General features: G+C 45.4%; 68 protein-coding genes, 1 pseudogene and 2 other annotated features. Of the genes and pseudogenes, 1 reads left to right on the forward strand and 68 read right to left on the reverse strand.

Annotated elements, in window-relative coordinates:
• Positions 1-263 precede the first annotated feature (263 nt).
• Positions 264-956: a polysaccharide deacetylase family protein gene (locus BTO30_RS06015; protein WP_075397826.1), complete on the forward strand. Its 693-nt coding sequence runs from the start codon at positions 264-266 to the stop codon at positions 954-956.
• A 22-nt stretch (positions 957-978) separates the two neighbouring features.
• Here the strand turns inward: BTO30_RS06015 and BTO30_RS06020 are convergent, their stop codons facing one another.
• The 68 genes and pseudogenes from BTO30_RS06020 to BTO30_RS06355 all read right to left on the reverse strand — a co-directional run bounded on the left by BTO30_RS06020 (position 979) and on the right by BTO30_RS06355 (position 54,481).
• Positions 979-1,584, reverse strand: coding sequence for a KinB-signaling pathway activation protein (locus BTO30_RS06020; protein WP_075397827.1), 606 nt, complete (start codon positions 1,582-1,584; stop codon positions 979-981).
• A gap of 132 nt (positions 1,585-1,716) precedes the next feature.
• Positions 1,717-2,781, reverse strand: coding sequence for a P-loop NTPase (locus tag BTO30_RS06025; RefSeq protein WP_075397828.1), 1,065 nt, complete (start codon positions 2,779-2,781; stop codon positions 1,717-1,719).
• 78 nt (positions 2,782-2,859) lie between these two features.
• Complete coding sequence (gene cwlD / locus BTO30_RS06030; protein ID WP_075397829.1) at positions 2,860-3,540, reverse strand: N-acetylmuramoyl-L-alanine amidase CwlD; 681 nt, start codon at positions 3,538-3,540, stop codon at positions 2,860-2,862.
• 100 nt (positions 3,541-3,640) lie between these two features.
• A complete protein-coding gene (gene rpsI / locus BTO30_RS06035) occupies positions 3,641-4,033 on the reverse strand; it encodes a 30S ribosomal protein S9 (protein ID WP_075397830.1) in 393 nt (130 codons plus the stop codon).
• Positions 4,034-4,058: 25 nt separating this feature from the next.
• Positions 4,059-4,496 carry a 50S ribosomal protein L13 gene (gene rplM, locus BTO30_RS06040; RefSeq protein ID WP_075397831.1) on the reverse strand — a complete coding sequence of 146 codons (438 nt, stop codon included), beginning with the start codon at positions 4,494-4,496 and terminating at the stop codon, positions 4,059-4,061.
• 151 nt (positions 4,497-4,647) lie between these two features.
• Complete coding sequence (gene truA / locus BTO30_RS06045; protein WP_075397832.1) at positions 4,648-5,394, reverse strand: tRNA pseudouridine(38-40) synthase TruA; 747 nt, start codon at positions 5,392-5,394, stop codon at positions 4,648-4,650.
• Between the two features lie 14 nt (positions 5,395-5,408).
• Positions 5,409-6,206, reverse strand: coding sequence for an energy-coupling factor transporter transmembrane component T family protein (locus BTO30_RS06050; protein WP_075397833.1), 798 nt, complete (start codon positions 6,204-6,206; stop codon positions 5,409-5,411).
• Positions 6,203-7,066 (reverse strand): energy-coupling factor ABC transporter ATP-binding protein, encoded by an 864-nt coding sequence (locus BTO30_RS06055; protein WP_075397834.1) that lies wholly within the window; start codon positions 7,064-7,066, stop codon positions 6,203-6,205. Before BTO30_RS06055 ends, BTO30_RS06050 begins: the two co-directional genes overlap by 4 nt.
• Complete coding sequence (locus tag BTO30_RS06060) at positions 7,042-7,881, reverse strand: energy-coupling factor ABC transporter ATP-binding protein (protein ID WP_075397835.1); 840 nt, start codon at positions 7,879-7,881, stop codon at positions 7,042-7,044. The genes BTO30_RS06055 and BTO30_RS06060 overlap by 25 nt, the downstream gene beginning before the upstream one ends.
• Before the next feature lie 407 nt (positions 7,882-8,288).
• Positions 8,289-8,681, reverse strand: a complete 393-nt coding sequence (gene rplQ / locus BTO30_RS06065) for a 50S ribosomal protein L17 (RefSeq protein WP_075397836.1) — start codon at positions 8,679-8,681, stop codon at positions 8,289-8,291.
• Positions 8,682-8,717: 36 nt separating this feature from the next.
• Positions 8,718-9,662, reverse strand: coding sequence for a DNA-directed RNA polymerase subunit alpha (locus tag BTO30_RS06070; protein ID WP_075397837.1), 945 nt, complete (start codon positions 9,660-9,662; stop codon positions 8,718-8,720).
• A 152-nt stretch (positions 9,663-9,814) separates the two neighbouring features.
• Positions 9,815-10,204 carry a 30S ribosomal protein S11 gene (rpsK, locus tag BTO30_RS06075; RefSeq protein ID WP_075397838.1) on the reverse strand — a complete coding sequence of 130 codons (390 nt, stop codon included), beginning with the start codon at positions 10,202-10,204 and terminating at the stop codon, positions 9,815-9,817.
• Positions 10,205-10,229: 25 nt separating this feature from the next.
• A complete protein-coding gene (rpsM, locus tag BTO30_RS06080; protein WP_075397839.1) occupies positions 10,230-10,595 on the reverse strand; it encodes a 30S ribosomal protein S13 in 366 nt (121 codons plus the stop codon).
• Positions 10,596-10,618: 23 nt separating this feature from the next.
• Positions 10,619-10,732 (reverse strand): 50S ribosomal protein L36, encoded by a 114-nt coding sequence (gene rpmJ / locus BTO30_RS06085; protein WP_000868344.1) that lies wholly within the window; start codon positions 10,730-10,732, stop codon positions 10,619-10,621.
• 39 nt (positions 10,733-10,771) lie between these two features.
• Positions 10,772-10,990 (reverse strand): translation initiation factor IF-1, encoded by a 219-nt coding sequence (gene infA / locus BTO30_RS06090; protein WP_018395177.1) that lies wholly within the window; start codon positions 10,988-10,990, stop codon positions 10,772-10,774.
• A gap of 43 nt (positions 10,991-11,033) precedes the next feature.
• A complete protein-coding gene (gene map / locus BTO30_RS06095) occupies positions 11,034-11,780 on the reverse strand; it encodes a type I methionyl aminopeptidase (protein ID WP_075397840.1) in 747 nt (248 codons plus the stop codon).
• Positions 11,780-12,433 (reverse strand): adenylate kinase, encoded by a 654-nt coding sequence (locus tag BTO30_RS06100; RefSeq protein WP_075397841.1) that lies wholly within the window; start codon positions 12,431-12,433, stop codon positions 11,780-11,782. The genes map and BTO30_RS06100 overlap by 1 nt, the downstream gene beginning before the upstream one ends.
• A 48-nt stretch (positions 12,434-12,481) precedes the next feature.
• The gene (gene secY, locus BTO30_RS06105; RefSeq protein WP_075397842.1) at positions 12,482-13,783 is read right to left on the reverse strand and encodes a preprotein translocase subunit SecY; all 1,302 of its coding nucleotides are present in this window, start codon (positions 13,781-13,783) and stop codon (positions 12,482-12,484) included.
• Positions 13,783-14,223: a 50S ribosomal protein L15 gene (gene rplO / locus BTO30_RS06110; protein ID WP_075397843.1), complete on the reverse strand. Its 441-nt coding sequence runs from the start codon at positions 14,221-14,223 to the stop codon at positions 13,783-13,785. Before rplO ends, secY begins: the two co-directional genes overlap by 1 nt.
• Positions 14,224-14,255: 32 nt before the next feature.
• Positions 14,256-14,438 carry a 50S ribosomal protein L30 gene (gene rpmD, locus BTO30_RS06115; RefSeq protein ID WP_075397844.1) on the reverse strand — a complete coding sequence of 61 codons (183 nt, stop codon included), beginning with the start codon at positions 14,436-14,438 and terminating at the stop codon, positions 14,256-14,258.
• Between the two features lie 13 nt (positions 14,439-14,451).
• A complete protein-coding gene (rpsE, locus tag BTO30_RS06120; protein WP_075397845.1) occupies positions 14,452-14,952 on the reverse strand; it encodes a 30S ribosomal protein S5 in 501 nt (166 codons plus the stop codon).
• A 20-nt stretch (positions 14,953-14,972) separates the two neighbouring features.
• Entirely contained in the window at positions 14,973-15,335 is a 363-nt protein-coding gene (gene rplR / locus BTO30_RS06125) for a 50S ribosomal protein L18 (RefSeq protein ID WP_075397846.1), read from the reverse strand.
• A 34-nt stretch (positions 15,336-15,369) separates the two neighbouring features.
• Complete coding sequence (gene rplF / locus BTO30_RS06130) at positions 15,370-15,906, reverse strand: 50S ribosomal protein L6 (protein ID WP_075397847.1); 537 nt, start codon at positions 15,904-15,906, stop codon at positions 15,370-15,372.
• A 30-nt stretch (positions 15,907-15,936) separates the two neighbouring features.
• Entirely contained in the window at positions 15,937-16,332 is a 396-nt protein-coding gene (gene rpsH, locus BTO30_RS06135; RefSeq protein WP_075397848.1) for a 30S ribosomal protein S8, read from the reverse strand.
• A 30-nt stretch (positions 16,333-16,362) separates the two neighbouring features.
• On the reverse strand, positions 16,363-16,548 hold the full coding sequence (rpsN, locus tag BTO30_RS06140) for a 30S ribosomal protein S14 (RefSeq protein WP_046176559.1): 186 nt from the start codon (positions 16,546-16,548) through the stop codon (positions 16,363-16,365).
• A 24-nt stretch (positions 16,549-16,572) separates the two neighbouring features.
• Positions 16,573-17,112 carry a 50S ribosomal protein L5 gene (rplE, locus tag BTO30_RS06145; protein WP_075397849.1) on the reverse strand — a complete coding sequence of 180 codons (540 nt, stop codon included), beginning with the start codon at positions 17,110-17,112 and terminating at the stop codon, positions 16,573-16,575.
• 26 nt (positions 17,113-17,138) lie between these two features.
• Positions 17,139-17,450 carry a 50S ribosomal protein L24 gene (gene rplX, locus BTO30_RS06150; RefSeq protein WP_075397850.1) on the reverse strand — a complete coding sequence of 104 codons (312 nt, stop codon included), beginning with the start codon at positions 17,448-17,450 and terminating at the stop codon, positions 17,139-17,141.
• A gap of 42 nt (positions 17,451-17,492) precedes the next feature.
• The gene (rplN, locus tag BTO30_RS06155) at positions 17,493-17,861 is read right to left on the reverse strand and encodes a 50S ribosomal protein L14 (RefSeq protein WP_018395165.1); all 369 of its coding nucleotides are present in this window, start codon (positions 17,859-17,861) and stop codon (positions 17,493-17,495) included.
• 44 nt (positions 17,862-17,905) lie between these two features.
• Positions 17,906-18,169: a 30S ribosomal protein S17 gene (gene rpsQ, locus BTO30_RS06160; RefSeq protein ID WP_050182390.1), complete on the reverse strand. Its 264-nt coding sequence runs from the start codon at positions 18,167-18,169 to the stop codon at positions 17,906-17,908.
• A 19-nt stretch (positions 18,170-18,188) separates the two neighbouring features.
• Complete coding sequence (gene rpmC, locus BTO30_RS06165; RefSeq protein WP_075397851.1) at positions 18,189-18,386, reverse strand: 50S ribosomal protein L29; 198 nt, start codon at positions 18,384-18,386, stop codon at positions 18,189-18,191.
• Entirely contained in the window at positions 18,376-18,810 is a 435-nt protein-coding gene (gene rplP, locus BTO30_RS06170) for a 50S ribosomal protein L16 (RefSeq protein ID WP_075397852.1), read from the reverse strand. Before rplP ends, rpmC begins: the two co-directional genes overlap by 11 nt.
• Position 18,811: 1 nt before the next feature.
• Positions 18,812-19,468 (reverse strand): 30S ribosomal protein S3, encoded by a 657-nt coding sequence (gene rpsC, locus BTO30_RS06175; protein WP_075397853.1) that lies wholly within the window; start codon positions 19,466-19,468, stop codon positions 18,812-18,814.
• Between the two features lie 3 nt (positions 19,469-19,471).
• Entirely contained in the window at positions 19,472-19,813 is a 342-nt protein-coding gene (gene rplV, locus BTO30_RS06180; RefSeq protein WP_075397854.1) for a 50S ribosomal protein L22, read from the reverse strand.
• A 19-nt stretch (positions 19,814-19,832) separates the two neighbouring features.
• A complete protein-coding gene (gene rpsS / locus BTO30_RS06185) occupies positions 19,833-20,111 on the reverse strand; it encodes a 30S ribosomal protein S19 (RefSeq protein WP_075397855.1) in 279 nt (92 codons plus the stop codon).
• A gap of 60 nt (positions 20,112-20,171) precedes the next feature.
• Positions 20,172-21,002, reverse strand: a complete 831-nt coding sequence (gene rplB, locus BTO30_RS06190; RefSeq protein WP_075397856.1) for a 50S ribosomal protein L2 — start codon at positions 21,000-21,002, stop codon at positions 20,172-20,174.
• Between the two features lie 33 nt (positions 21,003-21,035).
• The gene (gene rplW / locus BTO30_RS06195) at positions 21,036-21,320 is read right to left on the reverse strand and encodes a 50S ribosomal protein L23 (RefSeq protein WP_075397857.1); all 285 of its coding nucleotides are present in this window, start codon (positions 21,318-21,320) and stop codon (positions 21,036-21,038) included.
• A complete protein-coding gene (gene rplD, locus BTO30_RS06200; protein WP_075397858.1) occupies positions 21,320-21,943 on the reverse strand; it encodes a 50S ribosomal protein L4 in 624 nt (207 codons plus the stop codon). The genes rplW and rplD overlap by 1 nt, the downstream gene beginning before the upstream one ends.
• A gap of 30 nt (positions 21,944-21,973) precedes the next feature.
• Entirely contained in the window at positions 21,974-22,606 is a 633-nt protein-coding gene (gene rplC / locus BTO30_RS06205; RefSeq protein WP_075397859.1) for a 50S ribosomal protein L3, read from the reverse strand.
• 36 nt (positions 22,607-22,642) lie between these two features.
• Positions 22,643-22,951: a 30S ribosomal protein S10 gene (gene rpsJ / locus BTO30_RS06210; protein ID WP_083632321.1), complete on the reverse strand. Its 309-nt coding sequence runs from the start codon at positions 22,949-22,951 to the stop codon at positions 22,643-22,645.
• 232 nt (positions 22,952-23,183) lie between these two features.
• On the reverse strand, positions 23,184-24,371 hold the full coding sequence (tuf, locus tag BTO30_RS06215) for an elongation factor Tu (protein ID WP_075397860.1): 1,188 nt from the start codon (positions 24,369-24,371) through the stop codon (positions 23,184-23,186).
• 131 nt (positions 24,372-24,502) lie between these two features.
• Positions 24,503-26,581: an elongation factor G gene (gene fusA, locus BTO30_RS06220; protein ID WP_075397861.1), complete on the reverse strand. Its 2,079-nt coding sequence runs from the start codon at positions 26,579-26,581 to the stop codon at positions 24,503-24,505.
• A gap of 45 nt (positions 26,582-26,626) precedes the next feature.
• Positions 26,627-27,097 (reverse strand): 30S ribosomal protein S7, encoded by a 471-nt coding sequence (gene rpsG / locus BTO30_RS06225; RefSeq protein ID WP_075397862.1) that lies wholly within the window; start codon positions 27,095-27,097, stop codon positions 26,627-26,629.
• Positions 27,098-27,138: 41 nt separating this feature from the next.
• On the reverse strand, positions 27,139-27,561 hold the full coding sequence (gene rpsL, locus BTO30_RS06230) for a 30S ribosomal protein S12 (RefSeq protein WP_045851848.1): 423 nt from the start codon (positions 27,559-27,561) through the stop codon (positions 27,139-27,141).
• 254 nt (positions 27,562-27,815) lie between these two features.
• The gene (gene rpoC, locus BTO30_RS06235; RefSeq protein WP_075397863.1) at positions 27,816-31,406 is read right to left on the reverse strand and encodes a DNA-directed RNA polymerase subunit beta'; all 3,591 of its coding nucleotides are present in this window, start codon (positions 31,404-31,406) and stop codon (positions 27,816-27,818) included.
• A 93-nt stretch (positions 31,407-31,499) separates the two neighbouring features.
• A complete protein-coding gene (gene rpoB / locus BTO30_RS06240) occupies positions 31,500-35,054 on the reverse strand; it encodes a DNA-directed RNA polymerase subunit beta (RefSeq protein ID WP_075397864.1) in 3,555 nt (1,184 codons plus the stop codon).
• 241 nt (positions 35,055-35,295) lie between these two features.
• On the reverse strand, positions 35,296-35,895 hold the full coding sequence (locus tag BTO30_RS06245; RefSeq protein WP_075397885.1) for a class I SAM-dependent methyltransferase: 600 nt from the start codon (positions 35,893-35,895) through the stop codon (positions 35,296-35,298).
• A 69-nt stretch (positions 35,896-35,964) separates the two neighbouring features.
• A complete protein-coding gene (gene rplL / locus BTO30_RS06250) occupies positions 35,965-36,327 on the reverse strand; it encodes a 50S ribosomal protein L7/L12 (protein WP_075397865.1) in 363 nt (120 codons plus the stop codon).
• A 71-nt stretch (positions 36,328-36,398) separates the two neighbouring features.
• Positions 36,399-36,899, reverse strand: coding sequence for a 50S ribosomal protein L10 (gene rplJ, locus BTO30_RS06255; RefSeq protein ID WP_075397866.1), 501 nt, complete (start codon positions 36,897-36,899; stop codon positions 36,399-36,401).
• A 58-nt stretch (positions 36,900-36,957) separates the two neighbouring features.
• Positions 36,958-37,101, reverse strand: a sequence feature (ribosomal protein L10 leader region).
• 110 nt (positions 37,102-37,211) lie between these two features.
• The gene (rplA, locus tag BTO30_RS06260; protein ID WP_075397867.1) at positions 37,212-37,916 is read right to left on the reverse strand and encodes a 50S ribosomal protein L1; all 705 of its coding nucleotides are present in this window, start codon (positions 37,914-37,916) and stop codon (positions 37,212-37,214) included.
• 106 nt (positions 37,917-38,022) lie between these two features.
• Positions 38,023-38,448 carry a 50S ribosomal protein L11 gene (gene rplK, locus BTO30_RS06265; protein WP_045851841.1) on the reverse strand — a complete coding sequence of 142 codons (426 nt, stop codon included), beginning with the start codon at positions 38,446-38,448 and terminating at the stop codon, positions 38,023-38,025.
• Between the two features lie 164 nt (positions 38,449-38,612).
• Positions 38,613-39,149 (reverse strand): transcription termination/antitermination protein NusG, encoded by a 537-nt coding sequence (nusG, locus tag BTO30_RS06270; protein WP_075397869.1) that lies wholly within the window; start codon positions 39,147-39,149, stop codon positions 38,613-38,615.
• A 353-nt stretch (positions 39,150-39,502) separates the two neighbouring features.
• On the reverse strand, positions 39,503-39,679 hold the full coding sequence (secE, locus tag BTO30_RS06275) for a preprotein translocase subunit SecE (RefSeq protein ID WP_075397870.1): 177 nt from the start codon (positions 39,677-39,679) through the stop codon (positions 39,503-39,505).
• A gap of 34 nt (positions 39,680-39,713) precedes the next feature.
• Positions 39,714-39,857, reverse strand: a complete 144-nt coding sequence (rpmG, locus tag BTO30_RS06280) for a 50S ribosomal protein L33 (protein WP_075397871.1) — start codon at positions 39,855-39,857, stop codon at positions 39,714-39,716.
• A 66-nt stretch (positions 39,858-39,923) separates the two neighbouring features.
• Positions 39,924-40,538, reverse strand: coding sequence for an RNA polymerase sporulation sigma factor SigH (gene sigH, locus BTO30_RS06285; RefSeq protein WP_075397886.1), 615 nt, complete (start codon positions 40,536-40,538; stop codon positions 39,924-39,926).
• Positions 40,539-40,629: 91 nt separating this feature from the next.
• On the reverse strand, positions 40,630-41,148 hold the full coding sequence (locus BTO30_RS06290; protein WP_075397872.1) for an NYN domain-containing protein: 519 nt from the start codon (positions 41,146-41,148) through the stop codon (positions 40,630-40,632).
• Positions 41,149-41,150: 2 nt separating this feature from the next.
• Positions 41,151-41,900 (reverse strand): 23S rRNA (guanosine(2251)-2'-O)-methyltransferase RlmB, encoded by a 750-nt coding sequence (gene rlmB, locus BTO30_RS06295; RefSeq protein WP_075397873.1) that lies wholly within the window; start codon positions 41,898-41,900, stop codon positions 41,151-41,153.
• On the reverse strand, positions 41,897-42,322 hold the full coding sequence (locus BTO30_RS06300) for a Mini-ribonuclease 3 (protein WP_075397874.1): 426 nt from the start codon (positions 42,320-42,322) through the stop codon (positions 41,897-41,899). Before BTO30_RS06300 ends, rlmB begins: the two co-directional genes overlap by 4 nt.
• Positions 42,322-43,719 (reverse strand): cysteine--tRNA ligase, encoded by a 1,398-nt coding sequence (gene cysS / locus BTO30_RS06305; protein ID WP_075397875.1) that lies wholly within the window; start codon positions 43,717-43,719, stop codon positions 42,322-42,324. The genes BTO30_RS06300 and cysS overlap by 1 nt, the downstream gene beginning before the upstream one ends.
• Positions 43,709-44,395 (reverse strand): annotated as a pseudogene (gene cysE / locus BTO30_RS06310) (serine O-acetyltransferase); the annotation flags it as partial. The gene cysS and the pseudogene cysE, both read right to left, overlap by 11 nt.
• A gap of 14 nt (positions 44,396-44,409) precedes the next feature.
• Positions 44,410-44,633, reverse strand: a binding site (T-box leader).
• Positions 44,634-44,667: 34 nt separating this feature from the next.
• Positions 44,668-46,128, reverse strand: a complete 1,461-nt coding sequence (gene gltX / locus BTO30_RS06315) for a glutamate--tRNA ligase (protein ID WP_075397877.1) — start codon at positions 46,126-46,128, stop codon at positions 44,668-44,670.
• 23 nt (positions 46,129-46,151) lie between these two features.
• Positions 46,152-46,634 (reverse strand): 2-C-methyl-D-erythritol 2,4-cyclodiphosphate synthase, encoded by a 483-nt coding sequence (gene ispF / locus BTO30_RS06320; RefSeq protein ID WP_075397878.1) that lies wholly within the window; start codon positions 46,632-46,634, stop codon positions 46,152-46,154.
• 6 nt (positions 46,635-46,640) lie between these two features.
• Positions 46,641-47,336 carry a 2-C-methyl-D-erythritol 4-phosphate cytidylyltransferase gene (gene ispD, locus BTO30_RS06325; protein ID WP_075397887.1) on the reverse strand — a complete coding sequence of 232 codons (696 nt, stop codon included), beginning with the start codon at positions 47,334-47,336 and terminating at the stop codon, positions 46,641-46,643.
• Positions 47,337-47,361: 25 nt separating this feature from the next.
• A complete protein-coding gene (locus BTO30_RS06330) occupies positions 47,362-48,444 on the reverse strand; it encodes a PIN/TRAM domain-containing protein (RefSeq protein ID WP_075397879.1) in 1,083 nt (360 codons plus the stop codon).
• An 89-nt stretch (positions 48,445-48,533) separates the two neighbouring features.
• Positions 48,534-49,904, reverse strand: coding sequence for a DNA repair protein RadA (radA, locus tag BTO30_RS06335; protein ID WP_075397880.1), 1,371 nt, complete (start codon positions 49,902-49,904; stop codon positions 48,534-48,536).
• A gap of 55 nt (positions 49,905-49,959) precedes the next feature.
• On the reverse strand, positions 49,960-52,398 hold the full coding sequence (clpC, locus tag BTO30_RS06340) for an ATP-dependent protease ATP-binding subunit ClpC (protein WP_075397881.1): 2,439 nt from the start codon (positions 52,396-52,398) through the stop codon (positions 49,960-49,962).
• Positions 52,399-52,416: 18 nt separating this feature from the next.
• Positions 52,417-53,472 (reverse strand): protein-arginine kinase McsB, encoded by a 1,056-nt coding sequence (gene mcsB / locus BTO30_RS06345; RefSeq protein ID WP_075397882.1) that lies wholly within the window; start codon positions 53,470-53,472, stop codon positions 52,417-52,419.
• Positions 53,472-54,005, reverse strand: a complete 534-nt coding sequence (mcsA, locus tag BTO30_RS06350; RefSeq protein WP_075397883.1) for a protein-arginine kinase activator protein McsA — start codon at positions 54,003-54,005, stop codon at positions 53,472-53,474. The genes mcsB and mcsA overlap by 1 nt, the downstream gene beginning before the upstream one ends.
• A gap of 14 nt (positions 54,006-54,019) precedes the next feature.
• On the reverse strand, positions 54,020-54,481 hold the full coding sequence (locus BTO30_RS06355) for a CtsR family transcriptional regulator (RefSeq protein WP_075397884.1): 462 nt from the start codon (positions 54,479-54,481) through the stop codon (positions 54,020-54,022).
• Positions 54,482-54,667: the final 186 nt, after the last annotated feature.

Raw genomic sequence — 54,667 nt, forward strand, 5'->3', positions numbered from 1 at the left:
CTTTTCGTTTAAACGTTGACGATTTTATTGATTTTGTTCAGTTTTCAATGTTCAATCGTGCTGTTCAACAGCAACTTTCATATTATATCTTTTGCCTTTTGTGTTGTCAACATTTTTTCAATGTTTTTTAACACCTCTGAGTCTTTCGCAGCGGCAAAATTTAATTTAACATGATTCGTTATAAAAGGTCAATTGTTTTTTCGTATTTTTTTATTTTTTATCCATATACTCTTAATAATCTTTCTAAATCGGGGGCTCCGACGATGATGCCATTTCTGTTCATACATGCTAAACAACTCAAATGGACGGCGCTTTTTCTTTGTATAGCCTGTCTTCTTTTATTTTCTTTGCAACCGAAAAATGAGCAGCCGGTTATTTCAATGAATGGAACGATGAAAGCCGTTTATGCCGGTCACGATGGCATTTCTTTAACAGTAAATGCAGATCATCCCGAAAAAAATGTAAGCAAATTAGTCAAGCTTCTTATTGAAAACGAATCAACCGCTTCCTTTTTTGTAACATCTTCCTGGCTTGAGCACCATCCGAAAACGGCAAAGCTGCTCGTTGACAGAGCATTTGATATAGGTGTCCTTTTAACTGACTCTTCAAGCGAGGATGTGATCATTCAAGAAATCTCTAAGGTAAAAAAAATTCTTTCTGCATATGGGAAGAAAGAAGTTATTTTCTTACGGGCTGCTGATGGTGAGGTACATGACAATATGTTAAAGGTTGCAGCCGCTCACGGGTTTTTGCCTGTCCAATGGGGTGTAGATCTGCGAAGCCGCTCTGCTTCAGCTTTTGTAAAAGAAGTGGAAAAAGGGGATATTGTTTTATTAAATCTTGATTCTGATCTGGATATTACCAAAAAAATGATTTCTATTTTGTCCGCTAAAGAGAGACTGATCAGCTTGTCTGAAATGGTCGGAGGAAATACGGATATCGAATATATTCCATGAAAAAAGTTTCAAAAGCCATTGATTAACGGGCTTTTGAAACTTTTTGATTGTATTTCGGCAATAATAACAGCTGAAATGCATTGCATGGTAACAGGGTGAAGAGCATTAAGTAAAGCCAGCTCTCTTCGTTCGCCTGCAAAACCGGCAGCCACTCAAGCGTCGTGACAACAATCATGAAGAAGAGCGCTGCAATAAAAACATTCTTGTTTTTTCCTTTCCCTTTCAGCCAGGCAACAGCCAGTCCGACTATGAGGAGGATCGCTGCAAGAATAAGATAGGAGCTGATGGCTTCCCCTTCACTGCTGAACGCTTTAAACCGGAAATAGACGAGATCAAACAGCACGACAACAATAAGGGCAATCTGAATAAAATTCCAATATGAGCGGAATAATCCGAGTCCAAATTGGTGAATGGTTAAATAGGCGAAGAAGCCCATCTGACTGATCACACTGAAAGTAAAACCGACACCGATAAGCCATGCGAGAACAGATAATACTTCACTCCATTCTCCGTTTGCAAAAAGAGGTGCGAACTCATTCCAGCGAATAATAAATCCAAGAACACCCGTCACCGCTCCGCCGATCAGCAATGTATGTGTAAAAAATCGTATCCAGTTTCGTATACCCACGCGAAAATCCTCCTGTACTTTCTTCTGATTCGATTGTAACAATACAGCTGTGAAAAAGAAAGGCAGCGAGCCGTGGACAATTTTTGTCTTTTCACAAAAAGAGCTTCCGGAAACAGTTCCGGAAGCGATCGATTATTTTGCCGAAGACAATTTTGCATCGAGCTTTTCTGCAATCTCTTGATAAATAGCGCCAAGCTGGTGATCTTCTGCGTAAACGGATGGAGCAAAGTCCGTTTCATCCCAGTCCGGCTGCTGAAGCGGAAGCCGCCCGAGTACCTCCGTGCGTAATTCGTCAGCGAGCTTATCCCCGCCGCCGCGGCCAAAAATATACTCTTTTTCACCGGTAGTTTTGCTTTCAAAGTAGGCCATGTTTTCAATGACACCGACCACTTCATGATCAGTCTGCAGTGCCATTGCGCCGGCACGGGCAGCAACAAATGCGGCCGTTGGATGCGGTGTTGAAACAATAACCTCTTTACAATGCGGCAGCATCGTATGCACGTCGAGAGCAACATCGCCGGTTCCAGGCGGCAAATCCAGCAGCAAATAATCCAGGTCGCCCCATTCTACTTCCGAAAAGAAGTTATTCAACATTTTGCCAAGCATCGGACCGCGCCAAATAACAGGGGCATTGTCATCAACGAAAAAGCCCATTGATATGACTTTCACACCAAAACGCTCAACGGGGCATATTTTTTCTCCGCGAACGACGGGGCGAGTCGTAATCCCCATCATATCCGGAACACTGAATCCGTAAATATCGGCATCCACGAGACCCACTTTTTTGCCAAGGCGGGCAAGCGAAATAGCTAAGTTAACGGATACCGTTGACTTGCCGACGCCGCCTTTTCCGCTGGCGATCGCCAAGAAAACAGTGTGACTGTCAGGTGACAGAAGACCTTCGTTTTTTTCGGCGGCATCCGCACCGCGGAATTGTGCGATTTTTTCGTCAGACAGTTCGGTAAAGCGAATACCAATTGTCTCCACACCCGCTTCTTTCAGCGTATTTACGATTCGCATTTGAAGCTGCAGCTGTTCAGGTGTACCTGTCTGCGCAATCGCGATCTTGATGCTTACATGATTTTTCTCTTCTTTGATTGAAATGTCTTCAATGCCGCCCGTTTCCGCAAGTGTTTTATGTAAAAAAGGGTCTTCAAGGGCTTTCACGATGTCGCGTACTTGCGATTCTGTGATCATTTGGGAGCACCATCCTTCATTTATAATCTTCACTTAATTCAGTATATCATAATCAAGTAAATGAAGAATGGAAAACGGTTACCGGCTTTTAAAATAGTGTAATATTCCGCGGGAAATAGAGGCGGCCGTTTTTTCCTGATACTCATCATCCATCAATAAGCGCCGCTCTTGCGGATTCGATAAAAAGCCAATTTCAACGAGTGCGCCGGGAACTTTTGCTTCTTTCAAAATATACACATGTCCAATCTCAGCCGGCTGACGGTCTGTGTTTTCGAGGTTATCGGTCAATTCACGCTGAATCGATTCTGCTATCTTTTTATTTTCAGGCACGTGAGCCGAGTAAAACGTCTGGGAGCCATGCCACCTTTCGGATGGGATCGCATTTAAATGAATGCTGATAAACATGTCCGCATTTGTGTCGTTGATCATCTCGCTTCTTTTCCGCAAATCCTCTGCTTTTCTCGTGCGGATTCTCCCCGTTTCATTACGGGCAAGATCCGTATCTTCCTCCCGCGTCATCAGAACGATTGCCCCTTGGCCGTTTAAATGCTCTCTCAATTTTTCAGATACGGACAGCGCAATATCTTTTTCCAGTGCTTCCTTGTCTCCCGCTCCCCCGTCGACTCCTCCATGCCCAGGATCAATTATGATCGTGACATCCGTAAGCGGCGGTCTCCACGAATTAAATACCGGCTTAATATCCTGATAAAAAAAGGCGGCGATGGCAATAAGACATACCACAACAGCAACCCGCTTCATATACAGTCCCCCTCGTTAAAACCAGTATATGAACATGCGTGTCTGCAAATGAAAAAAATCCTTTCCCCAAATTGGAGAAAGGATTTTTGATAACGAAAAATTAACGTTTTGAGAACTGCGGTGCACGACGAGCGCCTTTAAGACCGTATTTTTTACGCTCTTTCGCACGTGCATCACGAGTAAGGTAGCCGGCACGTTTAAGTGTCGGACGGAATTCCGGATCAGCTTGCAGAAGAGCGCGGGCGATACCGTGACGGATCGCTCCTGCTTGTCCTGTGTAGCCGCCTCCGTTTACATTTACATGTACATCGTAGCTGTTTACTGTTTCAGTCGCAACGAGCGGCTGTTTGATCACAGTGCGCAGCGCTTCAAATGGGATATAATCTTCAGCAGTACGGCCGTTGATTACGATGTTACCTTCGCCTGGTACTAAGCGTACGCGGGCTACTGAGCTTTTACGGCGTCCTGTGCCTAAGTATTGAACTTGTGACAATGTCATTTCCTCCTTTTAATTTTTATTATCCGCGAAGTTCGTAAACTTCCGGTTGTTGTGCTTCATGTTTATGTTCCGCTCCAGCGTAAACATGAAGTTTTCTGAACATTTGACGTCCTAAAGAACCTTTTGGAAGCATGCCTTTGATTGCAAGCTCAAGCATTCTTTCAGGGTTGTTCGCACGCATATCCTGTGCTGTGCGTGTTTTCAAACCGCCTGGATACATGCTGTGACGGTAGTAAATTTTCCCTTGAAGTTTGTTACCAGTCAATTCAATTTTAGAAGCGTTGATGATGATCACATTATCACCAGTGTCAACGTGCGGTGTAAAAGTTGGTTTATGTTTGCCGCGCAAAATAGATGCTACTTCGCTTGATAGACGGCCCAATGTTTTGCCTTCAGCATCGATAACGAACCATTTACGCTCGATTTCGCCTGCTTTAGCCATGTAAGTCGTACGCATTGTTTACCCTCCTGATTTGTTAATGTTTTTACGGTTCCATGTATTTATATCACGAATAAGTTTCCGGGGCTTATCGTGGGGTCAAATAACATACCATATGCTATAATATATCGTCTTCAATTCATTGTCAAGAAAAAATGCAACACTCGGTTTAGTTGCTATGATAAAACACTTGCCATAAATACAATCCGGCAGCAGGTGCCGTCTGTCCGGCGTGCCTGCGGCTGCGGTCCGCTAAAATTTTCGCCACCTCATCCGGCTCCATTCGGCCATTGCCGACCTTTATTAATGTCCCCATCATAATCCGCACCATATTATATAAAAATCCTGTTCCGGTAAAGCGCACTTCAAGATTATCTCCGTCTTCCATAAACGATATATTTGTGACAGTCCGTACTTTATTCTCTTTATCCGTCTTTGCCGAACAAAACGATGTAAAATCATGTTCACCCATTAAATGAACCGCCGCTGCTTTCATTCGCTCCACGTCCAGCGGGTACGGGTAATGATAGGCGTAGGATGTACGAAATGGATCGCGGTACGGCGTCCGGTATATACGGTAACGGTACTCTTTCCCCGTTACCGAATAACGCGCATGGAACGTATCCGGCACTGCCTCAGTCCGCTTTACAGAGACGTCGGACGGAAGTTCTCCGTTGAGCGCACGTGCCCACCTGTCAGCCGGCATATCGATTGGGGTATCAAAATGAACGATTTGTCCCATTGCGTGTACACCGGCGTCTGTACGGCCTGAGGCGTGCGTTTTAATCGGCATTTTTTTATGAATCTTCCAGAGTGCTTTCTCAAGCTCCTGCTGAACAGTACGGTCATTCAGCTGTGACTGGTAGCCGGAAAAGCGGGAACCGTCGTACATGAGCTCACATTTTATCCGTTTCAATTTGATCTCTCCTATTAACTTCTTAACATGAAAAGCGCTGCCGAAAGTGCACCTAGAAGCAGCATGGCCATCGTATCCCGCAGGCTCCAGTGCAGAAGGCGGTATTTCGTCCGTCCTTCACTCCCTTTATAGCCTCTTGCTTCCATGGCCACCGCCAGCTCCTCCGCCCGTTTAAACGCGCTCACAAACAGCGGGATTAAAAGAGGGATGACAGCTTTCACTCGGTCCGGAATCGAACCGCTCGAGAAATCAGCTCCCCGTGCCATCTGGGCCTTCATAATTTTATCTGTTTCATCCAGCAGTGTCGGAATAAAACGGAGTGAAATGGACATCATCAGCGCCAGCTCATGCACAGGCACCTTTATTTTCCTTAACGGTCCGAATAAGCTTTCAATCCCATCCGTTACGGAAATAGGCGGTGTTGTAAGTGTAAGGAGCGATGTAACGAAAATAAGCAGGAAAAAGCGGAGTGAAATAAAAACGCCTTTTATAACGCCGCCTTCATAAATCGTCAAAAAGCCTATTCGCGCAATCATGTCTCCTTCTTTCGTAAAAAAAACATGCAGCAGGAATGTAAACAATATGAGAATAAGCACCGGCTTTAACCCATTCACTAAAAATCGCAGTTTCACTTTTGACAGAAAGACAGCAAACAAAGTAAACGCTCCAAGAAGTGTGTACGTCACCGGGTTATTGGCTAAAAAAATGATCAAAACGAATATAAAAATAAAGAGCAGCTTCGCCCGCGGGTCCATCCCATGCACAACGGAATCAGCCGGCAAATAGCGGCCAATAATCAGTTTCTCCATCATGATTGTTCACCCCGCAGTCTTCCCACTTCAGCAGCGAGTTCTTCCGGCGTTAAACATACTTTGCCAAGCGGCCGGCCAAGACGCTGCTCAAACAGCCGCTGAAACCGGACTGTTTCCGGCACATCAAGGCCAACATCTGTTAAACTGCCCGCATCACTAAAAATATCCCGCGCCGCCCCGGTCCGGAACACTCGTCCTTTATGCATAATGACAATTGTATCCGCATACCGCGCCGCATCTTCCATGCTGTGCGTGACAAGCACACAAGTCATTCCGTTCTCCTTTTGCAGCTTTGCAAACATGTCCATCATATCTTGGCGGCCGCGTGGATCAAGTCCGGCTGTCGGCTCGTCCAGCACAAGTACATCCGGCTTCATTGCGAGGACACCTGCAATCGCCACACGTCTCATTTGTCCTCCGGATAAATCAAACGGTGATTTTCCGAGCACCTCTTCAGGCAGCCCGACAAGCTGGATCGCCGCCCGCGCCCGCTTCTTCGCATCTTCTTCCATTACGCCAAAATTCATTGGACCGAAGCAAATATCTTTTTCGACCGTTTCTTCAAAAAGCTGATGCTCCGGAAATTGAAACACGATCCCGACTCGCCGGCGGACGTCTTTTAAATTTTTTTCTTTCCGCCCTGACGAAACAGTCCGGTTTCCAATCTGGACTTCCCCTTTTAACGGCTTGAGGAGCACATTTAAATGCTGCAGAACAGTTGATTTTCCGGATCCGGTATGGCCGATAATGGCAACGTACTGGCCGGAAGGGATATCAAATGTCACATCCGCAATGGCCGAGCGTTCAAATGGTGTACCGGCCGCATAACGGTATTCTATTTCTCGAAGTTTAATGTCCATAATTCATTCACCAGCTCTTCTTCATTGAAATGACGCTGTGACAGCTTCAGGCCGGCATCCGCCAGCAGCTGACTCATTTGAACCGCAAACGGCACACCAAGGCCAAGCTGCACCAATTCCCGGTCCAGTTGAAAAATGTCTGCCGGCGTCCCTTCTATATACAGCCGTCCTTCATTCAACACGATCACACGGTCGGCTTTTGCCGCCTCTTCAAGATCATGTGTAATTGAAATAACCGTTAATCCTTCTTTTTCGTTCAATTCACGAACCGTATTCATGACTTCTTCCCGGCCAAGCGGATCAAGCATCGATGTCGCTTCATCCAGCAAAATGATGTCCGGGCGCAGGGCGATCACACCGGCAATTGCAACACGCTGCTTCTGTCCGCCGGAAAGATGGTGCGGCTCTTGATTCAGAAAAGCAGTCATGCCTACTTTTTCAAGAGAGGCGAAAACACGCTCCTGCATGACGCCATGTTCAACACCGTTATTTTCTAACCCAAAAGCCACATCATCCTGTACCGTTGTTCCAACAAATTGATTATCAGGATTTTGAAAGACCATTCCTAATTTTCCGCGTATGGACCATACATGTTCTTCAGTCAGTTTATACCCGCCGATTGAGACCGTCCCCTGTGACGGATAGTGAAGTCCATTTAACATTTTGGCCAATGTTGATTTACCGGAACCGTTATGACCGACAACCGCCAGCCACTCTCCCTTATATACATCAAATGACACCTCGCGCAGGGCAAACGTCTCCTGTTCCGGATATTGAAAAGAAACCCCTTTAATTGAAATGACTTTCTCGCTCATCCTCTATCCCCCTGTTTCTGCAAAAACAAAAAAAGCCCGCACCCCGCACCAAAGAATACAACATTCTTGCCGCTGCCTGCGGTCGGGTTGAGGGGTGCATGAGCTAGACGGGACGCACGTTGGAGCTAGTGGTACGCCCATCGTAACGCTCTAAGCTTGTTAATCGAAAAGCGCAAGGCAGCCGCTCAAGCCCGGCAGACATAAGACGAATCGGGCATTGAACAAAGGCGAAAATCGCAGATTCCTGCTGCAACGCCTTTGTGACCCATATCGTGTGGGCCTCCGAGGGACTGGGTGCCTGAAGCTGGACATTGTCCAAAAACTTGCACTTTTTAAAAGGATAAAAAAAAGGCAAAACAAAGCAAAGGTTTTGTTTTGTTCTGCCCATTTCGCGGTCTTATTGGCTATTAAACAAGCTCAATAATCACCATTGGTGCGCCATCGCCGCGGCGTGGACCGACTTTCATAATGCGTGTGTAGCCACCTTGACGCTCTGTGTAGCGCGGTGCCACATCATCAAATAATTTTTGTAGAGCGTACACTGGCTGCTCTTTCGTTTTGCCGTTTTTCTCTACTTCAACAGTAGAAGCGACTTCGTGACGAAGGAATGCAGCAGCCTGACGGCGGGCATGCAAATCACCACGTTTACCGAGTGTAATCATTTTTTCTACAACTGAGCGCAATTCTTTCGCGCGTGCTTCAGTCGTTTCGATGCGTTCACTGATGATAAGATCCGTTGTAAGATCACGCAGCATCGCTTTGCGCTGAGCGCTTGTACGTCCTAGCTTTCTGTAAGCCATGAAGATACCCTCCTTTATAGATGTCGTTGATTTAAATCAATCTTCTTTTCGTAAGCCGAGACCAAGCTCGTCCAATTTCGCTTTTACTTCTTCAAGAGATTTACGGCCAAGGTTACGGACTTTCATCATGTCATCCTCGCTCTTGTTCGCAAGTTCTTGAACTGTATTAATGCCGGCGCGTTTCAGGCAGTTGTAAGAACGGACGGAAAGATCAAGTTCTTCGATCGTCATCTCAAGCACTTTTTCTTTCTGGTCTTCTTCTTTTTCAACCATGATTTCCGCATGCTGTGCTTCATCGGTTAATCCTACGAAAATGTTAAGATGTTCAGTTAAAATTTTCGCCCCTAAAGAAATGGCTTCTTTCGGTCCGATGCTGCCATCTGTCCATACGTCCAGTGACAATTTATCAAAGTTTGAAAGCTGTCCAACGCGCGTATTTTCCACTTGGAAATTCACGCGGGAAACAGGTGTATAGATGGAGTCGATCGCAATGACGCCGATTGGATGATCTTCTTTTTTATTGTGATCAGCCCGGTTGTACCCTCTACCGCGTTGTGCCGTCAAACGCATACGGAAATTAGCATTTTCACCTAATGTCGCAATATGCAGATCCGGATTTAAAATTTCCACATCGCTGTCATGAGTAATGTCGGCAGCCGTTACGGTTCCTTGACCCTGTACATCGATTTCAAGCGTTTTTTCCTCATCGGAATAAATCTTCAACGCCAGCTTTTTGATATTCAAAATGATCGATGTTACATCTTCTACGACGCCTTCAATTGTTGAGAATTCGTGCAGCACTCCATCAATATGGATGGCCGTAACCGCAGCACCAGGGAGTGAGGATAATAAAATACGACGCAAGGAGTTACCTAGAGTTGTACCGTATCCGCGCTCAAGTGGCTCCACGACGAACTTTCCAAATGTAGCATCATCGCTGATCTCAACCGTTTCAATTTTTGGCTTTTCAATTTCGATCATTCCATTTTCCCTCCTTCAATACGTCGAAACTTCGGCGAGCCGAAATTCCCCATGTTTACCATTCCCGATTTTACAAAACAAGTGGTCAATTCCTGAATCAAAACAGTCAATTTTCCATTATAACCGGAATAGTTATCCTTTATTCAGGAAGATTAAACACGGCGACGTTTTGGAGGACGGCAGCCATTATGAGGAACTGGTGTCACGTCTTTAATAGCCGTAACTTCTAGTCCTGCTGCTTGAAGAGCACGAATTGCTGCTTCACGACCTGAACCAGGGCCTTTTACTGTTACTTCAAGTGTTTTCATACCATGTTCGATTGATGCTTTTGCAGCTGTTTCAGCAGCCATTTGAGCAGCAAACGGAGTAGATTTACGTGATCCTCTAAAACCTAGAGCACCTGCACTTGACCATGATAGAGCGTTACCGTGAACGTCTGTAATTGTGACGATTGTGTTGTTGAATGTTGAGCGGATGTGTGCAATACCAGATTCAATATTCTTTTTCACACGACGCTTGCGAGATTGTTGTTTACGAGCCATGTCTTGTTTCTGCCTCCTTTACCGATTATTTTTTCTTGTTAGCTACAGTTTTACGCGGGCCTTTGCGAGTACGCGCGTTGTTTTTTGTATTTTGTCCACGTACTGGAAGTCCGCGGCGATGACGGATACCACGGAATGAACCGATTTCCATCAAACGTTTAATGTTAAGAGATACTTCACGGCGAAGGTCACCCTCCACTTTCAAGCGGTCAACGATGTCACGGATTTTGTTCAATTCATCTTCCGTCAAATCACGAACGCGCGTATCTTCAGACACACCTGCTTCAGCAAGAATTTGCTCAGCTGTCGGTCTGCCAATACCAAAAATATAAGTTAATGAGATAACTACACGCTTATCGCGTGGAATATCAACACCTGCTACACGTGCCATAAAATGTGCACCTCCCTTTAAAATTAGCCTTGTTTTTGTTTATGCTTAGGGTTTTCACAAATAACCATAACTTTGCCGCGTCTGCGAATAACTTTACATTTCTCACAGATTGGCTTTACTGATGGTCTTACTTTCATTTCTCCAACCTCCTTAATAGTCCGGAGCGCCATATATGTTTATTTGTAACGGTACGTGATCCGTCCGCGTGTTAAATCATAAGGTGAAAGTTCTACTGTTACTTTATCGCCAGGCAGGATTCGGATAAAGTGCATACGAATTTTGCCTGAAACATGCGCTAAAATAGTATGCCCATTTTCCAATTCTACCTTAAACATGGCGTTTGGCAAAGTTTCAGTGACTGTACCTTCAATTTCAATTACATCGTCTTTCGCCATTTTTTCATCTCCCTTCACTTTTCATGCCGATTGGCTTTTGCCATCAAGCTTTCGTTAAAATATCAAAGCCTGTTTCGGTTATCGCAATTGTATGTTCAAAATGAGCACACATTTTTCCATCCTGCGTAATGACAGTCCAATTATCCTCAAGTGTCTTTACGTAACGACGACCGGCATTGACCATCGGTTCGATCGCGAGCACCATTCCGGGTTGCAGCACTGGACCTTTTCCCGGCGGACCGTAATGAGGAATTTGTGGAGCCTCATGAAGGTTCTGCCCGACACCATGGCCAACATACTCACGAACGATTGAAAAGCCATTCGATTCCACATACGTTTGAATTGCATGGGAGATGTTTGAAAGACGTTCACCCGGTTTCGCTTCATTGAGCCCGATGTAAAGCGATTCCTCTGTTACTTCGAGAAGCTTCTCCGTCTCAGGTGCAATCCGGCCGACAGCATATGTCCAGGCCGAGTCGCCATGATAACCCTTATAGTACGCACCGATATCAACGCTGATGATGTCACCTTCTTCTAAACGACGGTCACCTGGAATTCCATGCACAAGCTCTTCGTTAACCGAAGCGCAAATGCTGCCTGGAAAGCCGTTGTATCCTTTAAAAGAAGGAGTTGCGCCAAATCGTCTAATGCACGCTTCAGCGATTTCATCAAGCTCCATCGTACTCACGCCGGGGGAGATATGGTTTTGCAATTCCTGGTGTGTAAGCGCAACAATACGCCCCGCTTCTTTCATAATCTCCAGTTCTCGAGGGGTTTTACAAATGATCATTATTTACGTAGGCCTTCAAGAAGCCAATCAATATCTTCAAATACGACATTGATGTCCTGTTGACCGTTAATGTTTTTCAAATACCCTTTTTCGTTATAAAAAGCAAGCAATGGTTCCGTCTGCTTTAAGTTAACGTCAAGGCGGTTTTGAACCGTTTCCGCATTGTCATCTGCACGTTGATAAAGCTCACCGCCGCAGCGATCGCACTTATCTTCCTGAGATGGCGGATTGAATTCAAGATGATACGTCGCACCGCAGCTTTTGCAAATGCGGCGGCCTGTTAAGCGTGCCATTAAGATGTCTTTATCAACATCAACGTTAATGACATAATCAATTTGACGATTCAGGTTTGCCAGAATGTCCTCAAGCGCTTCTGCCTGTGCAACTGTACGCGGAAATCCATCAAGAAGAAATCCTTGTGCGCAGTCAGACTGCGATAGGCGTTCGTGCACAATTCCGATCGTTACTTCGTCCGGAACGAGCTCCCCTTTATCCATAAACGATTTTGCTTTTAGGCCAAGTTCCGTTTCATCTTTCATTGCAGCACGGAACATGTCACCGGTTGAAATGTGCGGAACACCGTACTTTTCAACAATTTTCTCTGCCTGAGTCCCTTTGCCGGCACCAGGCAATCCCATTAACACGAGATTCATTGAAATACCCCCTCAGTCTGATTAGAGTGAAGCCACGCCTCACCGCGCTTACTTCATAAAGCCTTTATAATGACGCTTTACAAGTTGTGCTTCCAGCTGCTTCATTGTTTCAAGTGCCACACCGACGACGATGAGTAAACCTGTACCGCCGATTTGCGCCGCTGGTGGAAGACCCGCGAATTGAATGAAGAAAACAGGCAGCACAGCAACGACTGATAGGAAAATTGCACCGACGAATGTCAGACGGTAAAGCACGTTTGTCAAATAATCCTGTGTGTTCTTCCCGGGACGAATACCCGGAATATATCCACCCTGCTTTTTCAAGTTGTCAGCAACTTGTTCAGGGTTTACTTGAATGAAAGCATAGAAATACGTAAATGCGACAATCAATGCGACATAGATCGCCATACCGATTGGCTGCGTATAATCAAAGATATTTTGAATTTTATTCGTGATATCATTTGAACCAAAAAACGAACCAATTGTTTGTGGCGTGATCAAAAATGAAATCGCAAAGATGACCGGGATTACTCCCGCAGCATTTACTTTCAACGGAAGATGAGTTGACTGGCCGCCAACCGGTGCCATGCCACCACTTGCTCCAACGCGTTTCGCATATTGAATCGGAATTTTCCGCAAAGCCTGCTGGAAGAAAATAACCCCTACAACAATAGCCAGTACAGCAAGCAAGATCAAAACAAGAACAACAATGCGGAGGAAGAGCTGATCGCCTGCTCCTTCGATTTGCTGTGCATAGATTTGATTTACCGCTCCTGGAATCGCCGCAACAATCCCGGCAAAAATGATGATCGAGATTCCGTTGCCGACTCCTTTAGCCGTGATCTGCTCACCAAGCCACATAAGGAAAGCCGTACCTGCCGTCAGCACAAGGGCAATTAACAAGTATCCGGCAAAGCTGTTGTTTTCGACAAGCATGCCGCCATACAAACGGTTAAATCCGTATGACATACCAAGACCTTGAATAAAGCCGAGCACAATTGTGAAATAGCGTGTAAACTGTGTCAGTTTACGCCGCCCGACATCACCTTGCTTCGACCATTCCGTGAACTTGGGCACGACATCCATTTGCAATAGCTGCACGATGATGGACGCTGTAATATACGGCATGATTCCCATTGCAAGGATCGAGAAGTTTTGAAGAGCTCCTCCGCCGAACGTATTAAGAAATCCAATTAGACCGGCCTGTTCCTGCATGCGGAGAACATCCGCATTAACATAAGGAACAGGAATGAATGTACCGATACGGAACACGATTAACATAAGAAGGGTGAATATAATCTTTTTTCTTATATCACCCACGCGCATAAAATTGGAGATTGTGCGAAACATCAGATCACCTCAGTCTTACCGCCGGCCGCTTCAATTGCTTCTTTTGCAGCAGCAGAGAATTTGTGAGCTTTAACAGTAAGCTTTTTCTCTACATTGCCGTTCGCAAGAATTTTGATTCCTGCTTTTTCGCTTTTCACGATGCCGTTTTCGATAAGAAGTTCAGGCGTAACTTCTGTGCCTTCTTCGAAACGATTCAACGTATCAACATTCACGACCGCATACTCTTTACGATTTATGTTCGTAAAGCCGCGTTTTGGAAGACGACGGAATAAAGGAGTCTGTCCGCCTTCAAAACCCGGACGTACACCGCCGCCGGAACGTGCGTTTTGACCTTTATGACCTTTACCGGACGTTTTTCCGTTACCGGAACCAGTTCCGCGTCCAACACGGTTGCGTTCTTTGCGGGAACCTTCAGCTGGTTTCAATTCATGAAGTTTCATGCTTGTGCACCTCCTTGTTCTATAAAATATAATTATTTTTCTGTAACAGTCACAAGATGAGACACTTTATTGACCATGCCGCGAATTGCAGGGTTGTCATTTTGCTCAACCGTTTGGTGCATTTTGCGAAGACCAAGTGCCTTAACAGTTTCGCGCTGATCCTTCGTACGTCCGATCAGGCTGCGAGTGAGGGTAATTTGTAATTTTTCAGCCATTATGATTCCCTCCTTATCCTAACAGTTCTTCTACAGACTTGCCGCGAAGCTTTGCAACTTCTTCAGCTGTTTTCAGTTCTTTCAATCCTTCGATTGTAGCACGAACCATGTTGATCGGCGTGTTTGAACCAAGTGATTTGGAGAGAATGTCACCAACACCAGCAAGTTCAAGTACCGCACGGACAGGTCCGCCTGCGATGACTCCAGTACCTTCAGAAGCAGGTTTTAATAAAACTTCTCCCGCACCGAAATGACCGATAACCTGGTGAGGCAATGTTGTGCCAACCATCGGTACAAATACAAGATTTTTCTTCGCATCTTCAATCGCTTTGCGAATAGCATCTGGAACCTCTTGCGCTTTACCAGTTCCAAAGCCGACATTACCATTTTTATCGCCAACGACAACGAGTGCAGTAAAGCGGAAACGGCGTCCGCCTTTCACAACTTTCGCCACACGGTTGACCGTTACTACGCGTTCTTCAAGTTCGAGTTTGTTTGGATCAATGCGACGCATTAAATGTGTCCCTCCTTTTATTAGAATTCAAGGCCATTTTCACGAGCAGCGTCAGCCAAAGCTTTAACGCGGCCATGATAAAGGTAGCCCCCACGGTCGAATACAACAGAAGCGACACCTTTTTCAGTTGCGCGTTTAGCGAGCAATTCGCCAACTTTCGCAGCAGCTTCCTGGTTGCCTGTTGATTCAAGACCGAAATCTTTTTCAATAGTTGAAGCACTTGCAAGTGTAACACCCTTTACATCATCAATCAATTGAGCGTAAAGATGCTTGTTAGAACGGAATACGTTTAAGCGTGGACGCGCCTCTGTACCAGCAATTTTCGCACGTACACGAGCGTGGCGTCTTTTACGCGTTTTATTTTTATCAGGTTTTGTAATCATCCCGAGGTCACTCCTTTCTATTGCCTACGCGGCATTATTTACCTGTTTTACCTTCTTTGCGGCGTACTTGTTCGCCTTCATAGCGAATACCTTTGCCTTTGTAAGGCTCAGGAGGACGAACTTGGCGGATGTTAGCAGCAATTGCACCAACGCGCTCTTTGTCGATCCCTTTAATGCTGATTTTTGTATTAGCAGGTACATCGATTTCGATGCCTTTTTCAGCTTCGAATTCCACAGGATGAGAGTAACCTACGTTCAAAACAAGTTTCGCACCTTGTTTTTGAGCACGGTAACCGACACCAACCAACTCAAGGTTACGTTCGAATCCTTTTGATACGCCCTCTACCATATTAGCAAGAAGCGCACGAGTTGTTCCGTGGATTGTACGGTGTTCTTTTGACTCTGAAGGACGTACGACAGTTACTGTGCTGCCTTCCACTTCAATCGTCAAATCTTTGTTAAACTGACGAGTCAATTCTCCTTTAGGACCTTTGACAGTCACTTCATTGTTATTGTTTGTAATCGTAACGCCTTCTGGAAGCTCGATTACTTTTTTACCTACGCGTGACATAGTTTCGCACCTCCATTCTTTAAAAGATTATTACCAAACGTAAGCGAGTACTTCGCCGCCTACTTGTTTAGCGCGGGCTTCTTTATCTGTTACTACACCAGTAGATGTAGATAGAATCGCAATACCAAGTCCGTTAAGTACACGTGGTACTTCGTCAGCTTTCGCATAAACGCGAAGGCCTGGTTTAGAAATACGCTTCAAGCCAGTGATTACACGCTCGTTGCCGCTGTATTTCAAGAAAATACGGATAACACCTTGTTTGTCGTCTTCGATGAATTCAACGTCACGGATAAAACCTTCACGTTTAAGAATTTCAGCGATTTCACGTTTAATTTTGGAAGCAGGCACTTCCAGTTTTTCGTGACGAACCATATTCGCATTACGGATGCGAGTCAGCAAGTCAGCAATTGGATCTGTCATAACCATTTGTTTTTACCTCCTTCCGGAATCAGTGTATTACCAGCTGGCTTTTTTAACGCCAGGAATTTGACCTTTATAAGCTAGTTCACGGAAACAAATACGGCAAAGTTTAAATTTGCGGTATACAGAGTGTGGACGTCCGCAGCGTTCGCAGCGTGTGTACTCTTGCACTTTAAACTTCTGTGTGCGTTTTTGTTTCGCAATCATTGATTTTTTAGCCACGTTTTCGCCTCCCTTATATAGCGATTACTTTTGGAACGGCATTCCAATTTGTGTTAACAATTCACGAGCTTCTTCGTCCGTGTTGGCAGTAGTGACGATAACGATGTCCATGCCGCGTACTTTTGATACTTTATCGTAATCAATCTCAGGGAAGATTAACTGTTCTTTAACACCTAACGTGTAGTTGCCGCGGCCGTCAAACGCTTTTTTAGAAACGCCGCGGAAGTCGCGCACACGTGGAAGTGAAACAGAAACAAGTTTATCAAGGAATTCGTACATGCGCTCGCCGCGAAGAGTTACTTTCGCACCGATTGGCATACCTTCACGAAGACGGAATCCTGCGATTGAGTTTTTCGCACGAGTGACCATTGGCTTTTGACCAGTGATTTGCTGCAATTCTTCAACAGCCGTGTCCAATACTTTTGCGTTTTGAACAGCTTCACCGACACCCATGTTCACGACGATTTTTTCAATTTTAGGCACTTGCATAACTGACGTATAGTTGAACTTGCTCACAAGAGCAGGTGTGATTTCTTTTTGATATTTTTCTTTAAGGCGGTTCACTTAGAATACCTCCCTTCTTGAACTTTTTATTTATCTAGAGTTTCACCGGATTTTTTAGCTACGCGGACTTTTTTGCCGTCCACTTCTTTGTAACCTACACGAGTAGGTTCATTTGTTTTCGGATCCAACAGCATTACATTGGATACGTGAATAGCTGCCTCCTGGCTGAGGATGCCGCCTTGCGGATTCAATTGTGAAGGTTTCGCGTGTTTTTTCACGATGTTGACACCTTCAACAAGTACACGGTCTTTTTTAGGGAAAGCTGCAAGAACAACGCCTGTTTTGCCTTTATCTTTTCCTGTGATGACCATGACTTTATCGCCTTTTTTCACGTGCATGTTGCGCACCTCCTTGATTGGCCTTTTATTTATTCAGTTCAATTAGATTACTTCCGGAGCAAGGGAAACAATCTTCATGAAATTGCTGTCGCGAAGTTCGCGGGCAACCGGGCCGAAAATACGTGTGCCACGTGGGCTCTTGTCGTCACGAATGATAACGCACGCGTTTTCGTCGAAGCGGATGTAGGAACCGTCATTACGGCGAACGCCGCGTTTCGTACGAACGATAACCGCTTTTACCACTTCACCTTTTTTGACAACGCCACCTGGTGTTGCTTGTTTTACTGTACATACGATTACATCACCGACGTTAGCTGTTTTACGGCCTGAACCACCGAGGACTTTGATCGTTAATACTTCACGTGCACCAGAGTTGTCAGCTACTTTTAAACGTGATTCTTGCTGGATCATTTAGGTTACCTCCTTTCGGACTTTAACATCTATCCGAACATAAATTAGATGATGACTGCTTTTTCCACTACTTCTAGAAGGCGGAAACGTTTTGTTGCAGAAAGCGGGCGAGTTTCCATGATGCGTACTACGTCACCGATTTTTGCTTCGTTGTTCTCATCATGAGCTTTAAACTTTTTCGAGTACTTTACGCGTTTGCCATAAAGTTTGTGTGTTTTGTATGTTTCAACAAGAACCGTTACTGTTTTATCCATTTTGTCGGATACAACGCGGCCTGTGTAAACTTTGCGCTGATTGCGTTCGCTCATCGTGCAAACCTCCTTTCAATTATCGATTATCAATTTCCCGTTGATGAATCACGGTTTTCATGCGGGCGATTGCTTTACGTACTTCACGAATACGAGCAGTATTCTCAAGCTGTCCCGTCGCCAATTGAAAGCGAAGGTTGAAAAGTTCTTCTTTGAGCGACTTTACTTGTTGTTCAATTTCAGCAGTGGTAAGTTCACGGATTTCATTAGCTTTCATTTGATTCACCACCAATTTCTTCACGTTTTACGATTTTGCATTTCACTGGCAGCTTGTGAGATGCCAGACGAAGTGCTTCACGTGCTACTTCTTCAGAAACACCGGCAATTTCAAACATGATCTTGCCTGGTTTAACAACCGCTACCCAGCCTTCAGGAGCACCTTTACCAGAACCCATCCGTACTTCAAGAGGTTTTTTCGTGTATGGTTTGTGCGGGAAAATTTTAATCCAAACTTTACCGCCACGTTTCATGTAACGAGTCATCGCAATACGGGCAGATTCGATTTGGCGGTTAGTGATCCATGAAGCTTCAACAGCTTGAAGACCGTATTCACCAAATGCTACTTCTGTTCCGCCTTTCGCTTGACCGCGCATTTTGCCGCGGTGTACACGACGGTATTTAACGCGTTTTGGCAACAACATATTATTTGCCTCCTTCCTGAGTTTTCTTCTTCGCAGGAAGAACCTCTCCACGGTAGATCCATACTTTTACGCCAAGTTTGCCGTAAGTTGTGTCTGCTTCAACATGTGCATAGTCGATGTCAGCACGAAGAGTATGAAGTGGAACTGTTCCTTCACTGTAATGTTCGGCACGGGCAATATCTGCTCCGCCAAGGCGTCCTGAAACCTGTGTTTTAATTCCTTTTGCACCAGAACGGATTGTCCGTTGGATAGCCTGCTTTTGAGCACGGCGGAATGATACACGGTTTTCAAGTTGACGAGCGATGTTTTCCGCAACAAGTTTAGCATCAAGGTCAGCACGTTTCACTTCAACGATGTTAATGTGAACACGTTTGCCTGTCAATTCATTTAAAGCTTTGCGAAGTGCTTCTACTTCAGAACCACCTTTACCGATAACCATACCGGGTTTAGCAGTGTGAACTGTGATGTTCACGCGATTCGCAGCACGTTCGATTTCAACACGGGATAAAGAAGCATCTTTAAGACGTTCTTCAATGTAGCCGCGCACTTTCAAATCTTCATGTAGAAGATCAGCGTAGTCTTTTTCGGCGTACCATTTTGAATCCCAGTCGCGAATGATCCCGACGCGCAGTCCATGAGGATGTACTTTTTGACCCACGAATTATCCCTCCTTCTTTTCTGCCACGACGATTGTGATGTGGCTAGTGCGTTTGTTAATTGCGCTTGCACGTCCCATTGCACGTGGACGGAAACGTTTCAATGTTGGTCCTTCGTTAACGTAAGCTTGCGTTACAACGAGGTTGTTTACATCAAGATCATAGTTGTGCTCTGCATTTGCAATCGCAGAGTTCAAAAGTTTTTCGATTACAGGAGATGCTGTTTTTGGCGTGTGTTTTAAAATCGCCACTGCTTCTCCAACTTGCTTGCCTCGAATCAAGTCAATAACTAGACGTGCTTTACGAGGAGCAATGCGGACTGTTCTTAAGACAGCTTTAGCTTCCATTGAAATATCCTCCTCTCAATTAGCGTCTTGTTTTCTTATCGTCTGCAACGTGTCCTTTGTACGTACGCGTTGGAGCGAATTCACCAAGTTTATGTCCAACCATATCTTCAGTTACGTAAACAGGTACGTGTTTGCGACCATCGTAAACTGCGATTGTGTGTCCGATGAATTGCGGGAAAATTGTAGAACGGCGTGACCAAGTTTTGATAACTTGTTTCTTTTCAGTTTCGTTCAATTTTTCAACTTTATTGAATAAATGATCATCAACAAAAGGTCCTTTTTTCAAGCTGCGGCCCATTTGTGTACCTCCCTTCGTGATTGATCTACGGTTCGCACTTGGAACCGTAGGACAATTACGTTATTTTTTACGGCGACGAACGATAAATTTATCGGATTTGTTTGTTTTCTTACGTGTTTTATAGCCAAGAGCTGGTTTGCCCCAAGGTGTAACAGGACCTTTACGTCCGATTGGCGCGCGTCCTTCACCACCACCATGTGGATGGTCGTTCGGGTTCATAACAGAACCGCGTACTGTAGGTTTTTTACCTAACCAGCGGGAACGGCCTGCTTTACCGATGTTAACAAGTTCATGCTGCTCATTACCAACTTGGCCGATTGTTGCACGGCATGTAGCAAGAATCATGCGTACTTCGCCAGAGTTCAAGCGAACAAGAACATATTTACCTTCTTTACCAAGCACTTGAGCTGAAGTACCTGCAGAACGAACTAATTGTCCGCCTTTGCCTGGTTTCAATTCAATGTTGTGGATTACTGTACCAACCGGAATATTAGCAAGTGGAAGTGCATTTCCTACTTTAATATCCGCTTCTGGTCCAGACATAATTTCTGTTCCAACTTGGATGTTCTTTGGAGCTAAGATGTAACGTTTTTCTCCGTCAACGTAGTTCACGAGTGCGATGTTAGCCGAGCGGTTCGGATCGTATTCGATTGTAGCAACGCGGCCTGGAATGCCGTCTTTGTCACGTTTAAAATCGATGATACGGTATTGACGCTTGTGACCGCCGCCTTTATGACGAACTGTGATTTTACCTTGGTTGTTACGGCCGCCTTTCTTTTTCAAAGGCTCAAGCAATGATTTCTCAGGTGTGCTTGTTGTAATCTCAGCAAAGTCAAGAGATGTCATATTACGACGACCATTTGTGGTCGGTTTGTACTTTTTAATCGCCATTTCGTGTCCCTCCTCTTCTATTTTATGTGTTTATTAAGCTTCGAAAAGTTCGATTTCTTTGCTGTCTTGCGTTAATGTTACGATTGCTTTGCGGCGTTTGTTTGTATAGCCGACATGGCGTCCCATACGCTTGAATTTACCTTTGTAGTTCATGACGTTTACGTTTTTTACTTTAACGCCGAAGATCTCTTCAACAGCCGTCTTCACTTGCGTTTTGTTTGCGCGTACGTCCACTTCAAAAGTGTATTTTTTCTCAGCCATTACAGCCATGGATTGTTCAGTAATAACGGGGCGCTTAATCACATCGCGTGCATCCATTATGCAAGCACCTCCTCTACTTTTTCAACCGCTGCTTTTGTCATGATAAGCTTATCGTGTCCAAGCAGATCAAGGACGTTGATGCCTGCAGCTTCAACCACTGTTACTCCAGGGATGTTGCGAGCTGACAATGCAACGAATTCGTTTACTGTATCTGTTACGATCAATGCTTTTGAGTCAACAGACAAGTTTTTCAAGACGTTTACAAATTCTTTTGTTTTTGGTGCATCAAACGATAAAGCTTCCAAAACAAGAATGTTTTGCTCTTTTACTTTTGATGACAAAACAGATTTCAATGCAAGACGACGTACTTTCTTCGGCAGTTTGTAGCTATAGCTGCGTGGTGTTGGTCCGAATACAGTACCACCGCCGCGCCATTGTGGAGAGCGGATAGAACCTTGACGCGCGCGTCCAGTTCCTTTTTGACGCCATGGTTTACGGCCGCCGCCGCTCACTTCCGAACGGTTTTTTACTTTATGATTACCTTGGCGCAAAGAAGCGCGCTGCATAACCACTGCTTCAAATACTACATGTTCGTTTGGTTCGATTCCGAATACCGCATCGTTTAGTTCGATATCGCCGACTTCAGAACCCGTTTGGTTTAATACTTTAACTTTAGCCATTTCTGTTTCCTCCTTTCCCAGAAAAGTTGATTAGTTTGCTTTAACCGCAGATTTCACCTGAATCAAGGCTTTTTTAGAACCTGGAACGTTTCCTTTGATAAGAAGAACGTTGCGCTCAGCGTCTACTTTCACCACTTGCAGGTTTTGTACTGTCACTTGCTCTCCGCCCATACGGCCAGGGAGAAGTTTGTTTTTAAATACACGGTTTGGCGCTACAGGACCCATTGAGCCCGGACGACGATGGTAGCGGGAACCATGAGACATAGGGCCGCGGCTTTGTCCGTGACGCTTAATAGCACCTTGGAAGCCTTTCCCTTTGGAAATTCCTGTTACGTCGACGATGTCGCCTTCTGCAAAAATATCAACTTTGACTTCTTGACCAATTTCAAGATCGCTGTCGATGTTACGGAACTCACGAATGAAGCGCTTAGGTGCGATGCCTTCGCCTGCTTTCTTTATGTGTCCAAGTGATGGTTTGTTCGCAAGCTTTTCGCGCTTGTCTTCAAAACCTAGTTGAACCGCTGAGTAGCCGTCGCTTTCGACTGTTTTCTTTTGAAGTACAACGTTTGGTGCAGCTTCGATTACAGTTACCGGGATAAGGTCGCCGTTTTCAGCAAACACTTGCGTCATACCGATTTTTCTTCCTAAGATTCCTTTGGTCATGAGTCACACCTCCTGATTAATTGTTAGTTTTATTTATTAAAGTTTAATTTCGATGTCAACGCCTGATGGCAAGTCTAAACGCATCAATGAATCAACTGTTTTTGGAGTCGGGTTCACGATATCGATTAAACGTTTATGAGTACGCATTTCGAACTGCTCACGAGAATCTTTGTACTTATGAACTGCACGAAGAATTGTGTAAACAGATTTCTCAGTCGGAAGCGGAATCGGACCAGATACACTTGCACCTGAACGTTTAGCCGTTTCAACGATTTTCTCAGCTGATTGATCAAGAATACGATGATCATATGCTTTCAAACGAATACGAATTTTTTGTTTTGCCATTATTTTCCCTCCTTTATCGCCTATTTAGCTAATAGACATACTCCGCGAAAATTTTACCTGACATCACCGCCATGGCAAAGCGGCCGGGTGTGTCAGCAACCTTCCGCATCATCGCTGTCAAAAACCAACATTGTTTATTATACATGGTTTGTGTCTTGTTTGCAACACATGAATCAATTTTTTTCACATATAAAAACAGTCCGGTTAAAACCGGACTGTCAAAGGTTAAACCTTATTTTTGGATTGTTGCTACAACGCCAGCGCCTACAGTACGGCCGCCTTCACGGATTGAGAATTTTGTACCTTCTTCAATCGCGATTGGAGCGATCAATTCTACAGACATTTCAACGTTATCGCCAGGCATAACCATTTCTACGCCCTCAGGAAGGTTGCAGATACCAGTTACGTCAGTTGTACGGAAGTAGAACTGCGGGCGGTAGTTAGAGAAGAATGGAGTGTGACGTCCACCTTCTTCTTTAGAAAGAACATAAACTTCCGCTTTGAAAGTAGTATGCGGTGTGATTGAACCTGGTTTCGCAAGTACTTGACCACGTTGGATTTCTTCACGAGCTACACCGCGAAGAAGCGCGCCGATGTTGTCACCAGCTTCTGCATAGTCAAGAAGTTTACGGAACATTTCAACACCTGTTACAGTTGTTGATTTTGGCTCTTCAGTCAAACCGATGATTTCTACAACATCACCGACTTTGATTTGTCCACGCTCAACGCGGCCAGTTGCTACTGTACCACGGCCTGTGATTGAGAAAACATCCTCAACAGGCATCATGAAATCTTTATCAGTGTCGCGTGTTGGAGTTGGGATGTACTCGTCAACAGCGTTCATTAGTTCATGGATTTTCTCTTCCCATGCTGCATCGCCTTCAAGAGCTTTAAGAGCAGAACCTTTGATAACAGGAATGTCATCGCCAGGGAAATCATATTCAGAAAGAAGGTCACGGACTTCCATTTCAACTAGTTCAAGAAGTTCTTCGTCATCTACCATGTCGCATTTGTTCATGAATACTACAAGGTAAGGAACACCTACTTGACGTGAAAGAAGGATGTGCTCACGAGTTTGTGGCATCGGGCCGTCAGCAGCAGATACTACAAGAATACCGCCGTCCATTTGAGCAGCACCAGTGATCATGTTTTTAACATAGTCAGCATGTCCAGGGCAGTCTACGTGTGCATAGTGACGGTTTTCAGTTTCGTACTCAACGTGTGCAGTTGAGATTGTGATACCGCGCTCGCGCTCTTCAGGAGCACCATCGATTTGATCGTATGCACGTGCTTCTGCACCACCTGTTTTTGCAAGAACAGTTGTGATTGCAGCTGTTAAAGTTGTTTTACCATGGTCAACGTGGCCGATTGTGCCGATGTTAACGTGTGGTTTTGAACGGTCGAATTTTGCTTTTGCCATTAGGAAGTTCCTCCTTCAAAATATAGAAATTAGTTGTTGTTTATATAGTTCTCCTTTCAGAAAAGACGTCTTTTCTGAAAGGAGGGAAAGCTTACAATAGTATTTATACTTGATTAGCGGGTATAAATCAATTATTCGCCTTTATTTTTTTTGATGATGCCTTCTGCTACACTCTTCGGCACTTCTTCGTAGTGGTCGAAGTGCATAGAGTAGTTACCGCGTCCTTGCGTGTTGGAACGAAGTGACGTTGCGTAGCCGAACATTTCAGAAAGTGGAACGAACGCTTTAACTACTTGTGCGTTACCGCGTGCTTCCATACCTTCTACGCGTCCACGGCGTGATGTAATATCACCCATGATATCGCCAAGATATTCGTCTGGAATAACAACTTCTACTTTCATAAGCGGCTCAAGAAGTACCGGGTTACATTTAGAAATTGCATTTTTAAGCGCCATTGATGCAGCGATTTTAAATGCCATCTCAGATGAATCGACATCATGGTAAGAACCATCGAAAAGACGTGCTTTCACGTCGATCAAAGGATAACCGGCAAGAACACCGTTTTTCATAGCGTCTTCAAGGCCTGCTTGAACTGCTGGGATGTATTCGCGTGGTACAGATCCACCGACGATGCCATTTTCAAATTCGAAGCCTGCTCCTTCTTCGTTAGGAGAGAACTCGATCCAAACATGACCAAACTGTCCGCGTCCACCTGACTGACGGGCAAATTTACCCTCAACCTGTGCACTTGAACGGAATGTTTCACGGTAAGATACTTGTGGTGCACCAACGTTAGCTTCTACTTTGAACTCGCGGCGCATACGGTCAACGATGATATCAAGGTGAAGCTCACCCATACCTGCGATAATAACTTCTCCAGTTTCCTGGTCAGTATGCGCATGGAATGTCGGATCTTCTTCTTGAAGTTTTTGAAGTGCTGTTGTCATCTTATCTTGGTCAGCCTTTGTTTTCGGCTCAACAGAGAGAGAGATAACCGGCTCAGGGAACTCCATAGACTCAAGAATAACAAGGTTTTTCTCATCGCACAGTGTATCGCCTGTTGTTGTATCTTTAAGACCAACCGCAGCAGCGATGTCCCCTGCGTATACTTCCGAAATCTCTTCACGGGAGTTTGCGTGCATTTGCAGGATACGTCCTACGCGCTCACGCTTCCCTTTTGTAGAGTTTTGTACGTATGAACCAGACTGAAGAACACCTGAATATACGCGGAAGAATGTTAATTTACCGACATATGGATCTGTCATAACTTTAAACGCAAGTGCCGAGAATGGCGCTTCGTCGCTTGATTCACGTTCCACTTCTTCATCACTGTCCGGAAGTGTACCTTTAATTGCCGGTACATCAACAGGTGATGGAAGGTAATCGATAACAGCATCCAGCATAAGCTGAACACCTTTGTTTTTAAACGCTGAACCAACCATCACAGGGAAGAATTCTACGTTGATAACACCTTTGCGGATCGCAGCTTTGATTTCGTCATTCGTCAACTCTTCGCCACCGAGGTATTTCTCCATTAGTTCTTCGTCAAGTTCCGCTACAGCTTCAATTAGCTTTTCACGGTACTCTTCTGCCTGGTCTTGATAATCAGCAGGAATGTCAACAACTTCGATTTCAGTTCCGAGGTCATTGCCATACATTGTTGCTTTCATTTCAATTAAGTCAATGATTCCTGAGAACTCGTCTTCAGCACCGATTGGCAATTGAATTGGGTGTGCGTTCGCCATTAGACGGTCATGGATTGTGCGGACGGAGTAAAGGAAGTCTGCACCCAATTTGTCCATTTTGTTGACGAATACGACACGTGGAACACCGTAAGTTGTCGCCTGACGCCATACTGTTTCCGTTTGCGGCTCTACACCTGATTGAGCGTCAAGAACCGTTACAGCACCATCAAGTACGCGCAAAGAACGTTCAACTTCAACCGTGAAGTCTACGTGTCCCGGTGTATCAATGATGTTAACACGGTGGCCTTTCCATTGAGCAGTTGTCGCAGCAGACGTGATTGTGATCCCGCGCTCCTGCTCTTGCTCCATCCAGTCCATTTGTGATGCACCTTCGTGCGTTTCACCAATTTTATGGATACGGCCAGTGTAATAAAGGATACGCTCAGTCGTTGTTGTTTTACCAGCATCGATGTGAGCCATGATTCCGATGTTACGAGTGTTTTTCAAGGAGAACTCTCTTGCCATCTATGTCTTTCTCCTTCCTGGATTAGGGTAGGTTTATTTTAAAAATCACCAGCGGTAGTGAGCGAATGCTTTGTTCGCTTCCGCCATTTTGTGTGTATCTTCGCGTTTTTTAACAGAAGCACCGCTGTTGTTTGCTGCATCAAGGATTTCCGCTGCAAGGCGTTCTTCCATTGTTTTTTCACCGCGAAGACGTGCGTAGTTTACCAACCAGCGGAGGCCGAGTGTTGTACGGCGTTCCGGACGAACTTCAACTGGTACCTGATAGTTTGCACCACCGACGCGGCGAGCGCGTACCTCTAGTACCGGCATGATGTTTTTCATCGCCTGGTCGAATACTTCCATTGGATCATTACCCGTGCGTTCACGGATTGTGTCAAAAGCTGCGTAAAGGATGGCTTGGGATTTTCCACGCTTCCCGTCAACCATCATTTTGTTAATAAGACGTGTAACAAGTTTCGAGTTGTAAAGCGGATCAGGCAATACGTCTCTTTTTGATACAGGACCTTTACGTGGCATGTGTTTTCCTCCTTTCGGAAATTAAGTGTCTAAGATTTTTATTATGCTTTAGGAGCTTTAGGACGTTTTGTACCGTATTTAGAACGGCCTTGGCGACGAGTTTCAACGCCGGCAGTATCAAGCGCACCACGAACGATGTGGTAACGTACCCCCGGTAAGTCTTTTACGCGTCCGCCGCGGATCAAAACAACACTATGCTCTTGAAGGTTATGGCCGATACCAGGGATATAAGCTGTTACCTCAATACCGTTGCTCAAACGCACACGCGCATATTTACGAAGCGCTGAGTTCGGTTTCTTCGGCGTCATTGTACCAACACGTGTGCAAACACCGCGCTTTTGCGGAGAAAGTACATCTGTTTGGGATTTCTTAAAGCTGTTGAATCCTTTATTAAGCGCCGGAGACTTCGATTTAGTGATCTTTGATTTACGAGGCTTACGTACTAACTGATTAATAGTAGGCATGTAAAGATCCTCCCTTCCTTTTTCTAAGCCCACACTTCCAGGTGGCTCATTTTTGGGCAAAAACAAAGTTCTTGCAGCAAACTGCAAAAACATCATTTGCATATAGTAGCAACAATTGTTTTGTTCCTATATCTGAACATCTAATAAGGGTCGTATAGGAGCACCTTGATCATAGTATCATTTTCGTTTTTTAGTGTCAACTATCTTTCTGAAAAATTTATCGGTGTCTGTGTGTACAGACACCGATAACGTATTTATTCAACCGGAACGGATTTTTCCTGTTTCAGGTTCGCTTCGGATCGTCTGTAACGCTGCATACCGGTACCCGCCGGAACGAGTTTTCCGATAATGACGTTTTCTTTCAAACCGAGCAATTCGTCGCGTTTTCCTTTGATCGCTGCGTCCGTCAAGACACGCGTTGTTTCCTGGAAGGACGCCGCAGACAAGAAGGAATCTGTTTCCAGCGACGCTTTCGTAATACCAAGCAGGATTGGACGCCCTGTCGCCGGTGTGCCGCCTTCGAGCAGAACTTTTTCATTCGCGTCACGGAACTGATGAATTTCAAGCAAACTGCCCGGAAGAACATCGGTATCTCCCGCTTCAAGAACACGCACTTTACGAAGCATTTGACGTACCATCACTTCCACGTGCTTATCGCCGATTTCTACACCTTGCATACGGTATACTTTTTGCACTTCGCGAAGCAAGTATTCCTGAACAGATGTAACATCTTTGATTTTCAAGTATTCTTTCGGATCAATTGAACCTTCAGTCAAGACTTGACCGCGTTCGATTTGATCGTTGACCGCTACTTTTAAGCGCGCTGTGTAAGGAGCGGAATACGTACGGGTTTCCACATCCCCTTGAATAGTGATTTCCTGCTGGCGGTCGCGTCCTTCTGTAATGGATGTAACTGTACCATTAATTTCAGAGATAAGCGCCTGACCTTTCGGATTACGCGCCTCGAAAATCTCCTGGATACGCGGAAGACCCTGCGTGATATCGTCTCCTGCTACACCGCCTGTATGGAACGTACGCATTGTAAGCTGTGTACCCGGCTCACCAATGGATTGGGCAGCGATAATACCGACCGCTTCACCAACTTCCACTTCTTGGCCTGTTGCCAAGTTGCGGCCATAGCATTTTTTACATACACCGTGGCGTGTGTTACATGTGAATGCGGAGCGAATCCATACTTTTTCAACGCCAGCTTCCACAACCACTTTTGCTAAATCTTCGTCAATTTGTTCGTTTTCACGCACGAGTACCTCGCCCGTTTCCGGATGTTTAATCGCTTTGCGTGAATAACGGCCGACAAGACGTTCTTCCAGCGCTTCAATGATTTCCGTTCCGTCTTTAATCGAGCTGATTTCTAAGCCGCGGTCTGTGCCACAATCATCTTCACGGACAATTACATCCTGTGCTACGTCCACAAGACGGCGTGTTAAGTAACCTGAATCGGCTGTTTTCAGTGCGGTATCTGCCAGACCTTTACGCGCACCATGCGTCGAAATAAAGTACTCGAGTACCGTCAGACCTTCACGGAATGAAGACTTGATCGGAAGTTCGATAATACGGCCGGCCGGGTTGGCCATAAGTCCGCGCATACCGGCAAGCTGTGTAAAGTTTGATGCGTTACCGCGCGCGCCCGAGTCACTCATCATGAAGATCGGGTTGCGTTTATCAAGTGATTCCATCAATTTGCCCTGAATGACATCTTTCGCTGCGCTCCAGACAGAAATAACGCGATCGTATCGTTCTTCTTCAGTAATTAAACCGCGGCGGAACTGTTTCATAACGTTATCCACTTTTGCCTGAGCTTCTTTCAGGATTTCTTCTTTTTCACCTAAGACGACGATGTCCGCTACCCCTACTGTAATACCCGCTTTTGTCGAGTGTCTAAAGCCAAGGTCTTTCATGCGGTCAAGCATTTTCGATGTTTCTGTAATTTTGAAGCGTTTAAACACTTCGGCAATGATGTTACCGAGAATCTTCTTTTTAAACGGCGGTACAATTTCTTGTTTTGCGATGTGTTCGCGTACATCCACACCTGCGTCCACAAAATATTTTTCCGGCGTCTTCACTTCAAGGTTGCTGCTTGTCGGTTCGTTAATATACGGGAATGTATCCGGTAAAATTTCGTTGAAAATCAATTTACCAACCGTCGTGACAAGAAGCTTTTTATTTTGCTCTTCTGTAAAAGTTTGATTTTCAAGCGACGATGCCGCTACCGCCACACGTGTATGGAGGTGAACGTAGCCATTTTGGTATGCCAAAATCGCTTCATTCGTATCTTTGAAAATAGCCCCTTCACCCACTGCTCCTTCGCGTTCAAGCGTTAAGTAGTAGTTACCGAGTACCATATCCTGAGACGGCGTTACAACCGGTTTTCCGTCTTTCGGATTCAAGATGTTTTGCGCAGCAAGCATAAGCATGCGCGCTTCTGCCTGTGCTTCAGCGGAAAGCGGAACGTGAACGGCCATCTGGTCACCGTCAAAGTCAGCGTTATACGCTGTACAAACGAGCGGATGAAGACGGATCGCACGTCCTTCTACAAGCGTCGGTTCAAATGCCTGAATACCGAGACGGTGAAGTGTCGGTGCGCGGTTCAGTAAAACCGGATGCTCCTTAATGACTTCTTCAAGTACGTCCCAAACGTCTGATTGGACGCGCTCGATTTTACGTTTTGCACTCTTAATGTTGTGTGCAAGACCTCTTTCAACGAGTTCTTTCATCACAAATGGTTTGAACAATTCAAGTGCCATTTCTTTCGGAAGACCACATTGATACATTTTCAAGTTCGGTCCAACAACAATGACGGAACGGCCTGAATAGTCAACACGTTTTCCCAGCAGGTTTTGACGGAAACGGCCTTGCTTCCCTTTCAGCATGTGAGAAAGAGATTTCAACGGACGGTTACCAGGACCTGTTACCGGGCGTCCGCGGCGTCCATTATCGATCAGCGCATCAACTGCTTCCTGCAGCATACGCTTTTCATTTTGAACGATGATGCTCGGTGCACCAAGGTCAAGAAGACGCTTCAAACGGTTATTCCGGTTGATTACACGGCGGTACAAATCGTTCAAATCTGATGTCGCAAAACGGCCGCCGTCCAGTTGTACCATCGGGCGCAATTCCGGCGGGATAACTGGCAGAACGTCAAGAATCATCCAATCCGGTTTATTTCCGGAATGACGGAACGCTTCAATCACTTCAAGACGTTTGATCGCACGGGTGCGGCGCTGTCCTTGAGCAGATTTCAGCTCTTCTTTTAACTGTTCTGTTTCTTTCTCAAGATCAATATCTTGAAGAAGCTTTTTAATGGCTTCCGCTCCCATTGATGCCTGGAATTTATTACCGTATTTATCACGGTATGTGCGATATTCTTTTTCAGAAAGAAGCTGTTTCTTTTCAAGCGCGGTATCACCGGATTCAGTGACTACGTATGAAGCAAAATAAATCACTTCTTCCAGCGCGCGCGGAGACATATCAAGCACAAGACCCATACGGCTTGGAATACCTTTGAAATACCAGATATGCGAAACAGGCGCAGCCAGTTCAATGTGACCCATGCGTTCACGGCGCACTTTTGCTTTTGTTACTTCAACGCCGCAGCGATCGCAGACAACGCCTTTGTAACGAACACGCTTGTATTTGCCGCAATGACATTCCCAGTCTTTCGTAGGGCCGAAAATTCGTTCGCAAAACAAACCGTCTTTCTCCGGCTTCAGCGTACGGTAGTTGATTGTTTCAGGTTTCTTCACTTCTCCGTAAGACCACGAACGAATCTTATCCGGTGAAGCAAGACCAATTTTCATATACTCGAAATTATTAACATCGATCAAGGGGCCTACCTCCCTTTTCTTTTTACCGATTTCCTTGAAAGCGCCCAAAAAGCGCTGAAAACAAGCGCTTTTTGGACGAAACTATTTAATGGTTCAGTCTGTTGATCCGATCGGCTCAGTCCCGGCTGTTTCAGGAGCGATATTTAATGTATCAGCCGGCTGCACGTCATCTTCATCTTCAAGATCACGCATTTCAATTTCCTGATCATCGCCGGACATGATTTTCACGTCCATACCGAGACTTTGCAGTTCTTTAATCAATACTTTGAATGATTCCGGAACGCCTGGCTCTGGAACATTTTCACCTTTAACAATCGCTTCGTACGTTTTGACACGGCCGACGATGTCATCGGATTTAACCGTTAAAATTTCCTGCAATGTATAAGCAGCGCCGTATGCTTCAAGCGCCCATACTTCCATCTCACCGAAACGCTGACCGCCGAATTGGGCTTTACCGCCAAGAGGCTGCTGTGTAACGAGTGAGTATGGTCCCGTCGAACGGGCATGAAGCTTATCGTCAACCATATGGGCCAGTTTGATCATATACATGATTCCGACTGAAACGCGGTTATCGAACGGTTCACCGTTGCGTCCATCGTACAAGACGGTTTTCGCATCCCGGCTCATACCCGCTTCTTCAATTGTTTCCCATACGTCATCCTCTGAGGCACCATCAAATACAGGAGATGCAACATGAATGCCAAGGTAACGGGCAGCCATACCTAAGTGAAGCTCAAGCACCTGACCGATATTCATACGGGAAGGTACGCCGAGCGGGTTAAGCATGATATCAACCGGTGTGCCATCCGGTAAGAAAGGCATATCTTCCTCCGGCAAAATGCGGGAAATAACCCCCTTGTTACCGTGACGTCCGGCCATTTTATCCCCTTCAGAAATCTTCCGCTTCTGAACGATGTATACGCGCACGAGCTGGTTAACACCAGGTGGCAGTTCATCTCCATCTTCACGGTTAAAGACTTTTACGTCAAGGACAATACCGCCGCCGCCGTGAGGAACACGCAGCGATGTATCGCGGACTTCACGCGCTTTTTCACCGAAGATCGCATGAAGAAGACGCTCTTCAGCCGTCAGTTCTGTTACCCCTTTAGGCGTTACTTTCCCGACGAGCAAGTCACCGTCTTTTACTTCCGCACCGATCCGGATAATCCCGCGGTCATCGAGGTTGCGAAGTGCATCTTCCCCAACGTTCGGAATGTCACGTGTAATTTCTTCCGGTCCGAGCTTCGTATCGCGTGACTCTGACTCATACTCTTCAATATGAATCGATGTATACACATCATCTTTTACAAGTCTTTCACTCATAATGATGGCATCTTCATAGTTGTATCCATCCCATGTCATGAAGGCAACAAGAACGTTGCGGCCAAGAGCAAGCTCACCTAGTTCCATTGAAGGACCATCAGCAAGGATTTCCCCTTTTGTGACACGGTCTCCGACTGCAACAATCGGACGCTGGTTATAACACGTTCCCTGGTTGGAACGGATAAATTTTTGAAGTTTATATTTGTCGAGATCACCTTTTACTTCCTGCCCGTCCACTTCTTGAATGCGGCGGACAAAAATTTGGCGTGCTTCTACGCGTTCGACAATCCCTTCATGCTTACAGATAACAGCTGCACCGGAGTCTTTACCCGATACATACTCCATACCTGTTCCAACAATCGGCGCTTCCGGCTGCATTAACGGAACAGCCTGACGCTGCATGTTCGCTCCCATGAGGGCACGGTTGGAGTCATCGTTCTCTAAGAATGGGATACATGCTGTCGCTGCCGATACAACCTGCTTCGGCGATACATCCATGTAATCCGCACGCTCACGTTTGACAACGGTATTTTCGCCGCGGAAACGTGCGACAACTTCCTCTTCCGCAAATGAGCCGTCTTCATTTAGCGGTACATTTGCCTGCGCGACAACATAGTTATCTTCTTCATCCGCTGTTAAGTAATCGATTCTTTCCGTCACGCAGCCCGTATCCGGATCAACGCGGCGGTAAGGTGTTTCAATGAAGCCGAAGCGGTTTACTTTCGCAAAAGATGATAATGAGTTGATCAAGCCGATATTCGGGCCCTCAGGCGTTTCAATCGGACACATGCGGCCATAGTGGGAGTAATGAACGTCGCGCACTTCAAAGCCGGCGCGCTCACGCGTTAAACCACCAGGACCAAGGGCCGAAAGACGGCGTTTATGGGTCAATTCAGCCAGAGGATTCGTCTGATCCATGAACTGAGAAAGCTGCGAGCTTCCAAAGAACTCTTTAATCGACGCAATAACCGGGCGAATATTAATTAATTGCTGCGGTGTAATCGTTGCCGTATCTTGAATCGACATACGCTCCCGAACAACGCGCTCCATACGGGATAAGCCGATACGGAATTGGTTTTGTAAAAGCTCACCGACAGAGCGGAGACGGCGGTTGCCCAGGTGATCGATATCATCTGTATCGCCTACGCCATAAAGAAGATTGAAGAAATAACCGATTGACGCAATAATGTCAGCTGGCGTAATATTCTTCACGTTCATTTCTGGGAAGCCGTTTCCGATAATGTTGATAACCTGCTCTTCTTCACTGTTCGGTGCATACACTTTAATGGACTGAACCGTCATTTCATCTTCAATCACGCCGCCGGATTGACGGTACGATTTGAAAGATGCCCCATTTTCAAGATAAGGGATGATTTTATCGAGAGTGCGGCGGTCAAGAACCGTTCCTGCTTCTGCAATAATTTCACCCGTTTCCGGATCAGCAAGCGTTTCAGCAAGACGCTGACCGAACAGACGGTTTTTCGTGTGAAGCTTTTTATTCATTTTATAGCGTCCGACACTTGCAAGATCGTACCGTTTCGGGTCAAAGAAGCGGGAGACAAGAAGACTCTTCGCATTTTCAACTGTCGGCGGCTCGCCCGGACGAAGACGCTCATAAATTTCAATCAGCGCTTTTTCCGTTGTTTCCGTGTTATCTTTTTCAAGTGTATTACGTAAATATTCGTTATCACCAAGCAAGTCGATGATTTCTTGATCAGTACCAAACCCGAGCGCACGCAATAATACCGTAATCGGCAATTTACGCGTCCGGTCAATACGGACATAGACAATGTCTTTAGCATCTGTTTCATATTCTAACCAGGCACCGCGGTTTGGAATAACAGTCGCAGTGAACCCGCGTTTTCCATTTTTGTCCAGTTTTCCGTTGTAATATACACTTGGAGAACGAACGAGCTGGGAAACGATAACGCGCTCTGCACCGTTAATAATGAATGTTCCTGTTTCAGTCATAAGCGGGAAATCGCCCATGAAAACTTCCTGATCTTTCACTTCGCCCGTTTCTTTATTTAAAAGACGGACTTTCACGCGGAGCGGAGCGGAATACGTAACATCGCGCTCTTTTGACTCATCCACGGGATATTTCGGCTCGGCAAGACTGTAATCAATGAATTCCAGTGCCAGATTACCTGTGAAATCTTCAATCGGAGAAATGTCCTGGAACATTTCACGCAGACCCTCATCAAGAAACCATTGATAGGAGGCTGTTTGAATCTCAATCAAATTCGGTAATTCCAATACTTCACTAATGCGCGCATAGCTTCTGCGCTGGCGGTGTCGTCCATACTGAACTAGTTGACCTGTCAACTGATTCACCCCTCAAATCAAGCGTTATAATTGCCTATAATTCATCTTAAGGCAGAGTATTTTCATACTCAATAAGACAAAAAGAAAAAGGTTTTGTCAAAGAAAACCTCATTTTTATCACAAATGGCCCTATTTTGTTGTCATTGTTCCCATTGCAGTGAAAAAAAATTCTCATTGACAAACGGGCACAAATATTATATTGGCATTTTACAATAATAGCATACCGTTTTTTTAGGGTCAATTATTTTTTCGCACGCAAAATAAAATAGCCTTTTGACTTCGCGGCCGTTTCACACGAGCCGGCCAATCTCTCTAATTCTTTTAGAGCAGATGGAGCTCCTTGCTTCTTTTGAATGACAACCCAAATCTCTCCGCCTTCCGCCAGTTTTGCAAACCCATTTCGCAAGATGTCGAACACCACTTGTTTACCAGCCCGAATCGGCGGGTTTGTGATAACGGCCGCAAACCCTTCCTCCGACACATTTTGCAGACGGTCACTTTCATATATTTTAACATTTTCGACACCATTCACCTTTGCATTTTGACGCGCAAGCGAAAGCGCCCTATCATTTATATCGATCATATGAATCGTACGGTCTGGCTGTTCAGCCGCAAGTGAAATACCGATGGGCCCGTATCCGCATCCCGCATCAAGCACCGGTCCCTCTACTTTCGGCCATTCAAACGTTGCAACTAACAACCTTGAACCGAAATCCACTTCTGTTCTTGAGAAAACACCGGCATCCGTGTTAAATCGGTATTCTTTTCCCCGCAGTGTAAATGAAAACTGGCGCGGGCGGTGTTCGCTGTCCGGATTTTTGGAAAAGTAATGGTCACCCACAGAAATTTCCCCTTTCAATAAACAAAAGCCCGCTGATTCCAGCGGGCTTTTGTGTCATTGCATCAAAAATTACTTCACTTCTACAGAAGCGCCAACTTCTTCAAGTTTCGCTTTGATTTCTTCAGCTTCTTCTTTCGCTACGCCTTCTTTAAGCGCTTTTGGTGTGTTGTCAACAAGCTCTTTCGCTTCTTTCAAACCAAGACCTGTGATTTCGCGAACAACTTTGATAACTTTGATTTTTTGGTCGCCTGCGCCAGCAAGAACAACGTCAAATTCAGTTTTTTCTGCTGCTGCATCGCCGCCAGCGCCACCTACTACTGCTACTGGTGCAGCTGCTGTTACGCCGAATTCTTCTTCGATTGCTTTTACAAGGTCGTTCAATTCAAGAACGGACATTTCTTTGATTGCTTCAATGATTTGCTCTTTAGACATTTTATATTTCCTCCTTAGTGTGTTTTAAAAATAGTTATATTTACGATGCCGTTAACCGGCTTGCCTTACAATTATGCACCTTGCTCTTCTTTTTGATCGGCCACTGCTTTCGCTGCAAGAGCGAAGTTGCGGATTGGCGCTTGAAGAACGCTGAGTACCATAGAAAGAAGACCTTCGCGTGAAGGAAGTTCTGCAAGTGCTTTAACTTCTTCAACAGAAACGAAATTGCCTTCAAGAACGCCCGCTTTAATTTCAAGTGCTTCGTTTTTCTTAGCGAATTCATTCAAAATTTTAGCTGGAGCGACAACATCCTCGCTGCCGAACGCAATCGCATTAGGACCTGTAAGGAATTCTTCAAGGCCTTCAATACCTGCTTGTTCAGCCGCACGGCGAGTCATTGTATTTTTGTATACTTTGAACTCAACGCCTGCTTCACGAAGCTGCTTACGAAGTTCCGTTACTTGTGCCACGGAAAGACCGCGGTAGTCAACGATAACTGTCGATGGGCTGTTTTTCAGTTTGTCAGCAATTTCACTGACAAGCGCTTGTTTTTTCTCGATAATGCTGCTCATCTGCTACACCTCCTGTAGAATTTGTACGAGCGGGACCGCTCACAATTTAATACCGTCACGGGAAACGTAAAAAGCCTCTATGTCCCGGAAGACATAGAGGCACGAAAAGCGGACAAAAATGTCGCACTATCTATTTCGCATGTCCTCGGCAGGATGATTAAGCGTAAGCCCCTGCTGTCTACGGTACAAATGTACATATATATAAAACGGATCAAAGGCTATAAACGCAACGTCCTGTTGCACCGCCTTTGTGACTCACATCATGTGAGCCCAACGAATTTTACTTTAACAGAAAAATCTTATGTTGTCAACTTAGTTTTTTACTGCTGTTACAGATGCAGGATCAACTTTTACACCTGGTCCCATTGTAGATGTAACAGAAATGTTTTTCATGTATACACCTTTTGCAGCTGAAGGTTTCACTTTCAGCATTGTATCGAAAATAGCTGTAAAGTTTTCGATCAGCTTTTCGTTATCGAAAGATACTTTACCAACCGGAACGTGAATGTTACCAGCTTTATCAACGCGGTATTCTACTTTACCTGCTTTGATTTCCTGGATCGCTTTTTCAACGTCAAATGTAACGGTACCTGTTTTCGGATTTGGCATTAAACCTTTTGGTCCAAGCACACGGCCGAGTTTACCAACTTCACCCATCATGTCAGGTGTTGCAACGATAACGTCAAATTCAAACCAGCCTTGCTGAATTTTGTTGATGTAGTCGCTGTCGCCAACGTAGTCAGCACCAGCAGCTTCCGCTTCTTTTGCTTTTTCGCCTTTTGCGAATACGAGAACACGTTGTGTTTTACCTGTTCCGTTTGGAAGAACAAGCGCACCGCGAATTTGCTGATCCGCTTTTTTCGGATCAACCCCAAGACGGAATGCCGCCTCAACTGTTGCATCAAATTTCACCGTGCTTGTTTTTTTCACAAGATCGATTGCTTCTTCTACTGAATATTGTTTCGTGCGGTCAACGAGTTTCGCCGCATCTTGAAACTTTTTACCATGTTTCGCCATGTTTATTTCCTCCTTATGTGGTTTTAACGGATTTACCTCCCACGAATAAAGGCTGCGGATGAAGTATAGCTACTTCAAGCCGCAACCCCCAAAAACAGACAGCTGATTAATCTTCGATCACAATACCCATGCTGCGGGCAGTACCTTCGACCATACGCATAGCTGCTTCAACATCAGCTGCGTTTAAGTCAGGCATTTTTGTTTCAGCGATTTCACGCACTTTATCACGTTTAACCGTTGCAACTTTGTTGCGGTTCGGTTCTCCGGATCCTGATTCGATGCCGGCTGCTTTTTTAAGCAGAACAGCTGCAGGCGGAGTTTTTGTGATGAATGTAAATGAACGGTCTTCGAAAACCGAAATTTCAACCGGAATGATCAATCCTGCTTGATCCGCTGTGCGCGCATTGAACTCTTTACAGAATCCCATGATGTTAACACCAGCTTGACCGAGTGCCGGACCAACCGGCGGCGCAGGATTAGCTTTACCTGCAGGAATTTGCAGTTTTACGACTTTAATTACTTTTTTAGCCACGAGACACACCTCCTTAAGTCCGTGATGTGGTACATGGGGCTTTGCCCCTCCCACTCTGTCTATCTTTATTTAAATAAAGATGATTATAAAATGAGTCTGAGCAGCACGAGACGTACTGACCTTAGAAATAGTATCACTTTTTACATAATAATTCAAGCCGTTTTTTAGGATAATTTGTTTACTTGATCAAAATCAAGCTCAACCGGCGTTTCACGGCCAAACATGTTTACGTGTACTTTTAACTTGCCTTTATCCTGATCGATCTCTTCAACGGTTCCTTCGAAGTCCGCAAACGGCCCTTCTTTCACAACGACTGTTTCTCCAAGTTCATAATCCGCCTCATGACGGCGCTCGTCCATGCCCATTTGTTTCAAAATAGACGTTACTTCATCCGGCAATAGCGCGGTCGGTTTTGAACCGTGGCCCGATGAACCGACGAAGCCCGTGACACCCGGTGTATTTCGCACGACATACCAGGAATCATCCGTCATGACGATTTCAACAAGTACATAGCCCGGGAATACTTTGCGTTTTGTTACTTTTTCTTTACCATTTTTTACATCTCGTTCTTCTTCTTCCGGCACGATGACGCGAAAGATTTTATCCTGCATGCCCATTGATTCAACGCGTTTTTCGAGATTCGCTTTTACTTTATTCTCGTATCCTGAATACGTGTGGACTACATACCAATTTTTCTCCATAGAAAGGGACTTGTGTCCTTCCCTCCTTTTTTAAATGAAAAGCGCAAGGCGCCCGCTTATCAGCGACAAGCATAAGACGAATCCTGTCGGAGGCGTTTTGTGCCTCCAGAGGGATTTGGCTTATGACCTCGAGCTGATGGCGCCTGGAGCTAGACCACAATAAATTTAAACCAAATGAAAAAACCCGTTAAACGGGCTTCTTAGGCCTGCGCGATGCAGGTCACAAAGGCGCTGCCGCACGATGCAGGTACCGAAAGCGTTGCGCGTTTAGCCTTTGATTTTTTCTAATTACATTATAGCACGGAAAAACATTGTGTATTCAAGTGAATTTTCCGGAAGGCTGATTACATTTCTCAAATTAAACGTATAAGCCAGGAAATGCCTAGATCAACTAATCCTAAAAAGAGAGTAAGAAATATAACCGTTGTAATAACGGTGATTGTATATGTCGTTAATTCTTTCTTTTTCGGCCAGCTGACCTTGCCCAATTCCGAGCGCACGTTGCGAAAAAATTGCGTAATACGTGACATGTACTGAAAACCTCCAAAAAGAAATGCGCCTGTGTCACTTCGTCTGTTTATGGACAGTATGCTGATTGCAGACACTGCAAAATTTTTTTATTTCCAGGCGTTCACCGCTGTTATTAACCGTCGTTGAGTAGTTTCGTGTTCCACAGTCTGAACAGGCAAGCGGCACTTTTTTCGCCATTAAAATCACCTAACCATTTCAATTCTTAAAACGTATCATTGATCACCGTAATTCGTCAAGTTTTCATTAAATGGTAATCTCTTTAAATTCAAGATACCGTTCCAATTTTCTTTTAACGCGCTGCAAAGCATTATCAATCGACTTCACATGGCGGTTTAACTCTTCTGATATTTCCTGATAAGAGCGGCCGTCCAAATATAATGCGAGCACCTGCCGTTCAAGATCGCTCAGTAATTCATTCACTTTTCCTTCGATACTGGAAAACTGCTCGCGGTTAATAATTAATTCTTCCGGGTCTGTTACTTTGGCACCTGTTAATACATCCATTAGCGTCCGTTCCGATTCTTCATCGTAAATCGGTTTATCAAGCGACACGTAGGAATTGAGCGGAATGTGCTTTTGACGCGTTGCGGTTTTAATAGCGGTAATGATTTGCCGGGTGATACACAGTTCCGCGAATGCTTTAAACGTGCTGAGCTTGTCCCCTCTATAATCGCGGACGGCTTTGTATAAACCGATCATGCCTTCCTGTACGATGTCTTCTTTATCAGCGCCGATCAAGAAATATGATCGCGCTTTCGCCCTGACAAAGTTCCGGTACTTATGAATTAAATAATCGAGGGCATCACTGTTGCCGTTGTGCACAAGTTCCACTAACTGCTCATCGTTCAGCGAATCCATCGTCACACTTATCGAACGGTTCAAGCTTACACATCCCCCTCCGCCTGCCAAACATAGATAGTAATATTATACAGTACGATTTTTTTTGGAGTCAATCATTCATTTTTTCGCCGCGGCGCCACTTCTCTAAAATTTCCTTCTGTTCTTTACTGAGCTGTATACGGGCATGGGGCTTGTCGTCACTAATTTCATCGAGGTTTTTTTCGATTGATTTTTGCATGATGCCAAGCTCGGTCAAAAGCTCGCGCGCTGACACGCGAAGGGCACCCTGGCCAAAGACGGCCCACTGCTCTGTATAGTCGGATGTGGCGACCGTGACTTGATCGCGGACATTGTTCAACTCTATTGCCAGCTTCTCGATCCGCTCATCCGCTGTCTCGTTTTCTCGTGTAAAAATGACTTCAACTTTTGAATCCCGGTATTTTTTTTCCGTCCCTTTTACGAAATGCGCATCGAAGACAACGATGACACGGCAGCCGTGCACCCCTTGATATTCCGCCATCAATTTGACGAGGCGGTCGCGGGCACCGGCAAAATCCGTATCTTTTAACTGGCGCAGCTCCGGCCAGGCACCGATCATGTTATAGCCGTCTACGAGTAAAATATCCATCGTTACGTCCCCAGTGGATGACGCTTCCGATACACTTCATACATAAGAAGCGCTGCTGCCACCGATGCATTTAACGATGTCACATGTCCGCTCATCGGCAGCTGAATTAAAAAGTCGCATTTTTCTTTGATGAGACGGCTCATGCCGCGTCCTTCACTGCCGATGACGAGACAGAGCGGCATTGTGCCATCAAAGCGGCGGTAATCTTCCGCCCCTGACGCGTCTGTTCCCGCGATCCAGACACCCCTCTCTTTCAGCTCTTCAATTGTCCGGGCCAAATTGGTCACGCGGGCAACAGGGATATATTCAATCGCGCCCGTTGATGCTTTCGCGGCTGTTGCCGTCAAACCAACCGAGCGGCGTTTCGGAATAATGATCCCGTGGGCGCCGACCGCATCTGCCGTTCTCATAATGGAGCCAAGATTATGCGGGTCTTCCAATTCATCAAGCAGAATAAAAAAGGGTGGTTCACCGCTTTCCTCCGCTTTCGCAAATAAATCGTCCATTTCCGCATATTGATAGGCTGCCACCGATGCAGCGACACCTTGATGATTGTCCGGCACGACCTGTTCAATTTTCCGCTTCGGCACCACTTGTACCGGAATACCCGCTTCTTTTGCTTTATTTAAAATTTGCTGCATAGATCCTTTTTGCGAGCCTTCCTGCACCCACAATTTATTTATATCGCGCCCTGACTTTAACGCTTCCAGCACAGGATTGCGTCCAGCGATCCATTCCTGTTCCTGTGTCATCTATTCACCCTCCTTTGTTCATCACTGTCGTTTAAAATGTTGCAGATAATTTCTTCCATCCGCTCCAGCTGTCCCGTTAAAAATAAAAACCCGATGAGCGCTTCAAATGCGGTGCTGTGATTATAAGTCTGCACGTCTGTATTTTTCGGAACGTGACCGGATTTTGCGTTGCGTCCCCGTCTGGCAACCGTTTCTTCCGCTTCGGTTAAAAAGCTCGTTTCACGCAGACGGTGCAGCTGTGCCGCCTGTGCTTTAGCCGAAACGTACCGGGTCGAGGCGCGATGAAGATCGTTCGGCTTTACACGGCCAGACTCAAGCAAAAATTTGCGGATATATACTTCATATACCGCATCCCCCATATAAGCCAGTGCCAGCCCGTTCAGCTGCTGTGCATCTTTTAATGGTTCCATCAGCTGTTTCATTATCCGCGTCTCCATCGAATGCCCTGCGGCGTGTCTTCAAGAATAATATTTAATTCTTTCAGCTGATCGCGGATTTCATCAGCACGGGCAAAATCACGGTCTTTGCGCGCCTGATTGCGCTGTTCTATTAAATCTTCAATCTCTTCGTCGAGCAGTTCCTCATTTTGAACCGTCAGACCGAGAACAAAAAACATATCTTCATATGTCGACAAAAAGGCATCGATCACTTGGACAGATGTATGCTTTTCAAGCAAATATACGTTCGCATCTTTTGATAAATCAAATAAAACGGAGATCGCATTTGCCGCGTTAAAGTCATCATCCATTTCAGTAAGGAAACGATCGCGATGCGCGTTAATTTTTCCAAGCCATTCATTATCACCCTTTGTTAAATTGGTGCTGGACTGCTTGCGGTGTTTTAGATTTTCATAAGCAATCTTTAGCCGTTCGAGCGACGCTGCTGCGCTGTCGAGCAATTCTTTATTGTAATTAACCGGGTGACGGTAATGAACGGATAGCATGAAGAAGCGCAATACTTGCGGATCGACCTCTTTAATAATGTCATGAACAAGGACAAAGTTACCAAGTGATTTTGACATTTTTTCGTTGTCGATATTGATATAGCCATTATGAAGCCAGTAACGGGCAAATGGTTGGCCGGTTAATGCTTCCGACTGGGCAATTTCATTTTCATGATGCGGGAAAGTTAAATCCTGCCCGCCTGCATGAATATCAATGGAATCACCAAGGTATTTGCGCGCCATCGCCGAGCATTCTATATGCCAGCCAGGGCGGCCCGCTCCCCATGGGCTGCTCCACGAAATTTCCCCTTCTTTGGCCGCTTTCCATAACACGAAATCAAGCGCGTCATCTTTCTTTTCTCCGGCACCGATCCGGGCACCGACTTTCAGCTCATCAATCGACTGATGAGAAAGCTTTCCATAGCCGTCAAACCGGCGCGTCCGGTAATACACGTCTCCGCCTGACTCGTAAGCAAACCCTTTTTCAACGAGCTGCCCGATAAACTCAACAATGAGTTCAATGTTTTCCGTCACACGCGGATGTACGTCCGCTTTCTGACAGCCCAGCGCGTGTGTATCTTCAAAGTAAGCGTTAATAAACCGTTCCGCAATCACCGGTACTTCTTCACCGAGTTCATTTGCCGCTCGGATTAGTTTGTCGTCGACATCGGTGAAATTAGAGACATATTTCACTTCGAAGCCGCGGTATTGCAAATGACGGCGCACTGTATCAAACACGATAGCCGGACGGGCGTTGCCGATATGGATGTAGTTGTAAACGGTTGGACCGCACACATACATCTTTACTTTTCCTTCTTCAAGAGGAATAAATTCTTCTTTTTTTCGCGTCAGCGTATTATACATTTTAATGGGCATTCGTATGATCCCCTTTCTTCATTTCTTCTTTCAAATGGGCAATTTCTGCTTCCAGGCTTTTCAAACGGTCTGCCACAGGATCGGGCAGGTTGCGGTGATTTAAATCTTTTTCGACTTTGCGGCCATCTTGAATCACAATACGGCCTGGAATGCCGACAACGGTTGAATTTGGCGGTACATCCTTCAGCACCACAGAACCGGCGCCGATTCTCGCATCTTCTCCCACTGTAATCGATCCAAGCACTTTCGCACCTGTTGCAATAAGGGCTCCGTCTTTCACTGTCGGATGCCGCTTCCCTTTTTCTTTTCCAGTCCCGCCGAGAGTGACCCCTTGATAAAGTGTCACATTATTCCCGATTTCACACGTTTCTCCGATGACGACACCCATCCCGTGATCGATAAACAGGCCGCGTCCAATCCGGGCGCCGGGATGTATTTCAATGCCGGTAAAAAAGCGGCTGATTTGTGAAATAACCCGGGCAATAAAATAAAATTTCCGTTTATAAAAACCGTGAGCGAGCCGATGAGACCAGATCGCGTGCAGACCCGAGTATGTTAAAATGACTTCTAAATAGCTGCGGGCCGCCGGGTCCTGTTCAAATATCGTATCAATATCTTCTTTCAGCACTTTAAACAATGCTATTCCTCCTCCCAACATTTTGTTCAGACATACAAAAAACGCCTCTGCAAGACAGAGACGTTTTAAAACGCGGTTCCACTCTGTTTGAAAAACAGTATAGCTGCTTTCCCAACTTGACCTGTTAACGGGCGGACCCGCCGCCGCTTACTGAAACGTTCAGCGGCAGACTCCGAGGGGCACTTCTGCGGACACAGGGGCCTGAACCGCTCTCAGCCGGACGGCGGTTCTCTCTGAAAGGCATCTGCCGCATACTTTTCCTCTTCAACGTTTTTTGTATATACACACTCTATTATATACGGGTGCTTCTTTTAATCAAGAATGGCATTGAGCCTTTTTAAAACTTTTTCTTTCCCAAGCAGCTCAATCGCTTTTGGCAAATCCGGACCGTGCGTCTGACCGGTAACCGCGGCGCGGATCGGCATAAATAGTTTTTTCCCTTTATGGCCCGTCTCTTTTTGCACGTCTTTCATTGCTTTCTTCACGCCATCTGCTTCAAACGGCTCAAGTGCAGACGCTTTTTCAGCAAATGCGCGGAGCACTTCAGGCACCTGCTCTTCGGCAAGAACCTCTTTTGCTTCACCTTCATAAACAGCTTCTTCTTTAAAAAACAAACCAGACAATTCGACAATTTCGGCACCGAAGCTCATTTTTTCTTGATACAAAGCGATTAAGCTTGTCACCCATTCTTCCTGTTCAGGAGAGAGCGTTTCTTCGATCAGCCCGGCTTTCACAAGATGCGGGCTCGCCAATTCCACGACGCGCTCAACCGGCTGTTCTTTCATATATTGATTGTTCATCCAAAGCAGTTTTTGCTTATCGAAAAAGGCAGGCGATTTAGACAGGCGATCCGCATCAAACAATTGAATAAACTGCTCTTTCGTGAAGATTTCTTCTTCTTCTTTCGGGGACCAGCCAAGCAGTGTGATGAAGTTCAAGAGCGCTTCAGGCAAGTAGCCGAGCTCTTTGTATTGTTCAATAAATTGAATAATGGATTCATCGCGCTTGCTCAATTTTTTTCTGTTTTCATTCACAATTAATGTCATGTGACCAAAAACAGGCGGTTCAAAGCCCAGCGCTTTATAAATCAGCAGCTGTTTCGGTGTATTGGAAATATGATCATCACCGCGAAGTACATGCGTCATATTCATTAAATGATCATCAATCGCCACAGCAAAGTTGTAAGTTGGTGTTCCATCTTGTTTCACGATGACAAAATCGCCGCCAATGCCCTCCGATTCAAAGGATACTTCTCCTTTAACTATATCGTTGAACGCGATTGTTTCACCTTCAGGCACCCGGAAACGGATGCTCGGACGGCGCCCCTCCGCTTCAAGGGCAGCCTGTTCTTCATTCGTTAAGCTGCGGCATTTTCCGGAGTAGCCGGCAATTTCATTACGCGCCTGCTGCGCTTCCCGCTCCGCTTCAAGTTCTTCTGCTGTGCAGTAGCATTTATACGCTTTTCCTTCTTCTAACAGCTGTTCGTAATATCCTTTATATAATTCATTGCGCTCTGACTGGCGATATGGGCCGTACTCACCGCCAACATCCGGACCTTCATCCCAATCAACACCAAGCCACTTCAAATACTCAAGCTGGCTTTCTTCGCCGCCTTCAATATTTCGTTTTTGATCTGTATCTTCAATGCGGATAATAAACTTTCCGCCAAGATTTCGTGCATATAAGTAATTAAAGAGTGCTGTCCGCGCATTGCCGATATGCAAATGTCCGGTTGGACTCGGCGCGTAACGAACACGTACTTCGTTTGTCATGCTGTGTACCCTCCAATGCTGATTTACGATTGTTTTTTTACTAAAAGGACGGCTGCCTGCGAAGCAATTCCTTCACCGCGTCCCGGAAACCCGAGTTTTTCTGTTGTCGTTGCTTTCACGTTCACCTGGCTTGTTTCCGCTTCTAACAGCTCTGCAATACGCGCCTGCATCGCACCGATGTACGGCGCCATTTTTGGCTTCTGGGCAATAATCGTGCAGTCTATATTGCCAAGCATATAGCCTTTTTCTTTGACAATGGCCCATACATGTTCAAGCAGTTTCGCTGAATCCGCATCTTTGAACGCTTCATCTGTATCAGGAAAATGACGGCCAATATCGCCTTCTCCAATCGCGCCGAGACAAGCGTCAGCCACAGTATGCAAAAGAACGTCCGCATCCGAGTGGCCAAGCAGCCCTTTTTCATACGGAATAGTAATGCCGCCGATGATAAGCGGACGGCCTTCCGTTAATTGATGTACATCAAATCCTTGTCCAATTCGAAACATAATGGATTACACCTGACTTTCCTTTCTTTTCGCAATGATCGCCCGGGCAAAATATAAATCTTCCGGTGTCGTCAATTTAATATTATCATAATCGCTTTCAACGATTTGCACGGGATAGCCCGTCCGCTCGACAAGCGACGATTCATCCGTTCCGAGGAACTGTTCGTCCTCCGCCTTTTGCTGAGCGGCTAACAAAACCGATGTCCGGAAAGCCTGAGGTGTCTGTACCGACCATAAATTCGCCCGGTCCACTGTTTGGGACACCTTGCCGCTGTCTGCTTGTTTGATTGTATCTTTCACCGGAACAGCCGCGATAGCCGCTCCCGTTTCTCGAGCGCTTTCAGCGAGCAGTGCAATCGTATCCCGTGTAATAAACGGTCTGGCACCGTCATGAACAAGAACAATTTCCGTTTCCGGCGGGAGCGCTTTTAATCCGCTGTATACACTGTACTGACGCTCTTGGCCTCCTGCTGCCAATGCGTGCACTTTTTTTATATTGTGCGTGGAAAGAAGCTGTTCAAATTCAAATTGCTCGTCGGAATGAACAGACAACACAATTCCTTTACAGAAAGGGTCTGATTCAAAAACCGCGAGTGTGTGAATGATCACCGGGAGGCCTTCGAGATCAAGAAAAAGCTTATTGCGGCCCGCTTTCATGCGCTTTCCTTTTCCGGCAGCCGGAATCACAACAAAGTAGTCCATTCGTTCAAACCCTTTCATTTTCTCCTCATGCATATTTCGGCTTTGCAAAAATCATACGGCCCGCCGATGTCTGCAAAACACTTGTCACAATGACAGCGATTTGTTTGCCGATAAAATCGCGGCCATCTTCTACGACGATCATCGTACCATCATCAAGGTACGCAATACCCTGGCGCTGCTCTTTCCCGTCTTTAATAACGAGGACGTTCATTTCTTCGCCCGGGATCACCACCGGTTTCACCGCGTTGGCGAGATCATTAATGTTCAGCACCGGCACTTGTTGAAACTCGCATACTTTATTTAAGTTAAAATCATTTGTGACGACAATTCCGCCGATTTCTTTTGCCAGTTTAACAAGTTTCGAATCTACTTCATGAATGTCTTCATAATCTTTTTCCGTCATCTCAACGTCTACTGAGATTTCCTTTTGCATCCGATTCAAAATATCAAGTCCGCGTCGTCCTTTTGTTCTTTTCAGTGTATCAGATGAATCTGCAATATGCTGCAATTCTTCGAGAACAAACTGTGGAATGACGATTGTGCCATCTAAAAAACCGGTATCGCAAATATCCGCAATGCGCCCGTCAATGATGACACTTGTATCCAAAATTTTAAACGATTTGGCAGGCAGTACCGGCAATACTTCATCAGACTGTACTTCTTTTCGTTTTGTATTTTTATTAAATGAAAAAAGCGTTGTTAATTCATCCCGCCGTTTAAATCCGAATTGAAAGCCTAAATAACCAAGGCCAATCGTTAAAAGAATCGGTACAACCGTATTGACGATTGGTAATTCCAGCTTTGCAAGCGGAATTCCGATTAAAATCGCGAGAAGCAGGCCGACCACAAGCCCGAATCCCCCCATTAAAATATCCGTAAGCGGTGCATTGATAATGCGCTCTTCAATCCATTTAATGAACTCTACAATATAGTCCACCGCCCAAAATGTCAGCAAGTAGAACACAAGTGCACCTAAAAGCGCAGTGACATATGGATTGTTAATAAATGGATGATTAAAATTAAAATAATGGAATAAGTCCGCTAAAAGAAATACGCCGAGCGTACCGCCTAAAATAATGAACCCACCCTGTACAAGGCGCTTTAACATGTTTATTTCACCTCCCTATTCTTTTTATTATAAACACGTTTCGAGCCCCGCGCTATTATTACGAGACTGAAACGTATTTAGTTCCATTTTTATTTTCCGAAGATTGTTTTTAATGCTTCATTTACTGTTGACACACCAATAATCTCCACGCCATCAGGCGGTGTCCATCCGCCAAGATTATTCGCCGGAACAATGACACGTGTAAATCCTAATTTAGCTGCTTCATTTACACGCTGTTCAATACGTGACACTCGCCGTACTTCGCCTGTCAACCCGACTTCACCGATCAAACAATCTGCGGCACCGGTTGGTTCATCACGAAAACTGGAGGCAATACTAACGGCAATGGCAAGGTCAATTGCAGGCTCGTCCAATTTCACCCCACCCGCAACTTTTAAGTACGCATCCTGATTTTGCAGCAGCAGTCCCACCCTTTTTTCAAGCACAGCCATAAGAAGTGTCACACGGTTATGGTCAATTCCGGTTGCCATCCGTCTCGGATTTCCGAACACAGTCGGCGAAATCAATGCCTGGATTTCGACCAGCACAGGTCTTGTCCCTTCCATGGATGCAACAACTGTAGAACCGGATGTTCCCTGCGTCCGCTCTTCAAGAAAAATTTCCGACGGATTTGCAACTTCTTCAAGCCCGCTTTCTTTCATTTCAAAAATACCCATTTCATTCGTGGATCCGAAACGGTTTTTCACTGCCCGCAAAATGCGGTATGTATGATGCCGCTCTCCTTCAAAATACAATACCGTATCCACCATATGCTCAAGTAAACGCGGGCCGGCAATCGAGCCTTCTTTCGTCACATGGCCAACAATAAAAATAGCAATATTGTTCATTTTTGCAATGCGCATCAATTCCGCCGTACATTCACGAACCTGGGAGACACTGCCTGGCGCCGACGTTACTTCCGGATGATGCACGGTCTGAATCGAATCGATGATAACAAATGAGGGCTTCATGTCTTCAATGGCAGAATGAATGAGCTGTAAATTGGTCTCCGCATAAATATACAGGCTTTCATTGTTTATGCTCATTCGCGAAGCCCGCATTTTTGTCTGTTTGACCGATTCCTCACCCGAGATATACAGGACGTTGCTTCCCTTTGAAGAAAGCTGTGATGACACTTGCAAAAGAAGCGTCGACTTCCCGATACCTGGATCTCCGCCGATCAAAACCAGTGAACCGGGAACAACTCCTCCGCCAAGCACACGGTTTAATTCTTTTAAATCTGTTTCCACACGCGGTTCCTGCGACGTTTCCACGTCTACAAGGCGGGACGGTTTTGCCATCGTTGTTTCGGAATGCGTAAACGTCCGCTTTGGTGTTCCGGTAATCGCTGTTTCTTCCACCATTTGATTCCATTCTCCGCACCCCGGACATTTCCCCATCCATTTTGGCGATTCATAACCACACGAACCGCAGACGAATTTCGTTTTTTTCTTTGCCATATATGCTCTCCTTTCAGAAAAAAACAGCAGGTCTATGAGACCCGCTGTTTTTCATTTACGATGCAGAGCCAGCCGCTGTACGAACCGTAAATTCACCTTTTTCATCAACATCGACTGTCACTTGCTGACCGGTTAAGACGTTGCCTTTCAGCAATTCTTCTGAAAGCCGGTCTTCTACTTGTTTTTGCAGTGCGCGGCGCAGCGGACGCGCGCCATACTCAGGATCATAGCCTTCATCGGCGATTTTTTCTTTCGCCTTGTCTGTCAGCTCAACCATAATATCCTGCTCTTTCAAACGGCTCGTTAATTGATCGGCCATTAATGTCACAATTTCTTTCAAATGTTTCTTTTCCAGTGCATGGAAGACAATGATCTCATCAATACGGTTCAGGAATTCAGGACGGAAGGCACGCTTCAACTCATCCATTACTTTTCCTTTCATATCTTTATGATCCTGCGCCGAATCTTGAATGTTAAAACCGACATATTTATTTTTCTGCAAGGACTGCGCTCCGACGTTAGACGTCATAATGAGTACAGTGTTTCGGAAATCAACTGTACGGCCTTTTGAATCCGTCAGACGGCCGTCTTCAAGCACCTGCAGTAAAATATTAAACACATCCGGATGCGCTTTTTCAATTTCGTCAAGCAAGACAACCGAATACGGCTTACGGCGGATTTTTTCTGTCAGCTGACCGCCTTCTTCATAACCAACATACCCTGGAGGCGACCCGACAAGACGTGATGTCGAATGTTTTTCCATATATTCGGACATGTCAATACGGATCATCGCATCTTCATCACCAAACATGGATTCAGCCAGCGCTTTTGCCAGTTCTGTTTTCCCGACACCCGTTGGACCGAGGAAAATAAACGAGCCAATCGGACGCTTCGGATCTTTCAAACCGGCACGCGCACGACGTACCGCTTTTGAAATGGATGTCACCGCTTCTTCCTGGCCAATTAAGCGGGAATGAAGAATTTCCTCCAAATTTAATAGACGATCTGTTTCCGTCTGTGCCAGTTTTGAAACCGGAATACCGGTCCAGCTCGATACGACCATCGCGATATCTTCCATCGTCACTTCACTATTCTCGGTGCCCTGCTTTTCTTTCCAGCTGTTTTTCGTTTTTTCAAGCTCCTCACGTAATTTTTGTTCAGCATCGCGTAAAGAAGCGGCTTTTTCAAATTCCTGACTTTGAACAGCTGAATCTTTTTCATTTTTAAGCGCTTCAAGCTTCACTTCAAGCTCTTTCAAATTAGGAGGGGTCGTAAAAGAACGCAGGCGCACTTTTGAACCGGCCTCGTCAATTAAATCAATCGCTTTATCCGGCAGGAAACGGTCTGAAATATAGCGGTCCGACATTTTTACCGCTGCTTCAATCGCTTCATCCAGAATTGAAACACGGTGATGTGCTTCATAGCGGTCGCGCAAGCCTTTCAAAATTTGAATCGACTCATCAAGCGTTGGCTCATCCACCTGGATCGGCTGGAATCGACGTTCAAGCGCCGCATCTTTTTCAATATACTTCCGGTACTCATCAAGTGTTGTCGCACCAATACATTGGAGTTCACCGCGGGCAAGCGACGGTTTTAAAATATTGGAGGCATCAATCGCTCCTTCTGCTCCTCCCGCACCGATTAATGTGTGTAATTCGTCAATGAACAAAATAATATTGCCGGCCTGCCGGATTTCATCCATCACTTTTTTCAAGCGGTCTTCAAACTCACCGCGGTATTTTGTTCCAGCTACAACAGTTCCCATATCCAGTGTCATCACACGTTTATTGCGAAGAGTTTCCGGCACTTCATTGTTAATGATTTGCTGGGCAAGCCCTTCTGCAATGGCTGTTTTACCAACACCTGGCTCCCCAATTAATACCGGATTATTTTTCGTCCGGCGGCTTAATACTTCAATAACACGTTGAATTTCTTTACTGCGTCCAATGACCGGATCAAGGCTTCCTTCGCGGGCAATGACCGTTAAATCACGTGCCAGACCATCAAGCGTCGGCGTGCTTACATTCGATGCCTGGCCGCCTTGCGTACCGCCCGACTCACTGCTGCCAAGAAGCTGGAGTACTTGTTGACGTGTTTTGTTTAAGCTTACACCAAGATTACCAAGAACTCGTGCCGCAACCCCTTCTCCTTCACGAATCAAACCGAGTAGAATATGCTCTGTTCCCACGTAAGAATGACCGAGTTTGCGCGCTTCATCCATAGACAGCTCAATGACTTTTTTCGCACGCGGTGTGTAATGAACCGTTTTCGAAGCACCGTCGCCTTTGCCAATTAATTCTTCAACTTCCTGCTGAATCTTTTCCGCACCGAGACCTAAACCGTAAAGAGCTTTCGCTGCGATGCCTTCTCCCTCACGAACGAGACCAAGCAAAATATGTTCCGTACCTATATTGCTGTGACCGAGCCGAATGGCTTCTTCCTGTGCAAGCGCCAGTACTTTTTGTGCTCTCTCCGTAAAACGACCAAACATCATATCCAATTCCTCCTTATATCAATTCGTCTCCTGCATCAATAATCTTTCCCGAATGAGCGCCGCCCGACGGACATCACGCTCTTCCGCCCGCAGCGGACCACCTGCATATTGCTGCAAGAAGCCCGGCTGCGTTAAAATCATCAGTTCATTTAAAATACTTTTTGATATATGTTGAATATACCCTAAATCTATTCCTAATCTAACATCTGATAAACATCGAAACGCTTCATTTGTTTCAATGATCCGGCTGTTTGATAAAATACCGAATGATCTGAAGATACGGTCTTCCAGCTGAATATTTGATGTTTTTACAAGTGCATCCCGTGCCGATTGTTCTCTCGACATCAATTCATGAACAACACTTCCCAAGTCCTCAATAATATCTGCTTCCGATTTTCCTAGCGTCAGCTGATTTGAAATTTGAAAAATATTTCCTAATGCTTCGCTTCCTTCACCATAAATTCCTCTAACAACCAAACCAAGCTGACTGATTGCCGGAATAATCCGGTTCATCTGCCGGGTCAGAACGAGACCAGGCAGGTGAATCATCACCGAGGCGCGGAGTCCGGTTCCGACATTTGTCGGACACCCTGTTAAATAACCGCGTTTTTCATCAAATGCATACTGCACACTTTCTTCAATTACATCATCAATCCGATTTGCCTCGTTCAGCGTTTCCTGCAGCTGCAAACCAGATGAAAGGCATTGAATGCGAAGATGGTCTTCTTCATTGACCATAATGCTTATATCTTCTTTTTCTGAAATGAGCGCTGCTCCGTATAATGATGACTCTGCCAAAAGAGGACTTATTAAATGTTTTTCCACAAGAACTCTTTTTTGCAGTGGAGAAAGGTCCTCCATTTTGAGCAGTTCAAGCGAAAGTTTCTCAGAAACCGCGCCGTTTACCTGTTCCACAATTTTTTTTGCGTCATCAAATTGAAAAATGGCCGGAAAACAAACATCAGCAAAGTTACGGGCAAGCCGTACACGCGTACTAAGAACAACATCCGAATGAGGACCGGTACCACTCATCCAGGAACTCGTCTGCTTATTAATAAACCGCTCCAGTGACATTAAACACCGCCCCCTTCACCGGATAACTTCTGCTCTACAGCACGTATTTGATCACGTACATCGGCTGCCTGCTCAAAATATTCATTAGCAATCATTTCATTCAGCTGTTCGCGCAGCTGCTGAAGCTCCTTTTGCAAATGCAGCGTCCCGCCCATTCGCTCCGGTATTTTTCCATGGTGCATAGTATTCCCACCATGAAGACGTTTTAAAATAGGAATTAGCTTAGAATCAAAGGCAGTGTAGCAATTCGCACAACCGAATTTGCCCGTCTGTAAAAACTGTTGAAAGGTCATATGGCATTTCTCACACCGCGCTTCTTCTTCATGAAATGCGGGCTTGGATGAAAAAAGCGGTTCAGGATTAAATAATCCCCCAAGCAAATTGTTCAAAGAAAAAGCGGGGTGCCCACTAAATAAATATTCTCCTTTTTCGTGAGCGCATTTTTCACACAAATACACTTCTGTTTTTTCCCCATTTACCGTTTTCGTAAAATGAAGAGCTGCCGGCCGTTCATGGCATTCTTGACATATCACAACGTCCACCCGCCTTACTGGTATTTAAGAGATAAAAGAAATGACTTCATCATACGCGCTCTCAATTCGTCGCGATCAGGAAGTTCAAGATTTAACACAGAGCGGTCCATAGCGCTTATCATTAATTTCGCCTCGCGTGTCGAAATTACCTTCTCCTCAAGGAGACGATAAATAAAATCCTCTCCATTTGATTGAGATAGCCGTGTTCCGACCAGCGCAAGCAGCTGATCAATTAAATCACTCTGCTCTCTTACCGTTACCTTAATAATTCTAATATATCCACCGCCGCCACGTTTACTCTCAACAACGTAACCACGCTCAATGGTGAAACGGGTGTTAATGACATAGTTGATTTGAGAAGGAACACACTGGAATTTATCTGCGATTTCGCTTCTTTTAATTTCGACGATTTCGCTTCCGCTATGTTCGAGTACTTGTTTCAAATACTGTTCAATAATATCAGAAACGTTTCTCATATTACTCCCCACCTTGACTTTGACTATATTTGACGATAATTATAAAGGAAAAAGACGATCCATTGCAATTTATTTGTTTTTTTATATACAAAAAAAACAAATTTAGTTCTAAAGTTGTTTTTACGTTCCAGGCGGCGTCGTGCTCTCACAGGGGTACACACCCAACTACCAGCGGCGATTATGCGC

It is taken from the genome of Domibacillus antri (genome assembly GCF_001936625.1).
GTDB classification, from domain to species: Bacteria; Bacillota; Bacilli; order Bacillales; family Domibacillaceae; genus Domibacillus; species Domibacillus antri.

Bases quoted from the DNA above. Each gene is read 5' to 3' on its own strand.
- rplC (WP_075397859.1), bottom strand. From the start codon at position 22,606: ATGACCAAAGGAATCTTAGGAAGAAAAATCGGTATGACGCAAGTGTTT.
- fusA (WP_075397861.1), bottom strand. From the start codon at position 26,581: ATGGCAAGAGAGTTCTCCTTGAAAAACACTCGTAACATCGGAATCATG.
- rpsL (WP_045851848.1), bottom strand. From the start codon at position 27,561: ATGCCTACTATTAATCAGTTAGTACGTAAGCCTCGTAAATCAAAGATC.
- secY (WP_075397842.1), bottom strand. From the start codon at position 13,783: ATGTTTCGCACAATCTCCAATTTTATGCGCGTGGGTGATATAAGAAAA.
- rplD (WP_075397858.1), bottom strand. From the start codon at position 21,943: ATGGCTAAAGTTAAAGTATTAAACCAAACGGGTTCTGAAGTCGGCGAT.
- BTO30_RS06055 (WP_075397834.1), bottom strand. From the start codon at position 7,066: ATGGACATTAAACTTCGAGAAATAGAATACCGTTATGCGGCCGGTACA.
- rplB (WP_075397856.1), bottom strand. From the start codon at position 21,002: ATGGCGATTAAAAAGTACAAACCGACCACAAATGGTCGTCGTAATATG.
- cwlD (WP_075397829.1), bottom strand. From the start codon at position 3,540: ATGAAGCGGGTTGCTGTTGTGGTATGTCTTATTGCCATCGCCGCCTTT.
- rlmB (WP_075397873.1), bottom strand. From the start codon at position 41,900: ATGACACAGGAACAGGAATGGATCGCTGGACGCAATCCTGTGCTGGAA.
- BTO30_RS06290 (WP_075397872.1), bottom strand. From the start codon at position 41,148: ATGGATATTTTACTCGTAGACGGCTATAACATGATCGGTGCCTGGCCG.
- BTO30_RS06070 (WP_075397837.1), bottom strand. From the start codon at position 9,662: ATGATCGAAATTGAAAAGCCAAAAATTGAAACGGTTGAGATCAGCGAT.
- BTO30_RS06300 (WP_075397874.1), bottom strand. From the start codon at position 42,322: ATGAAACAGCTGATGGAACCATTAAAAGATGCACAGCAGCTGAACGGG.
- sigH (WP_075397886.1), bottom strand. From the start codon at position 40,538: ATGGATTCGCTGAACGATGAGCAGTTAGTGGAACTTGTGCACAACGGC.
- rplM (WP_075397831.1), bottom strand. From the start codon at position 4,496: ATGCGTACGACTTACATGGCTAAAGCAGGCGAAATCGAGCGTAAATGG.
- rpsG (WP_075397862.1), bottom strand. From the start codon at position 27,097: ATGCCACGTAAAGGTCCTGTATCAAAAAGAGACGTATTGCCTGATCCG.
- rplA (WP_075397867.1), bottom strand. From the start codon at position 37,916: ATGGCGAAACATGGTAAAAAGTTTCAAGATGCGGCGAAACTCGTTGAC.
- BTO30_RS06060 (WP_075397835.1), bottom strand. From the start codon at position 7,881: ATGAGCGAGAAAGTCATTTCAATTAAAGGGGTTTCTTTTCAATATCCG.
- rplO (WP_075397843.1), bottom strand. From the start codon at position 14,223: ATGAAACTTCATGAATTGAAACCAGCTGAAGGTTCCCGCAAAGAACGC.
- rplJ (WP_075397866.1), bottom strand. From the start codon at position 36,899: ATGAGCAGCATTATCGAGAAAAAACAAGCGCTTGTCAGTGAAATTGCT.
- clpC (WP_075397881.1), bottom strand. From the start codon at position 52,398: ATGATGTTTGGTCGTTTTACGGAGAGAGCACAAAAAGTACTGGCGCTT.
- BTO30_RS06050 (WP_075397833.1), bottom strand. From the start codon at position 6,206: ATGATGGAGAAACTGATTATTGGCCGCTATTTGCCGGCTGATTCCGTT.
- BTO30_RS06330 (WP_075397879.1), bottom strand. From the start codon at position 48,444: ATGTTAAAGCGCCTTGTACAGGGTGGGTTCATTATTTTAGGCGGTACG.
- rplX (WP_075397850.1), bottom strand. From the start codon at position 17,450: ATGCACGTGAAAAAAGGCGATAAAGTCATGGTCATCACAGGAAAAGAT.
- cysS (WP_075397875.1), bottom strand. From the start codon at position 43,719: ATGCCCATTAAAATGTATAATACGCTGACGCGAAAAAAAGAAGAATTT.
- gltX (WP_075397877.1), bottom strand. From the start codon at position 46,128: ATGACAAACGAAGTACGTGTTCGTTACGCGCCGAGTCCAACCGGACAT.
- rplL (WP_075397865.1), bottom strand. From the start codon at position 36,327: ATGTCTAAAGAGCAAATCATTGAAGCAATCAAAGAAATGTCCGTTCTT.
- rplP (WP_075397852.1), bottom strand. From the start codon at position 18,810: ATGTTGTTGCCAAAACGCGTTAAATACCGTCGTGTACACCGCGGCAAA.
- rplF (WP_075397847.1), bottom strand. From the start codon at position 15,906: ATGTCACGCGTAGGTAAAAAAGTAATCGAGCTTCCAGAAGGCGTTACG.
- rplN (WP_018395165.1), bottom strand. From the start codon at position 17,861: ATGATCCAGCAAGAATCACGTTTAAAAGTAGCTGACAACTCTGGTGCA.
- rpsH (WP_075397848.1), bottom strand. From the start codon at position 16,332: ATGGTTATGACAGATCCAATTGCTGACTTGCTGACTCGCATCCGTAAT.
- rpmG (WP_075397871.1), bottom strand. From the start codon at position 39,857: ATGGCGAAAAAAGTGCCGCTTGCCTGTTCAGACTGTGGAACACGAAAC.
- rplW (WP_075397857.1), bottom strand. From the start codon at position 21,320: ATGGATGCACGCGATGTGATTAAGCGCCCCGTTATTACTGAACAATCC.
- ispF (WP_075397878.1), bottom strand. From the start codon at position 46,634: ATGTTTCGAATTGGACAAGGATTTGATGTACATCAATTAACGGAAGGC.
- tuf (WP_075397860.1), bottom strand. From the start codon at position 24,371: ATGGCAAAAGCAAAATTCGACCGTTCAAAACCACACGTTAACATCGGC.
- secE (WP_075397870.1), bottom strand. From the start codon at position 39,679: ATGTCACGTATTACGCAATTTTTTCGCAACGTGCGCTCGGAATTGGGC.
- rpsM (WP_075397839.1), bottom strand. From the start codon at position 10,595: ATGGCACGTGTAGCAGGTGTTGATATTCCACGCGATAAGCGTGTAGTT.
- BTO30_RS06025 (WP_075397828.1), bottom strand. From the start codon at position 2,781: ATGATCACAGAATCGCAAGTACGCGACATCGTGAAAGCCCTTGAAGAC.
- rpsJ (WP_083632321.1), bottom strand. From the start codon at position 22,951: ATGGCAAAACAAAAAATTCGTATTCGTTTGAAAGCATATGATCATCGT.
- BTO30_RS06355 (WP_075397884.1), bottom strand. From the start codon at position 54,481: ATGAGAAACGTTTCTGATATTATTGAACAGTATTTGAAACAAGTACTC.
- rpsE (WP_075397845.1), bottom strand. From the start codon at position 14,952: ATGCGTCGCATTGATCCAAACAAACTCGAACTTGAAGAACGCGTAGTA.
- map (WP_075397840.1), bottom strand. From the start codon at position 11,780: ATGATCATTTGTAAAACCCCTCGAGAACTGGAGATTATGAAAGAAGCG.
- mcsB (WP_075397882.1), bottom strand. From the start codon at position 53,472: ATGTCACTGGAGCGGTTTATTAATAAGCAGACGAGTTCCTGGATGAGT.
- rplR (WP_075397846.1), bottom strand. From the start codon at position 15,335: ATGATTACAAAACCTGATAAAAATAAAACGCGTAAAAGACGCCACGCT.
- rpsQ (WP_050182390.1), bottom strand. From the start codon at position 18,169: ATGAGCGAACGCAATCAGCGCAAAGTTTACACAGGCCGCGTTGTATCC.
- BTO30_RS06015 (WP_075397826.1), top strand. From the start codon at position 264: ATGATGCCATTTCTGTTCATACATGCTAAACAACTCAAATGGACGGCG.
- rplV (WP_075397854.1), bottom strand. From the start codon at position 19,813: ATGGAAGCTAAAGCTGTCTTAAGAACAGTCCGCATTGCTCCTCGTAAA.
- nusG (WP_075397869.1), bottom strand. From the start codon at position 39,149: ATGGAGAAAAATTGGTATGTAGTCCACACGTATTCAGGATACGAGAAT.
- radA (WP_075397880.1), bottom strand. From the start codon at position 49,904: ATGGCAAAGAAAAAAACGAAATTCGTCTGCGGTTCGTGTGGTTATGAA.
- rpmC (WP_075397851.1), bottom strand. From the start codon at position 18,386: ATGAAAGCTAATGAAATCCGTGAACTTACCACTGCTGAAATTGAACAA.
- infA (WP_018395177.1), bottom strand. From the start codon at position 10,990: ATGGCGAAAGACGATGTAATTGAAATTGAAGGTACAGTCACTGAAACT.
- BTO30_RS06100 (WP_075397841.1), bottom strand. From the start codon at position 12,433: ATGAATCTCGTGTTAATGGGATTGCCTGGTGCCGGCAAAGGGACTCAG.
- rplQ (WP_075397836.1), bottom strand. From the start codon at position 8,681: ATGGCTTACAGAAAGCTAGGACGTACAAGCGCTCAGCGCAAAGCGATG.
- rpmD (WP_075397844.1), bottom strand. From the start codon at position 14,438: ATGGCTGAAAAATTACAAATTACCCTCACTCGCAGCCTGATCGGACGT.
- rpsK (WP_075397838.1), bottom strand. From the start codon at position 10,204: ATGGCTCGTAAACAACAATCTCGCAAGCGTCGTGTGAAAAAGAATATT.
- rpsS (WP_075397855.1), bottom strand. From the start codon at position 20,111: ATGGGCCGCAGCTTGAAAAAAGGACCTTTTGTTGATGATCATTTATTC.
- rpmJ (WP_000868344.1), bottom strand. From the start codon at position 10,732: ATGAAAGTAAGACCATCAGTAAAGCCAATCTGTGAGAAATGTAAAGTT.
- ispD (WP_075397887.1), bottom strand. From the start codon at position 47,336: ATGGACTACTTTGTTGTGATTCCGGCTGCCGGAAAAGGAAAGCGCATG.